We start from the raw sequence: 55042 nt of genomic DNA, 5'->3' as shown, positions 1-55042 counted from the left end.
ACAGTGCCTAGAAGAATGAACTGAACCCAGTTTTCTTCGACTCACCCGTACACTGGACCGTGGGGGTATCGCCATGGGGGAGGGGCTGACGGGGAGGGGGCGCGTCCCCTCCCCTGTCTCCAACTCATAATGGATACCTGGCCCCCACCCCGCCCGCGCTTCGCGCTCCTCCCCCGCTCCCACGGGGGCGGGGGCAGTGCGTGGCGATATCCCCTGGAAAGCCGTGCATGGGGATAGGCGGTGTTCCAGTAAGAGCAGATTTTGAGCACCGAAGGTTCGAGTTGCGTAGGGCCCTGAAAAATCCGTGCATGGGCCCCCTGCCAGGGGATACTGTGACGCCCTGGTCGGGAAGAGCCATAATCGATTTCACCCGTTGAACTCGCGGGTGGAACGGCCGCAGAGATGGTTTAATCCGCCGCTGGCATCCCGCCGGCGATCAGCCGCACGAGCAGCGCCTTCTGCGCGTGGAGCCGGTTCTCGGCCTGGTCCCAGACGATGCTCTGCGGCCCTTCCAGCACCTCGTCGGTGATCTCCTCTCCCCGGTGGGCGGGGAGGCAGTGCATCACGAGGGCATCGGGGGATGCCCGCGCAAGAAGGCGGGAGTCTACCGTGTAGTCCTTGAGGGCCCGCAGGCGCTCTGCACGCTCCTGCTCGTCGCCCATCGAGACCCAGATGTCGGTGTAGAGGACGTCCGCGTCCCGGACCGCCTCCTCCGGGTCCGTGACGACGCTGACCCTGCCGCCTGCCGCCCGCGCCTGGCCGACGACCTCGTTCCCGGGCCGGTAACGCGAGGGGCTTGCGACCGCAATCTCCATCCCGGTCAGGGCCGAGGAGAGGATCCACGAGTTGCAGACGTTGTTGCCGTCCCCGACCCACGCGAGTTTGAGACCCTGGAGGTCGCCGAACCGCTCGCTGAGGGTCATGATGTCGGCCAGCACCTGGCAGGGATGCAGGCGGTCGGATAGCCCGTTGACGACCGGGACCGTCGAATAACGGGCAAACTCCTCGACGGCGGCATGATTGTAGGCGCGGATCATCACCGCGTCGACGTAGCGGGCAAGCACCCGTGCCGTATCCCGGATCTCTTCCCCCCGCCCGAGCTGCATATCCTGGGGGTTTAAGAAGAGCGCATGGCCGCCGAGGTCGCTCATCCCCACCTCGAACGAGACCCGGGTGCGGGTGGACGCCTTCTCAAAGATCATCCCGAGGCTCTTTCCCCTGAGGTACTCGTGTGCGGTCCCTGCACACTTCAGCCGCTTTAAGTGCATTGCGTCGGCAACGATGCTCTCAAGTTCATACTCGTCGATATCGATGATCGAGAGAAAATCCTTCTTCATGCAATCTCCTTCATGTGCTGGCATCGCTTCTCGAGGATCTTCCGGGTGCCGATGTCCCTGCGGTGGAAGACGCTTCCTGAGACGGAAGATGCCGCCTTCTCGGCTATCATTTCGGCCTCCTCGAGCGTCTCGCCCCTCCCGACGAACGCGAGCGTCCGCGACGTCTGGGTGTAGAGCTTTCCGCCCCTCTCTTCGACGTTTGCGTAATAGAGCAGGGCGTCGCCGTAGTCGCCGAGGGTGAGCGGCTCGTGGGCCGCCGGAGCCTCCGGGTAGCCCTCGGGGACGAGGTATTTGCAGACCGTCGCTCTGTTCGCGAACCGGACGTGCGACGGCGAGAGGTCCCCCTTGATGATATGGCGGACGATCCCGGCGAAGTCAGACTCCAGGAGGGAGAGGACGTTCATAGCCTCAGGGTCTCCGAAGCGGGCGTTAAACTCGATGACCCTGGGCCCCTCGCAGGTATTCATGAACTGGCCGTAGAGGATGCCACGGTACGGCGTTCCCTCGGCTCGCATGGCCGCGACCATATCCTCCATGATCCGGAGCGCTCTCTCGTAGTCCGACCGGGTGACGAAGGGGAGCATGTGGTCCGGCAGAGAGTACGATCCCATGCCGCCGGTGTTCGGCCCCACATCCCCCTCGTATGCACGTTTGTGGTCCTGCACGAGCGGCATGGGCACCAGGTGCTCGCCGTCGACGAACGCCTGGAGCGTGAACTCCTCCCCGATGAGCCGCTCTTCCAGCACGACATCTCCTCCGATCTCTCGGGCGTACTCGACCGCCCCTGCCACGTCGACGTGCTCGCCCATGATCCGCACGCCCTTCCCGCCGGTGAGCCCGATGGGCTTGACGGCGAGGTCGCCGTCATAGGTCTCGATGAACCGCCGTGCTTCTTCCGGGTCGTGGCAGACCCGGTATTCCGGGCACCCCGCGATCCCGTGCCGTTCCATCAGCCGGCGACAGAACGCCTTGTCCGTTTCAAGCCGGGCTGCGGCCCGTGTCGGCCCCACGCAGGGTATCCCCGCCGCCTCGAGGTGATCGACGATGCCTGCCTCAAGGGGAGCCTCCGGCCCGATGACCGCAGCGTCAACTCCGCAATCGGTGGCAAATGGTACTATCTTCTGAATATTGGTCTCTTTCTCGAGGAGCATCTGCTCCACGAGCCGGGCTATCCCGGGATTCTTGCGTGCCATGACAGAAAATATTCTCATGTCACTGTTGCAGGAAAGCGCCCTGGTGATTGCATGCTCCCTGCCGCCACCGCCTACAACGAGTACTTTCATATCCATCTATTTGCCCGCCCTTAAAAAATGTTTATCCGTCCAGCAGCTCGCTGACCCGCACAAGTGCAAGAAGAGACGCGCCTTTTTCTGCAAGCGCCTCATGAGCGCCCGCTTCACGGTCAACGACGGTCACTACCCGGTCGACGTGCGCGCCTGCAGCACGCAGCGCCGCAAGACCGTAAAGGGCGCTTCCCCCGGACGTGGTCACGTCCTCGACCAGCAGCACGTTCCTGCCGCTCACGTCGCCGATGATCGTCCCGGCTTTACCGTGGTCCTTCTCCGTTTTCCTGACAATCGCGTACGGCCGGCCGCTCGCGAGCGAGACGGCGACGGCGATCGGTACGGCGCCGACCGCCACCCCGGCCACCATATCGAACTCCCAGCCTTCGGCGATGGCTTTCCCGATCTCCGCAAGGATGGCAGGGTTCGTTGTTGCGGCCTTGATGTCGATGTAGTAGGGACTCAGGGCTCCCGATGCGAGAACGAAGTCCCCGAACTCGATAGCCCCGCTCTCAAGTAACAATGTCGCGATTGGGTTTACCATGGTACCTCTTTAACTCCGATGTAATAGCCGATAATGTTCACCACCCGGTGAAGGAGGGGTGTCATGACGATGATCCAGACCGCAATGGGTAAGGTAATATTCTCAAACAACCATTGGGGATAAATCAGGAGGATAAGCAGGAAGGAACCGATAACCAGATCATACTGATCGGCCAGGAACCAGGACTCGCCCCGTCCTTTACCCAGCCTCCGCTTCAGGAAACTCTTGACGAGATCGCCGAGGAGCGCACCTGTTGAAAGCAGGGTTACGGAGAGGAACGTCTGATGGGGAAGTGCGGTCAGGTTGAACGAGGAGGCGACCCAGATCTCGACGAGACCCACCAGTATCCCACAGAGAACTCCCCCTAAGAATCCCCGGTATGTCTTTCCGTCGCCAAAGACCCTTCTCCCGTCGGAAAACGTTCTCCCAAGGTCGATGGGCGTCCCGCCCCCGAAGAGTGCGGCCGCTGAGTTCGGCACGTATGCCGGAATCATGATCCACAGTGCCGCGAGCCCGGAGAAGATCCAGTATCCGATGTCCGCATCGATAAGCGTCAATACTCAGTACAATCAGTAAATATAAAGATTAAAGTGTCGAAATATGAGATACGAATGAAAGGTGGGCACGGTGAGAGAATGCTGATAAAAAAGACAAGGAGCCTCTGCCCAACATGCGGTCGCGTACTCGACGCCGATATCGTTGAGGAAGAGGGGAAGGTCTGGCTGGTCCGTACCTGCCCCGAACACGGCACGTACCGGGCCCTCTACTGGTCGGACGCAGAGATGTACCGGAGATTCGACGCCTACGAACGCATCGGGGAGGGGGTATCGAACCCGCAGAAGATCGCTTCCCCGGCAGGGTGCCCGAACGACTGCGGTGTCTGCCAGAACCACCGGTCGACGACGTTGCTCGCGAACATCGACCTGACGAACCGGTGTAACCTCAATTGCGACTTCTGCTTTGCAAACGCCCGTGCATGCGGTTACGTCTACGAGCCGACCTTCGACCAGATCGTCGGGATGCTGCGCATGCTGCGCGAGGAAAAGCCCGTTCCGGTGCCGGCCGTCCAGTTCTCGGGCGGTGAACCGACGATGCGCGATGATCTTCCCGAACTCATCAGAAAAGCGAAAGAACTCGGGCTGTCCCAGGTGCAGGTCGCGACGAACGGTATCCGGATCGCTCAGGAGCCCGACTACGCCAGACAACTGAAGGAAGCGGGTCTCTCCACTGTTTACCTGCACTTCGACGGCGTGACACGCGAGACCAACTCAAAACTCGCGAGCGACCGGCGGGCTATAGAGAACTGCGAGAAGATCGGCATGGGGGTGGTGCTGGTGCCCACGGTCATCAAGGGCAGGAACGACCACGAGGTGGGCGCCATCATCAGGTACGCCGCAGAGCACATCAAGACTATCCGGGGCGTCAACTTCCAACCGGTGTCGTTCACCGGGGCTGCAAGCGAGGATGACGTCAGGAAAGAGCGGATCACCATCCCGGAACTCGCGGAGCGGATCGAGGAGCAGACTGACGGCGTGATCAAGAAGGACTACTTCTACCCCGTGCCCTGCGTCGTCCCGATCTCCGAGCTCGTTGAGGCATACACGGGCAAACCCCAGGTCACGTTCACCACACACCAGCACTGCGGCGCAGCGACCTACGTCTTCGTCACCGAAGAGGGGATGGTCCCGGTCAACAAGATGATCGACGTCGACGCCTTCTTCGAGTCGGTTGAGAAGATGGGGGTGAAACTTGCGAAAGGCGGGTCGCTCAACAAATATATGACCCTCGTCGAAGGGGTCAAGGACCTCTACGGTTCCACGAGGAAGGCAGAGCAGAAGAATACCGGGGAGTTCATAAAGTTGATAGGAAAGGCTCTCGTGATGCAGAACTTCGAGGCCCTGCGCGAGTTCCACTGGAACGCCCTCTTCATCGGGACGATGCACTTCATGGACAAATACAACTACGACCTCTCCCGGGTGCAGCGGTGCTGCATCCACTACGCGACACCCGACGGCCGCCTGGTCCCGTTCTGCACCTACAACAGCGGTCCGGTCTACCGGGAGCAGGTCTGGAAAGCCTTCGCGCAGCCCCAGAAGGACGAGTGACTGTCCGCCGGATGTGGTGGTGGAGAGAGTTAACCGTTTTCTCTCCGGATGTTTTTCTTGAATACTATTAAGGGAACGGCAGTTCGTACCCGTCCCCGTTGCCCAGGACGAGAGCGGCGATGGCGAGATCCTGTATGGCAAGTCCGGTGGAGTCGAAGATCGTGATGGCGTCGGGAGACGACCGCGTCTTCTTCCCGGTAACGACCTCCCCGAGGGTTCCTGCAATCCGGCCGGGATCGTAGAGACCTGTGCTGGTCGGGACGTTCACCTCGCCAGAGTGGATCGCCTGGCCGGGGTCGTCGACGAAGACCTCGGCTTTGAGCAGGATCGCGGGATCCAGTTCCTGTTTGCCGGGCGCATCCGCGCCGATCGCGTTGATGTGCGTCCCTTCATGAACCCAGTCGGCCATCACGAGCGGTTCTGTCGACGGCGTCGTCGTGGCCAGCACGTCGCAATCGCAGGCGCGCTCAATCGGGACGCTCCGGGCGTTATAGTCGGAGTAACGCGCCGCAAAAGCCTCAGCACTCTTCTCGGTCCTGCTCCAGACCCGGATCTCCTCGATCGTGAGCGCGGCAGCCGTCGCCTCGACCAGCGCCTCTGCCTGCCGCCCGGCCCCTACGACTCCGAGGGTGATGGACTGTCGGGGCGCGAGATACTTCGCCGCCACGGCACCTGCTGCCCCGGTACGCATCGCAGTAAGTTCGGTGGCATTGATGATCGCCCGGGGCGCGCCCGTCTCCACATCGATGATCACGGTGAGCGCCATGACGGTAGGAAGGCCTCTCGCTCGGTTATGCGGGTGGACATTGACAATCTTTACCCCGGCAATCCCGAGCGCCGGGAGGTATGCAGGCATCGTCCGGAAGTCTCCGCTCTCATCGAACGTCACGTAGACCTTCGGCGGCATCTGGACGCTCCCCCTGCCGTGCTCGGCAAAGGCCGCCTCAATCGCCGGGTTCACCCCGGCATACGGCGGGTATCCGGAATGAACCGGGTAATACTTCATAGGGCGGTCACCCCGGGATGGCGGGGTGACCTTGCCGGGAGTTCTGGAAGGAGGGGCGCCGACCATGTCCCCGGTGCGGTATGGATTTGCATAGAATTATCTCCGACGGGCGGGGATATCAATTGTTGGGGGCATAGGAGACCGAACAGGAAACGCCTGTCCTGGGAGCGCGGGATCGCCTGCCCCTGCCCATCGGTCGAGCCGTTGCCGTGAAGGCAGACCTCGAACTCGCACACTCTGCACAACCGGTTCGCCGGGAGAACGGGGAGTTGAGGTCCCCCTCCTTTCAGGCGGCCCCGTCCTGCATGCCCCGTATCGAGAGCCGGATCAGGCCGAGGTTGGCCTCCGGCTTTGCGAGTATGCAGAGGGAGAGATCCCCGTAGGGCGCGATGATGAGCTTGCCTGCCGGTGTCTCGAGGATCATCTGGGAGAGATCTCCCATCTCCATATCGGCGGTGATACGGATGCCGGCGCGGAGCAGGTCTTCGGCGACTGCAGCCACCTGCTCGAAGTCCGCGGAGCCCAGCGACTGAAGGGCAAACCCCTCGTGGAAGACCGAGACGGCAATGACACCCGGCTGCCGCGCGATCAGGTCAAGATAGCCCGTATCCTCCGAACGGGTGCGGGCGGCGGGCTTTGCACCGCCTTCACTGATCAGGCACCCCGTCTCACGAGAGACCTCCCGGGCCGCCTCGGTCTCTTCGGCGGTGTACGCAATAAGTTCGTAATCAAGCGAGGGCCGGTCAAGCAGATGCCTGTAGGCTTCGTCTCCACTGAGCAGCAGGCCTTTGCCGGTGTCCTCGAACGCGGATGCGTATGGGCTCCCGCTCTGGACCAGGACAAACCCCGTCCCCCTGGGCTCGTCGATACGCACCGCTCCCGTGAAGTGAGGACTGATCGAAGCAAGGGCCGAAAGAGGCCCCTGCAGTCGTCCAAGTGAGACGCCGTCGGGTAGCATCGTCTCACAAAGCAGCAGTTATCCGATCCCTGTTCTTCTTCAGTTCGTACCGGATTCGCCCGACGTTGACGTTCGCGTTCGCCACGATGGCGATCAACTCGTCCTCCGAGAGTGGAGAGAGCAGAATGGGCCCGTTCTCCAGTTCGATGAGCATCTGGCTCATCTCTCCCTTCCCGAGTTCGTTGCTCATTGCCTCAGACGTACCCATCCCTGTCGATGCCATGGCACCCAGGGCCTCGACGTCCACGTCCCCGGCAACAACACTCTCGATCACAAAGCCGTCCCGTCCCGCCACGACCGCGGCGGTAACCCCGTCAAGTTTCAGGAATTCTCCCAGGATCTGTTTTAGCATAACTCCATCGCCTCACGTTCTTCTGACACACTCGATCTTCAGAGGCATCTTCCCGATCGCGTGCGTTGCGCACGAGATGCAGGGGTCATAGGCCCTGATGATCATCTCGATGCGGTTTGCCGCCGCTTCGGTCAACGCTCCGTTCTCCACCACCCGGCGTGCCATATCCTCCACGCCCCGGTCCATCGCGTAGTTGTTCTGGCAGGTCGCCACGATAAGGTTGCACCGTTCGATGATTCCCGCTTCGTTGACGGTATAGTCGTGGATCAGGGTTCCCCGGGGCGCCTCGACGATCCCGACACCCCGACGGTTTACGACCGCTCCCACCGGCGTCCGGATGTCCGGGGCGGTGATGCCGGGGTCCGAGAGCAACTGAACGGCCCGCTCGCACGAGGCGATGAACTCGATGTAGCGTGCCAGGTGGTAGGCGAGTGCAGCCTGGGTGCCGGTGCCGAACCGCTCCCGGTACTCCGCGAGAGCAGCATCCGCATGCTCCGTGCCCATCTTCTCCACGATGTTAAGCCGGGCGAGCGGCCCGACCCGGTAGTAGTCTCCGCCTTTGAACCGGGCGAACTTCAGGTACGACCAGTCCTCCGAGTACTCCTCGATGAAATTCGTGTATTCCGGCCCTGAGAACGAACCGACTCTGCCTCCGTCCGGGCCGAGCATCGCAGCAGACCCGTCGTAGGTCGAGTAGACTCCCTGGTTGGTCATCCCCACGAATCCGGTCCTGACAGCCCCGATCTCCGTATCGACGCCGTCGAGGAGGTTGCGTGCGAGGTCCCATCCCTCACGGGCGATTCCGAGCGCCTCGTCCGCCATGACAGCCAGTTCTGCCCTCTTTCCTTCCGTGAGCGGCGCCGACATACCCCCGGGGAGCGCGTTTGCCGGGTGGATGGGTTTGCCGCCGACCGCTTCCGTCAGGCGCTGGCCGAACTTCCGGACCGCGATCGCCTTCTTTGCTATCTCGGGCGATTGACGGGCAAGTCCGATGACGTTCCTGCTCTCCGCGGGGCAATCGTGGCCCAGGATGAAGTCGGGCGCCGCGAGCATGAAGAAATGGAGGGCGTGGGAATGAACGAACTGGCCGACGTTGAGGAGCTCCCGGAGTTTCTTTCCGGTCGCGGGCGGTTCAACGCCGAAGATCTGGTCGGTTGCCTTCGCCGCCGCCAGGTGGTGCGCCGAAGGGCATATCCCGCAGATGCGGGGCGTGATCCGGGGTGCTTCCTCGATTGCGGCGCCGATGAGGAATTTCTCAAATCCCCTGAGTTCCACGACCTGGAAGTGGGCCGAGTCGACCTCACCCCGGTCATTGAGGAAGATCCTGACGCCGGCATGACCCTCGATCCTGGTCACCGGGCTGATCGTGATCTCTTTCATTTGCTCCTCTCCTTTACCAGATCCCGGATCTTTGACGTCTCTTTATCCTCCATGATCAGGCTCCCGATGGTGAAGGCGTACATTGTGTGGGCGACGTCGTAGAATTCCTTCTCCACCTCTTTCTGCGGCTTATCGGTGAGATCTGAAATTCTCCGCACCATCATGCCGTGGATATCCCGGCAGGGCTCACGGAGGATATCGAGCGACGGGCCGTTGCACCCGTGGCACGGAATGTTGTTTTTGGGACAGGTCGCGGCGCACCTGCCGAAGGTGACGCTCCCGAGACAGAGGTAGCCCTGCCCGAGCAGGCAGTGCTCACGGTCGGGAACACCCTCGTGCCGCCGCTTGAGTGTCCAGTTCTCGACCGGGCCCATGATCCTGTCGCATTCCGAACAGACGGATTTGCGCGAGAGTTCAAGGGTGTCTCCCGCGACCATTGCCGGGATGATCTTCTTTAAGAACGCCTCTTTGGGCGGGCAGCCCGTAACATAGTAATCGACTTTCACGAGGTCGCCCACCGCGAACGCCCGGTAAAGGAACGGCGGCACGTCCGTCGGGATAACCCCATCGGGCTTTACCGTCTCCACCTCCCGGTAGACACAGGAGAAGAGATCAACGTTTGAGTTCAGCATCGAGAGACCCGATATGCCGCCGTAGCAGGCACAGGTCCCGAGCGCCACGAGCGTCTTTGCCCGCTTCCGGATCTTCTCGAGGCGTTCGCGGTTCTCTTCATTTCGGACGGCCCCGGTAACGAACGCGATATCGATGCCCTCGGGAGGTTCCTTGACATCCATGATCACCGGGGAGTAGACGATCTCCGCTTCCGCGACGACGTCAAGGAGCATCTCGTGGAGATCGAGCACCGCAATCGTGCATCCCGAACACCCTGCCAGTTCCTCAATAGCAATCTTCATCGTTTTCGCCTCATTTCAGAACCAGTTTCTTCAGGCAGGCGTTCGGGCCGGTGTGGACGATCTCCAGTTTGGCTTTTCTGCCGGTGATCTCCTCGATCGCGCCGACGACGTAGCCGAAGAGCGTCTGGCAGAGCGGGCCGCCCTGATCGAGACCGTTTCGCCGGAGCGTCTGGCGGACGATGCAGTCGTGGAAGACGAGGTAGATGAAGGTCTCGCCGTTCTCCTCGATGATGAACGTCTCCTTATCCTCGGGTTTCCAGACCTCGAAGGAGTACTGGCCGCGGAGCAGGTCGGAGAGTTCGTGAAGCGCTCCCTCCACATCCTCGCGCTTCTGGAAGTACTTGGCGACCTCGTGGCCGAACTTCTTCCCGGCCCGGTAGGTGACTGCGTTTGCCCCCCTGCCTGCGATCTCCTCGAGCGACCTGATCACGAGACCGTTGAGTTTCATCACGCCGTGAAGCGTCTGTTCCATCTCTTTTGGCTTCGGCGAACACTCCAGGGGGATCTCCTCGGAGCGATAGACGAGATCGGAGTGAAAGGCCTCATGCAATTCATCGATATATCCCGCGCTCATCAGACCACCTTCCGAAGCATTTCACAGACCTTGATGTCGATATAGTGTCTCCGGGCAGCGTAGATACCCCGGTGCTCGAGTGCCTGGGCCGGGCAGATCTCATGACAGGACAGGCATCCCATGCAGTTATTCGGCCTGACTGCGACACTCACGTTGTCCTGGAGTTCGTACACATGCATCGGGCAGTCTTTGACGCAGAGACCGCATCCGACGCACGCGTCCTTATCCACATGTATATCCATTAACGAGCCCTCTGAATGTGATTAACACTTCCTGCTATTAAAAATATATAGTTTGTTCGCTGCGAGGATCTATCTCTTGAGTGGAAATTTTGGATTTTGTTCGATTTTATTGTACCTGCTGCTTACAGGGAGATTTATAGGGTTCCGATGAAAAATAACCCGTACCCTTTGCACGTGGTGGAAAAAGGAGGGAAAAATAATTTTTTTAGGTGAACGTTATCCTTGAAGCATCGTGAACCCGGAAGCAGCAGGGGATAGCGGGCGTCGGGGAATTCGGCCCGACGCCTGCACGGATCTCCGCCTGCTGCTCTTCATGCGCCGTCATGTAACTATGTGAAGGCAAAAGAAAGGCGGTAGTAAGCGTGATAAGCCTGGCCGGCCTCAGGTATCACGCTTTCGCCCGGAAGAGAGCGCGAGCCAGCCGATCGACAAAGCCTTCCCGGGGAGCCTGTGTCTCCTCCTCGACGTACTCGATGCCGGCTACATCGGCAGAGATGCGCTTGAAGGCCCGGGATGCCCTGGAAGTCGGGTATTTCACCACGATCGGCGACCTTCCGGCAGATGCGCGCCGGATGTTGGGGTCTTCCGGTATGACACCAAGCACCCGGACACCGAGGAGCTTCTCCATCTGTGCGCGGTTGAACTCGTCACCGCTACCGGCGACCCGGTTGATGATCGCCCCTTCGATGTGTCCGCCGACGGTCTCGGTCAGGATCTTCGTCTTTAAGGAGTCGACGATCGAGGAGATCTCGGGGTTTACGACAAGGATCACCCCGTCGGCAATAGTCAGCGGGATGACGCCGTCCCTGCTGATCCCCGCAGGAGCATCCAGGATCAGGATGTCGAACTCGCTCACGAGGTCTGCCATGATATCCTTGAGCCGATCCGGGTTCGATTGCTGGAAGCCCTGCAGAGAGAGTCCGCACGGGACAACCTTCACGCCGAACGGTCCATCGTAGACGGCGTCCCTGACGCGGGCTTTGCCTGCCAGCACCTCGTGCAGGGTCACCGGCAGGTTCTCAAGCCCCAGAATGAGCCCGAGATTCGCCATTCCGACGTCGGCATCCAGAATGCATGTCTTCTTCCCGTACTGGGCAAGCATCGGCCCCAGATTTGCTGTGACCGTCGTTTTGCCGGTACCGCCTTTACCGGACGCAATCGTGTATACTTTTACCATGTAATCACTCGCTGTTTTGATCTCTCCGGCCTTACACCCAGTGCTGCAGGGTGTCCCGGATGTCCTGTTCGAGTGTGCTCATCTGTTCGGCAGAGAGATGCTCCGAAGGGTGGGCGATGCCGACCACTGTCTCCCCGCGGTAGGGGACACCGAGGAGTTCAACTCCGGTCTCGTCATGCAGTCTTCCCTGCGTGTAGAGATGACTGTACCGTGCGGCCTCGTCATCGCCGCCCGGCTTCGTCGAACCGATCAGGAGGCCGTCCGTGGTCGCGAGCGTAAAGGACGCAAGACTATATTTCTTGCTGATTGCGCCGAGAGTTTCCTCCAGGCTTCCCATACTCCGGGGATCGATCACACCGGAAGACCTCGCGGGCTTGACGGAGGACGGTTGCGCAACGTTCACCGGTCCCCCCGGGGTCGCCGCAATGTGGGGGGCAACACCAGGCCGCTGTCCCGGGAGTGCTTCGTAGATCTTCGAAAGGAAATACAAAATGCCGGCAAAACCGGCTATCACCGTCACCGTGATGATAACGAGGAGAATCTGGATGATGCCTGTCGAGTCCATTCTGTTATCAACTCCTGCATGGTTACGTGTCTTTGTCCTGGATGAGATGATCGAGATGAATTCGCCGGAGCATATCCTTGCAGTTCACCCTGAAACTGCTGACGAGTTGCTCAACGTCCATCTCCTCCATGTTCTGTACGAGTGTGTCAACCTCGTCACTCTCTGACTGAGACGCCGGAGGCGTCTTCTGCACGGGTTTCACTCCCGGCATGGGAATGCGATGCACTTCTGCGGTCGGCTCCGGACGGTGCTTCGGCAAGGATGCCCCGCCGGCCTTCTTCGTCCCTCCCGAAGCAGCCTTGCCTGAAGACGGTCTTCCCTGTCTTCCGGCATCGAGCTCTCCGGTCGCAAACGGGCGGTTGAATTCCAGGGCGAGTTGTACCTGATCGGGCGTCAGAAGGTTCAATTCTGCCGCCGCTTCATCTTCTTCGCCCTTTAGCACCGCGTCCAGTACGTGCTGCCCTTTTATGTCCCCATATTCGGCAAGCACTACCAGACCTTCGTTCAGCACCAGAGTGACCCTCTGGCTGCCAAGGACGATCGTGCAGATCCCGGTGAACTGTTCTGAGCCCATCTCCTCTATCAGGGCACGAGGTGTCGTGGACTTGAGAAGACGATGGAACCGACCGCGCGGCAGTTGCATTCAGACAACTTTAGTTCAGTGGTATGAAATAAACCTTGCCATTTATATCTTCAAAAAGGAGCCTGATATACGCAGATTGGGGTGCTCTAACTACGCACCATTAAAAAATATCTCCTGATCCCCCGATCCACTCCTGCAGGATCTTCTGGATCTCCTGCCCGGCAACCCGGATCCCTTCTTCGACCGCCGGGTCTATCTCCCGGCTGAAAGCCTGGATCTCGCCCACTTCAATCCCGACGGTCACAATCTCTGCAGCGTACCCGAGTTCGCGGGCTATCGTTACCACCTCGCCAATCCCGACATCGTGGAGGGCATATGCCGGAAGGTCCCAGGATGGCGGTGCTTCAAACGTGAGGACGTCGCCGATACGGTCGCCGATACCCACCATGGCATCGACGATCACCACCTTCTCATACCCTTCCATCAGCGGGATCAGGCCAAAGCCCCCGGTGCCGCCGTCGATCGCATCGACGCCGGCGAATCTCCCTTTAAAGAGCCGCATCACCAGAATCCCCGCCCCGTCGTTTCCCATGAGGGGGTTCCCGCACCCGATGATACAGACCCGGTTCTTCTGCATGATGCTTCCCTATCGATTATATCCGGCAAGGTACAAAATGGTACTGAAAATCTTTTGACAGTGGTTAGTCCCGGGAGCGGGACGTGAGGCGCATGATCCATATCGTACCAAAACCGACCGATACGCCGGACGACAACTCGACCGGCGCAGTTATGCGGGAGCTGGAGAGAGCCGATGCCCGATACGGGGTCCTCGACCTCGGTGCAATCGATCCCCTCGATTCCGGGCTTGAGAACGAACTCGTATGGGTCTGCGGAATCCGGCAGGACGGGCATCAGTTCGAGACCTTAAACGTGCTCTCGCTCCGGAACCGGGTGATCAACACACCCGCGAGCATCGTTGCCTGTGCATCCAAGGTGATGACGTCCGCTCTCCTCCTGCACAATGGAGTACGGACGCCGGAGACGGCCTACATGCGTTCGGAGGAGCAGGCGCGGGATTTTCTCCTGCGGCACGGGAAGGTCGTCTATAAGCCGCTCTACGGGTATGACGGAAACGGTATCCGGCTCGTGACGGAGCCGGACGATCTCGGGCCGGGACCCTGGTACCTGCAGGAGTACGTGCAAAACGACCGGGACTTTCGTGTCTTCGTCCTCGGCGGAGAGGCCGTCGGCGCGATAGCCCGGGTATCCGATACTCTGATGCACAACATCCACCAGGGCGGGATCGGGATGGCGGTTCCGATCGACGAGGAGATGCGCGCCATTGCCGAGGCGTCGGCGTCGGCGCTCGAGATCGACTACTGCGGCGTCGATCTCCTCCGGGACCGGGAAGGCTACACGGTCCTTGAGGTGAACGGAACACCGAACTGGCACTGCATGGCGGCACCTATCCCGAAGTTGCTCGCTCTATACCTCATCGAGAGCGAGCGCGAGATGCGTGCCTGAGGAGAGGATTGGAGGGCATCCGGCCCCCGATACCGTATTAACGAACGTTCGTCACTGGAGATACTCGATCTCTTTTAAGGTCTTCTCTGCAAGTTCCTTCATCCGGGCGGAGATCCGACCCGATGATGAGAACTCCACATCTTTCATGGCGTTCGCAAGTTCCGTTCCGAGCACGAATATTGCGTATTTATGTTCCATTTTGCTTTTATGCACCTGAGAAGGGTCTATCTTCAACGCATAATACTGCGAAAATTTCAACTCCGGGTTCTGCAACTCAAAAAAGTCTTTAATCTCAGTGAGAATCCCATGTAAGGCTATTAACTCTTCCTTGTGCATATTCTCTCCCAGAGATAAAAATAGTGAATATAAATATATATAAATTTGCACCCGGGATAACCATCAACCTATCTTTATAAGCCTGATCGACATGGGGCGTTTGATGATCCCTTTAAAGTCCCGGGCAGCTACGAACTCGAGGTCCCTTCCCCCGATCTGATCGAGAAGTTTCTGGTCGATGATGCGATCGACGACAAGCCCTTCAACATCGCCGTTCAGGTTCTGGAGCGCGCCCTCGACGTCGGTAGCGTTCGATTCCAGGAGGACGGTATAGTCCGGGGAGAGGAACCGCGCAATCTTTTTGTCCCGGACGTCGGCCATGTGCTCGCCGAGCGTCGAGGGCGGCTTTGGGCTCTCCTCCCTCCCGTATCTCTGCTGTTGTGAAGGCCGTTCGTCTTCACCGGCAGGAACCCGCACATCGGCGGAGCCGGCGTATGCAGGCAACCGTTCCCCTCCTTCCTCGTCGGAGACCGGGGCGGTGATCACCTCCGCGGGCACTTTGTTCCGGAGCGCCTTGACGATCTCCTTGCGGCTCATCTCCTCGACGCTCTTTCCCCGCGGGCTGTATGCCACGAAGTCGATCTCGGCGACCTGCAGGAGTTCGCGGAGGATCAGTTCCCCGCCCCGGTCTCCGTCGAGCAGGGTCGTCGCGGTCTTCTGCGAGCAGAGGTCGATGATGATACGCGGGACGTTGGTTCCCTCGACCGCAACCGCGTTCTTGATCCCGTAGCGCAGCAGGTTGATGACGTCGGCCCGCCCCTCGACGATGATGATGGCGTCGGAGGCCATGACGTTCGGGCCCGCATGCACCCTCTCTTCGCCGAGGTACTCGAGTTTTTCTATCCTGATGACTTCCCTGACCTCGTCGAGCAGGTCGTCGCTGTTGATGGCGCCCTCATCGAAGTCCTCGAGGAGAAGTTCTTTCGCGCGTTCAACAATCCTGCGCCGCTTGGTGACGCGGATATCCTCGATGCGGTCGACCTTCACGTGGGCCGTGCACGGTCCGACCCGGTCGATCGTCTCGAGCGACGATGCAAGGAGCGCGGTCTCCGCCCGGTCGAGCGAGGATGAGATGAGTATCTCGCCTTTTGTCTCTCCTCGCTTCGTGGTGATCTGAACGTCGATCCTGCCGACGCGGCCGGTTCGCTGTAAATCGCGCAGGTCGAGGTCTTCGCCGAGCAAACCCTCGGTCTGGCCGAAGATAGCGCCCACCACGTCGGGCTTATCGACCACCCCCTCTATCTGCAGAGTAAGATGAATGAGGTACTTTGTAGTTTCTGGTGAGTACATGGAGTGTTGCCTCCTTCAATGTAAATCTGATCGCCGTATGCCACGCGGGTATCTATGCGCGCGGGCATAGGGGTCAATTATATATCTAGGGTGCAATTACTTAAAGCAGATGGCGACTTAAACGTAAGATTTTTTAAAAGGGAAATCCAAAAACCGAGCCGCATCAGGGCTGTATTTGAATATATCTCACGGTATAGTTCTCTCGTGATAAAAACCGTTTCGTTCCGGTAATCCTGCTTCTTTCGTCCGCACGGGATCAGGTGTCGGCAGCGTTCAGGCGTGCGACGACGCAGGCTTTCGATAACCCGGCGATCGCCACGGTCTTCGAGGAAGACGTGTGCCCGGCGACGATGCTCACGTCGGCGCGGGGTATGCGAAACGTCTCCGCGAGGAGGTCGACGATGGCGCGATTCGCCTTCCCGCCGACGGCAGGGGCTGCCACCTGGCATCGAATACTCTTCCGCCATTCGTTGTAACCGGCCGGAAACGAGGGCCGCTTTGCACCTGCCGTAACATCAAGCGCTATCATCACCCCGTGTGCGGCTTCGACGACGGCATCGGCATAGGGTTCCATAAGAAAAGACCTCGTAAAGGGATGTCGCCCGGCACTAACGATCGATGCTCACAGGCGGCTGATGCCGTTCCTCACCCGATCGTACCCATATGCCAGGCGTGCCTGTCGCGCACCTGGGTTGTCCCGCGGATCATGTCCAGGCGTCTCGCCAGATGATCACCCGGGGACCTAAAGATGCGCTTTATCGGCCCTGTATTATTTATTTTTCGGGGATAAATATCCTTGCCCGGGATACCACGCCGGGTGCGCCTCCAGGTAATCGCCGCAGGCGTAGGCCCGCGCCCCCCCGACGATCACCACTTCCGGGAAGACTGCATCGAGCCCCTCGAACGGCGACCAGCCGCACTTTGCGTGAAGACTTGAGGCGTCGATGCGGGTGATTTCGTCCGGGTAGAGGGCGAAGTCCGCCCGGTCGCCCGGCTCGAACCCTGTGCGCGGAATGCCGAGGATGGCGGCAGGCCTCCACGACGTCTTCTCGATCACCGAGGCGAGGGTGATCCGCTTTTTCCTGACTGCCGCCATCAGGAGCGGCACCATCGTCTCGACCCCGGGGATGCCGGAGGGAGCGATCTCGAACGGCACGGCCTTCTCTGGAACCGTATGCGGGGCGTGGTCCGAGGCGACGACGTCGATCGTATCCCAGCAGGACCACAGATCGCGCCGGGTCCCTTCGTCACGGAGGGGGGGATTCACCCGGGCCCTGGTGTCGTCCAGATCGAACATCCCGTGCGAGAGGAAGAGGTGGTGCGGCGTCGCCTCCACCGTGCCGCGGGCGGCCCCGACCGAGGCGGCGGTGCTGAGGTGGCAGAAGTGGAGCCTTATTCCGGCCGGGGCGAGGGCTGATACCGCCTGGACGGCTCGCGCCTCCCCCACACCGGATCGTGCACTGTCGTGTTCGGCGAGGGTTGCCGGCGCCGGACCGATGACCTCCTCGGCGTGCACCGTGGCAAGCCCCCCGAGGGCATGGATGCGGGCAAAGAGTTCCTTGAGGGTCTCCGCATCGAGTCCCTCGCCGTAGCTCGACGGTGCTGCGAAGGTCTCCCCGAACGCCATCGCGCCGGCATCCCGCATCCCGGCAAGATCGGCATCCGGGAGAACGCCTGCGTTCACCGCAAACCCGCATATTGCCTGCTCCTCCGCCTCGCGGACACGGGCCCGGAGGAGTCCGGGCGTGGTGATGGGGGGGACGGTGTTCGGCTGGTCGACGACCACCGTCACCCCGCCGGCGACCGCGCTCATGGTGCCCGTCCGCCAGTCCTCCTTCTCTGCCTGCACGCCTCCCCGCATGTGGACGTGCATATCGACTGCTCCCGGAAGACAGGTGAGCCTGCTGCAGTCGATCGTCTCATCGGCACGCACCGGTGCCCCGACGTGCCGGACGATACCCCCGGCGACGACGATGTCGGCGCGCCGTCCTGTGGGAAGCATCACGTTCCGGAGCACGAGATCGGCGGTCACCTGCAGCACGCCTCCAGGTCGTCCCGGGTCGCGTAGTACACCTCGACCATGTACGCTGGGTGGTAACGCGTCTTCGATTCGCGGAGACCGGGCACGCCCATGTCGCACTCCCGGTTGACGTAGCGGTAGCGGTCCCGGAGCCCCGCCGCCGTCTCGGTCGTGATCACCTTGTAGATGCTCGGGTAGGTCTCGGGGAGCGCTTTTTCGAAGTGGACGACTGCCATATCCGCGTTGACCCGCCCGACAATCGATATCGCACCTATCGTGCCGCCGATCCTGATTATCCACCCCTCAAGCCCGATAGCGAAGAAATGGTTCACGGCGAAGAGTATGGCTTCTTTTTCGGCCGCGAGGATGGGTTCGGAGTCGCAGTCCCGCCACTCGCACCAGACGACCAGGAACTCCCAGACCTCGTCGATGTTGTCTTCCGTGATCTCCTCGACCGTATACGCATACTCCCGCCCAAACCGGTTAACCTGGCGTCGGATGGTGGCATAGCCCTTCCCGGCAAGGTCGGCGAGGGCTTCGGTCCGGTAGATGTAGTCGAAGAAGTCCTGGTTTTCGTGCAGGGGAAGGGCCGGGTAGAGCTCACGGATCAACGCTTCATTCACCGGGTCGAGGACCCACAGTGGTTTGTCGCCGCCCTCCCTCGTTGCGAGATCGATGACGTCCCCGATCAGGTCCGGGTTTGTAGGGCCGATAGGGGGCCGAAACGACGTTACGCCGTTGATGGTGCTTGAGAGGACGATGGAGCCGTCCACTTCCGCAAAGCGGTAGTCCGCATAGTGGTTCCAGCAGACCATATTTGCAAACGTATTGTCGCTGTGCACCTGGGGGAACTGCCGGTAGTGCTCTGAGAAGAGGTCTCGATCGTCCAGACTCACGGGTTTGAAGTCGGCAAATCTCAGCATGTCTCACCAATCTTTCGGATACCACCGCATGGGTATGTGCCCCTCCATTCTCCGGAACCCAAGCGCAGTATAGAACGCCTCGGTCCCGGGTTCGGCGACAAGGGCGACCCAGGCGACACCTGCAGAATTACAGTAATCCAGCAGCGCTGATAAGATCATCGTTCCGACGCCCCGGCCCCGGTATTCTGGACGGACGACCAGGTCCTGGATGTAGGCGTCCGAGACCCCGTCCGAGATCACCCTGCCCATGCCGACCGCTTTGCCGGTCGCAGGGTCGATGGCGACGGCAAACGCGAAACTTCCGGCGATGAGGGCGCCGAGGCTGGCAGGGTTCCATTTCTCGTTCCACCAGCCCCCCGCCCGGTAGAGGTCGGCGATCGTCTCTACGTCCCAGACATCCACCAGGCGCACCTCGACACCTGCTTCCTCTGCCATCGTAGACTGCCTCTCCATAAGACTGCTCACGGTGTTATCGTATATGACAGGCACGGGTCGCCCGGGGCGGCGTAAAAAGTTGTGTCGCTAGCAGACACGCGGGACCGGGTCGCCGATCGGCGGCTCGATGAACCGTTCTCCGCCGATTGCGGTCCGCATAATCACGTGGGAGCCTTCGACGACTTCACCGACGATCGCCGCGTCCCGCCCGTAGGGATGGTTCCGGAGCGCAGCGAGAACGGCCTCGGCATCGCCCGGTGCGACGCCCATGATGACTTTGCCCTCGTTCGCCACCTCGAGGGGGTCGAGGCCGAGCATGCCGGCGGCGCTCCGGACGCTCGGCCGGAAGGGGAGGGCCTCTTCCTTGATGACGACCCCGACACCGCTCTTTCGCGCCATCTCGTTGATGGCGTTTGCAAACCCGCCTCTCGTCGGGTCTTTCATGGCGTGGATATCGCCGGCGGCGAGCGCCCGCTCGACGAGCGGCCAGAGGGGGGCGACGTCGGACTTGATCTGGCCGCCGAAGTCGAACCCCTCGCGGTGAGCCATGATGGCGATGCCATGGTCGCCGATGGTGCCGCTGACGATGATTTTGTCCCCGATCTTCAGGCCGTTGTCACGAACCACCCGCTCGGCGACGCCGATGCCGGCGGTGTTGACGACGATGGTGTCAAGCGCGCTCCGCTCGAGGACTTTGGTGTCTCCCGTGACGAGGTTTGCCCCGCATTCGCCGAGGGCGGCGTCCATCGATGCGACGATCCGCTCGAGGTCGGCGACTTCGAAGCCTTCGGGGATGACCATGCCGCACGAGAGGGCGATCGGCCGCCCACCCATCATCGCGAGGTCGTTGATGGTCCCGCAGACGGCGATACGCCCGATATCCCCGCCGGGGAAGAAGATCGGCGACACGACGTGATTGTCGGTCGTGAATACGATGTTCTGGCCGTTCAAGGGGATGACCGCGCCGTCGTCCAGCGACTCGAGCCCTATCCCGCCGGCGTTGTTGTGTTCGAGGTTGGTGATGACGCGCAGAAGCTCGCCCATCACCTCGCCGCCGGCACCGTGCATGAGGTTGACTTTCATTCTTCGTCCACTTCTATCTCGATGTTTGTGACTACGATCTCCATTCCTGCGACGATTTGCGGGAGTTTCCCGCACTGCGGACAGACGAACCGCTCGTCCCCCTCGTAGCCGCAGGAGCAGCGGGTGCGCGTCTCGATGTCCCGGCACGAGAGCCGGGCGTTCGAAAAGAGCGGGTCGTCCTCGATGATGATGTTGAAGAGGAACTCCACCTGCTCGGGGTTCACCATCGCCATCTTACCGACGTCAATGGAGACGCATTTGATCTCTTTTGCGTTGTTTTCGAGCGCGGCGCGGCGTGCGGTCGTGTAGATGTCATACGCGATGCTGTACTCGTGCATCACTCCTCCATCGCCGCGGCGTGAACCTGCCTGAAGATCTCGCGGGTTTCGAGCCCTTCCTCTCTGCTGAGGCGCTGGATGGCGAATCCGACATGGACGAGCACGAACTCCCCGACTTTCACGTCCACGAGGTCGAGCCTGACCTCCTGCTGCAGGTCTCCGAAGTCGACGACGCCGATGTTGCCCTCTTTTATCTCGAGTACCTCAGCGGGCATTGCAATACACATGACTTCTCTTCCTCTCCTGTTGTTTTGTCCGGTTGTCAAAAAAGGTTGACCATACTGCACGAAGGACCCGGGAACAGCCGCCTCAGCCGGCGTGAACCCACGGGTTTCCGTATCCTGGTACTATAACTCGGTCTGGATGCGTAAAAAAGGTATGTTCGTCCCCGGTTCCGGTTCCCGTAGGGCCCGGAGGGCGGGGACAGCGGGGTGCGCAAAACCTGTTTCCCGCCACTAGACCGTCTTATGAAAAGTTGCCTCCACCTCGGCCCGGGGGAGGTCCCTGCCCCGGACCCGCATCTGCCACCGGTGCGTCCGGACCGAGACCGGGACGAGCGGTGCGAAGAGCTCCGCCGCCTCGGCTTCGGTGAAGTAGTGGGTGGTGATGCCGTCGCCCCTCCGGAAGGTCTGCGGCTCCGTCTCCTCCCCCTTCCCGGCGCGCATGTCCTCAACGGAGAAACCCCGGAAGAAAGCCGACCCTCCGGGCCTGAGCACCCGGCAGACCTCGGATGCCGCGGCCTGCCGGCCCGGTCCGGGCAGGTGGCCGATGATGTGGACCAGGAAGACCGCATCGAACGTTCCTCGGGAAAACGGCAGGCACCGGATATCGGCCACGGTGAGAGAGGCCGCCGCCGTCCCCGGGTGCCGCCGGGCGAGCGCGACGGCATGGGGAGATATGTCGGCCGCGGTCACATTCCAGGGCCGCCTGATGAGGGCTGCGAGGGTTTTGCCGTTCCCGCAGCCGAGTTCCAGGACGGCGGCGCCAGGGGGAAGGTCCGGGAGCGGCGCCGGCGCTCCTCCCCAGAGGTCGCCCCGCCTCCGGTAGTCCTCGTCCCAGGGGGATGCATGGGCAGTCACTGATCAGAGGTCGGTGCCGCCAGAGGATAATTATTCGTGCCGACCGGGCAGGTCTTTTTGCCGCACGAACCGGAGCGACGCCGAGTTCATGCAGTAACGCCTGTGGGTCGGCGGCGGCCCGTCGTCAAAGACGTGGCCCAGGTGGGCGTCGCACCGCCTGCAGAGCACCTCGGTCCGGCTCATGAAGAACCGGGTGTCGAGATCCGTCCTGATGTTTAAGTCCGATACGGGCTTTGTGAAACTCGGCCAGCCGGTGCCCGACTCAAACTTCGTCTTCGAGGAGAAGAGGTGGTTGCCGCAGCAGACGCAGACATACAGGCCGTCCTCCTTACAGTCCCAGTACTTCCCGGTGAAGGCCGGCTCCGTGCCCTCATGCCGGGCAACGGAGAACTGCTCCGGCGTCAGCTGGCGCCGCCACTCCTCGTCGGATTTGACGACCCTTCGAACCTCTTCCACCTCTCCTGTTACGGCGTTGCAGACCTTCACGGTCCCGATGGTTTCTACGGCATCCCTGCTCACCAGTACTCCTCCCGGCTGGCCTCTTATCCGGAGGGCATATAAATCGTTCCCCCGGCCTCTGCCCGGGTGGCGGGCCGGCAGTCGGGGACATGCCGTACCCTGCTCCGGCACCGCCTCCGGCCCGGGTACACTTTCGGATCTGTTATATATCTTCCGGTCGATGAACCAGCATGCAGGATGTCTCTCTGGGAAAGAGCCTTGTGATTCTTCTCCTCCTCGGCTGCCTCATCGGCTCTGTTGCCACGGCAGGCTGCACGGGGACCTCCGGGGCGCCGGCGACTCCGACGCCGGAGATGACGTCGCCCCCTCACACTACCTACTCGCCCGCTGGGCCGCAGCCGTCGTTCACGACCACCGTTACCGTACCGGAGAAGCATTTGCGCACCGACGGTTCCTGTTACTGGATTGTGACGGGGACGGTGACCAACAGCGGTGATGCGCCAGCGAGAAACGCCGTCATCCGATTCATGCTCATCGATGACGAAAGCAATATGATTCGGGCGACCGAGACCATTCTCGCCCCCCGGTTCCAGGTGGGTGAGACGAAGATATTTACCATCAATCCGTTCCCCGGGGACTGCGGCCGGGAGTACCGCGCCGAGATCGCCGTCACGCACGACATCCCGTAAGGTTTACGGGCGAGCGTATTCGGGAACGGACTCAACGATCGTTACGAGGAGGGATAGTATGAAGATACTTGGGATCAACGGAAGTCCCCGCGCCTCAAGGAGCCAGACGCTCCGGCTTGTTCAAGCCGTCCTTGACGGGGCAGAGAGTGTCGGGGCCGAAGTGGAGCTCGTGGATCTCTGCAAGCTCCAGATCGAGTACTGCAACGGATGCCTGATCTGCTGCGAGCGGGGCGAGTGTGTCAAGAAAGACGACTTTGCCGAATTGTACCGGAAGATGCTCGCAAGCGACGGGATCGTCCTCGGGTCGCCCAACTACATCGACTCCGTCACCGCCCAGACAAAGACCATGTTCGACCGTATGGCGGACACCATCCACTGCCAGATGTTCATCGGGAAGTACGGGTGCGCCGTCGCGACGGCGGGCGGGTCCGGGGCGGATGAGGTCGTGGCCTACCTGAATAGGGTCCTCCAGACCCTGGGCGCGAACACCGTGGGTGGTGTCGGCGTGGTCCTCGGGGGAGACCCGGAGACGATCGTGCCTGCGGAAGGGAGGGCCTACGAACTCGGCCGGAAACTTGCAAAGGCCATTGAGAAGAAAGAGACCTACCCGGAGCAGGAAAAACTTCACGCCGCGATGCTCGAGCGGATGCGGGCCCTGGTCACGGCGAACAAGGACCGCTGGCATCACGAGTACGATTACTGGGAAGCAGCCGGGCGGATGCCCTAGGGCTTCCCCGTCCCCTTTGCGCGGATCTCATCGATGATCCGCTGCAGCCCCTCTCGAGCCTCCGGCCGCACCTCTCCGGCTGCCAGGTTGAGTTCGGGGACCACTGCATTGCCCATATCAACCAGGGCCCGTTCGGCCCGCTTTCTGACCACGAGCGCGTCGTCCTGGAGTGCCAGGATGAGGGGGGCGACGGCCTCCCCCCCTCCTATCCGGGAGATCGCCCTGACGGCATTTGCCCGCACCTCAATCGACGGGTTGGAGAGCGCCCCTGCAAGTACCGGCAGCGCATCGGCGCCGACCTGTTCCACCTCGGCCCACCTGTTCAGGGCCATGAGGTAGAGCGTCAGTTCCTCGCCGCTCTCCGGCTTCCAGCCCACTGCTTCCAGCGCTTCGGCGACCCCCGCCCTGAGCCTCTCGCCCCCGGAACGGAGCGCGCCGACCAGGTGGCCCCGCGCCGTGCCTCCGGGGTCCTTCAGGGCCTCGAGTGCAGCATGCCGGACCCGGTCGTCCACGTCGCTGAGCGCCAGAATCAACAGCTCGATGGCACGAAGATCACCGATGTAGCCGAGCGACCGGGCGGCGGCAACCTTGACCGCTTCGTCCCTGTCCCGCAGTGCCAGGGCCAGCGGCTCTATCGCCTGCCCGCTCCCCATGTAGCCCAGCGCCTCCGCCACGGCTGCCCGGACCCCGCTTTCGGGTTCCCGACGAAGAGATTCGCTAAGGGCTTGGATAGCCCGCTTATCTCCGATATTGCCCAGGTTCCGGGCAGCAACGAGCCGGACAAACCGATCGGTGTCGTTTAAGGCATCCATGAGCGGTAAGACTGCCGTCTCCCGCATCTCGCCGAGGACTCCGGCGGCGGCCAGCTGTATCTCCTTGTCCTCGTTCTTGAGCGCCATGAGCAGTCCTTCGGCGGCAGGCTGCCCCATCCCGATAAGCCGGGTGGCTGCAGACGCCTGCACCTCCACCGAACTGTCCTTGAGCGCAGCGATGAGCGTATCGATCTCTTCCCGGCCGGACTGCTCGAAGGCTCTCCGCCCCTCCTCTCTGGCCGGACTCTTCTTCGTGGCGACTTCTTTCTCTTCCCGGGCCTTGTTGCCGAAGGTGCTCTGCCATACACCCGCCGCGCGCCGCCTCATGAGCGCGGCAGCTGCCTTTTCCCGGACCTCCCGGTCCTCGTCGCGCAGGGCGTATGCCAGTGCCTCGTCCGCCTTTCCCGGCTCAATCCCTCCGAGCGCATCTATCGCTGCAAGGCGCCCTTCTTTTCCTCCCTCCCGCAGCACCGTCGAGAGCGGTTCGACTGCGTGGTTCCCGAATCTCCCGAGAGTCCGGGCCGCAACCACGCCGACCTCCCTGGCAGGGTCCTCGAGGTGCCTGATGAGAAGCGGTATCGACCGGGGGTTCCCGACGAGCCCGATTGCTCTCGCCGCCGTCAACCGGACCACCGGTACCGGGTCGTCCAGTGCCGCTTCCAGCGGCTCAAGGGCATCGGGCCCGGACGCCGCAACCGCCGCGGCTGCAACGGACCGGACCCCGGAGTACCCGTCGCCGAAGAGGCGCATGAGCGGGCCGATGGCGCGTGCATCCCCGATCCGTCCGAGCGCGGCGGCAGCGGCAGTGCGGACGTCCTGCCCGGCATCATTGGTGAGCAGGATCAGCGGATCGACACCGCTCTCATCTCTGATCTCGCCGATTGCCTCCGCAGCGGCGATACGGACCCCGTTGTGCGGGTCGGAGAGCGCCATGACGAGGAACTCGACAGCCGGACCCCCCATGCTCCGTAACGCTGCAATCGCCGCAGCCCGGATCACTTCGTCGTCACTCTGCAGGGCGTTGAGGTACCGCTCGAGCGTTCCCCTCTCCGGGGTCTTCCAGGGGGGTTCCGGTGGCCCGACGGTGGCATCCGGCTCCGGCAGGACCGCCATGTCCTGCTTTGCGGGAGCAGGTACTTCCTCTCCGGCAGGCTTCTCGTCATCGGTCGCCTGCCCGTCGTCACCGCACGGAACGATCTCATCAAGCGAAACCGGTGTCTTCGGCGTGAGCGGACTCTTTGTCCCGGTCCATGTCTCTTCGGCCTTTCCGTCTGCCTCCAGGAGTTCCTCGAGGTCGCCGGCGTCGGCAGGATGCCGGGCGGGGGGTTCCGGCACGGCGGCCTTTCCGCCGGCGACGGGTTGCACCGCCTCCGTCCGTGCCGCCGGCGGAGGTTCGCGTCGGGGAGGCTGGTTGCGCGCCCGGGCTGTCGGCCCGAAGTGGTCTTCGATCTGCTTCCGGGCGGCAAGCCCTTCCCTGAGCTCCCGGTCGTAACCCGAAGCGGCTTCCTGCACCGGTTTCGCCCGGGAAGTCTCCTCGTGACGCGACCTGATATACTCCAGCGCAATCTCCGCCTGTTCGCGGAGCCCGGGGCTCTCCGATCGTGCTGCTGCGTTCAGGGCATCGAATGCAGGCTGCCCGAGTTGCCGCAGCGCTTCGCTTGCACCGGTGCGGACCCCCGAATACTCGACCTCCAGGGCCCGGATGAGCGGAGGGATGGCCGGTCTCCCCATCCGGACAAGTTCGTTCCACTGTTCCCGTGCAATGAGGTAACCCGCTCTCTCGAGGTCGCTCTGCGGAACCCAGTCCAGCCGGTCGAGCGCCCAGGCCGCTTCCATCCGCACCGGATGGCAGGGATCGTTGAGCGCTTCGACCAGTGCGGGTTTTGCCTGATCGTGTCCCATCTCCCCCAGCGCCTCGGCGGCACGTACGCGGACGTCCGCCTGCGGGTCCTTCACCGCCCTGATGAGCGCCGGGATAGCCCGTGCGTCACGAATCTTCCCGAGCGTTCGTGCCGACTCGCTCCGTATCCGCGGCTCTTTGCTGCCAAGGGCCTTGAGGAGGACCGGGACGGCTGCCCCCTGGAGTTTCGCAAGTTCCGCCCAGTCTTCCAGGAGGAAGTAAAACCGTACCTTCTCCGTCAGGTCGTCCGGCGCCCATCCCAGTGCGGCGAGCGCGCCGGCAGCCTCTTTCCGGATCGAACGGTCTCTGTCACGGAGCGCTTCGGAGAGGGGCGGGACTGCCTTCCTGCCCATCCCCCGGAGAGCGATCACCGCAGCACACCGGATCGCCGGCTCTTCGTGGTGCAGTGCGGGCAGCAGCGCATCGAAGATCCCATCGCCTGTCCGTGCGATTGCACGGGCCATGGATGCCTGCAGGGCAGGGCTTGCCCGGCAGATCACGGCGAGGAGCAGGGGGACGGATGAAAAACCGACGGAAGCAAGGGCCTCCGTCATCCTGACCCGTGATGCGGGGCCGGCGTTCTCCAGCGCACCAAGAAGTTCCGGAACAGCGGAGACCCCGATGGCAGAGAGGTTCCGCGCTGCATCGGCGCGGCTACCGGGCTCTTCACCATCCAGGTCCCCGATCAGGCCGGGATAGTCCTTCGACTGCCAGAACCCCTCGATATTCGTCCGAAACTTATCAAAGAATGCCATGCCCCTTATCCATAGAACGCATACCCGGGGTGCTGTTTGGCCGGATCTCTACGTATTCAGATTATATTCTCTATCGGTAATCAATAAATCTTCCATTTCGTGTCCGACCGCACGCGCCGGTCGCAAACCCGATCGGTCCGCCCGGTTCGGGCCTTCTCGCGCCCCGATCCTGCCGATGCGAATCTTTATCGGTACGAGACCGGTATACGAAGACCCTATGGTTCAGCTTGATATCACCAGGCTGCCGGGCATCGTGAAGGAACTCGCGCCGGATACGGAAGAACTCGTTGCCCGGATCTACTCCTGGTATGTCGAACCCGGACACCTCGTCCTCCCCGACGCTATGCGGGAGTGGGTGCGGGAGAAGTACGGCGATATCGAGACGCAGCAGATCGTCAGGGTGACCAATAACCAGACCGGCGAGAGCACGCTGTTCAACTCTGTTCGAGCACGCCGCCCGGTGCTGACGCCCCGTGCCGAGGAGACGCGGAACCTCAAGGCGCTTGCGGAGGGGGGGCCGTTCGCAGACCCCCTCGAGGAGACGCCGGCCGACACGTTCGGGAGGATCGACGGCGACCACTGGATCACGGCAAGCAACATCGCCAAGTACGATTACCTCCATGCCGTCATCATCGCGAAAGAGAACAACCCCTACGTCACCGCAGAGCCGGAGATCGCCGATATGATCAGCGTGGCCATCCGCTGGTGCCAGGATGCGCACCGCGCAGATCCCCGGGCTGTCTACCCTTTCCTCATCTGGAACTTCCTCTGGCGTGCGGGGGCGAGCGTCGTGCACAACCATGCCCAGGTCCTGCTCACACACTGCCCGTATACCGCTCCGGCACGGATTGAGAGGACCCGGGAAGAGTACCGGTGCCGTTACGGGAGCGAATATTACGACGACCTCTTTTCGGCCCATACGGCTATCGGTCTCGGGCTCGTCTACAGAAACGCCCGGGTCATGGCGCACCTCACCCCGAGAAAAGAGCACGAAGTCGCGATCGTCACGGAGTCGCCGCACGACCTCGTCCCGGCACTCGCAAAAGTGCTCGAGTGTTACCAGAACATCGGGGTGCAGAGTTATAACGCGGCGGTGTATATGCCGCCGCTCGACGAACCGGGCTATTACGTTGCGTGGGTGGTGGACCGGGGCGACCTCCATTCACGGACCTCGGATATCGGGGGGATGGAACTCTACGCGGGAACGCCCGTCGTCTCATCCGACCCGTTCCGCCTGATGGAGCACCTCATAGCCGTCATGCTGCCGTGAGCCCTCTGTCAGCAGAGGAGCGTATCGTGCTTCGCGATCTTGGCGTACGCATCCTCCATCCGCTCTGCAACGCGGCTCCACGGGAACTCTCTCTTCACTTTTTCGAGCCCCTCCCGGCCCATGGAGAGCGCTTTTTCGGGGGAATCCGCCACCCGGGAGAGTCCTTCGCCGATCGAGTCCGGGTGCGGCTGCACCTTGACTCCGTCGGTCCCGTGCTCGATGTTCTCGGAGAGCCCCCCGACATCGGAAGCGACGACGCACCGCCCGGCGCTCCATGCCTCGAGGAGCACAAGCCCGAACGGCTCGTTTCTGCTCGGGATGGCGACGATATCGCTTGCGTTGAGGAGCTCCACGTACTCCGCATCGGCCAGTCGCCCGAGGAAACGGACGGGGAGCGACCGGGCCCGGGTCTCGAGGCCGTGGCGCATCTGCCCGTCCCCGATGAAGGCGAACTGACCGTCCGCGTGCTCCCGCAGAAGGTGGGGGGCTGCATCCACCAGCATGTCGGGGCCCTTCTGCCACGCAAGTCTCCCGACAAAGAGTATCAGCGGGGAGTCCGGGTCAAAGCCGTAGTGCCGTTTCACCGCCCCAGGATCGACGTCTGCCTGGTAGTGACCGGGCACGATGCCGTTTGCGACGACGTCGATCTTCCAGTCCGGGATGTCGTAGAGGTTCATGGCCTCCCGGCGGAGGGTCGAGGAGACCGCCGTTATGTGTTTGGCAATCGACGCGCCGTAGCGTTCAATCGCTGATATCTCGGAAAACGGCCATCCGCCGCTGAAACTGTTTCCGTTTCTCCCAAACTCCGTCGAGTGGTAGGTGAAGATGGTCTCCCGCTCCTGGAGCCGGCGGAGCACGTCGACCACATGCCAGTCGTGGAAGTGCAGGAGGTCAAACGACGGCGTATCGAACTCGGCAAACCGGTCGATCATCCCTCTGCTCATATCGGAGCAGTACCGGACGATGTTCTCTCCCCCCGCCGGCCGGCAGTAGTGGTATCGGACCCCGTTAATCTCAGCGTCTCCTCCCTCTCCCCGGGTAAAAAAGTGCACTTCATGGTGCCGTGCCAGCGTCTCGGCGAGGTTTGTCGCCGCATTCGCGAGCCCGCCGACCCGTTCGGCATACAGGGACTCCCAGCAGAAAAATGCTATTTTTAGACGTTCCATACGATTCCTCATCATAATCTGTCCGGGCCTCGCCGATTCATGCACGGGGCCCGGGCTTCGAGACTAGAACGGCTGAAATCGCGTTCTCTCGCGTCATACAGCCGGCATATTCTCCCGCAGGCGTCCCGGCTGGTAAAAAGATCAGATCGATCGGCCTGCAGTCGCCGCGCTTCATACCCCCTGAATGTTGATATACCTTTCCCGGTTCCTCAGGAAATGTCTGAAATGAAGTGTTTCCGGGCACCTGCGGGGGAATGCGGCAGGCGCCCGGTCAGGGGGAGGAGCGCATCTCGTTGAGGCGCTTCTCGAGGCGGTCGCTGTGCGAGCCCATCCAGTAGAGTTTCCTGCATGTCGGGCACCACGAGAATTCCTTCCCGCGGGCCGACCGCGGAGCGTAGCGTGCCTCGCGGATCTCCCGCACGGTGGCCGGCCGGAGGCGTGTGTTGCAGAGCGAACAGCGGCTCATCCGGATGCGGGGCTCGATGACCCCGAGGTCGGCAACCTGCCGGATCTGGGCCATGATCTCTTCGGATGCGATGTAGATCGCCTGCGCCCCGCCCCGCCGTGCGAGTTCGCGGTCCCGGGTCAGGAGGAGCCGGTCATCCCGGGTGGCGATCTCGAGGAGGAGCGTATCTTCCCGGGAGCTCCCCGGGGAGAGGCTGTTTGCACTCATCGTGTCGTAGCCCATGAACCGGAGGTAGCGGGTGAGTGTCCCGAGCATCCTGTCGGTCAGGAACCTCCGGCGTTCACCTGATCTCCGAGACATACTCGATGCGCCCGCCGCACTCCGTGCAGGTATGGTCTTTGAGCCCCGTTACCCGGACCGCGTACCCCGACCGCTCGATGACGGGGCTGCCGCAGGTCGGGCAGTAGGTGTTCTCGTAGGGGTGGTCTCCGACGTTGCCGAGATACGGGTAGTGGATCCCGAGTTCTTTTGCACGCTCGTAGATCTTCTCGAGTTTACCGATATCGGTCGGTCTCGTCTCCCGCATCTTGTAGTCGGGGTGGAACCGGGTGAAGTGCATCGGGGTGTCGGGCCCGAGGTTCTCGAGCACCCACCGGATGAGCGCCTCCATCTCTTCCATCGAGTCGTTCTGCCCTGGAATGACCAGCGTGACCGTCTCGACGTGCATCCCGAGTTCCTTTGCGAGCGCCGTCGCGTCGAGGACCGGCTGCAGCCGCCCCCCGCAGACCTTCCGGTAAAAGGTGTCGGAGAACGATTTTATATCGACACGGAAGGCGTTGAGCATTCCCGCGAGCTCGTTGAGCCCTTCCTCGGTGATGTAGCCGTTCGTGACGTAAACGGTCCCGAGATTCTTTTTGCGCGCGAGCGTCCCCATCGCAAGCGGGTACTCGTGCCAGATGGCGGGCTCGTTGTAGGTCCAGGCGATGCTTGCGGAACCCGACCCGATCGCCCGTTCCACGCCCTGCTCCGGGGTGAGGTCCCGGAGCGCCTCCATCTCCAGCGTCTGCTGGGAGATGTGCCAGTTCTGGCAGTGTTCGCAGTGGAAGTTGCACCCGATGGTCCCGAGCGAGTAGGAGAGCGTTCCGGGCAGGAAGTGGTAGAGCGGCTTCTTCTCGATGGGATCGACAGCTTCGGCGATTATTTTGCCGAAGGTGGCGGCATACAGCGTACCGCCGCGGTTGATGCGAACCCCGCAGACCCCCTGTTTCCCCTCCCGTATGGTGCACCGGTGAGCGCAGAGCGAGCAGCGGATGGTGTTGTCCTCCAGTTTCTGGTAGAGTCGCGCCTCGTGCATATGATCACCGGGTGAGGGGAACCATGATATTTATGACTGTGGTGCGGATGCGCTACCGCTCATTCCGTTTCCCGTCTTCTTCATCGTACTCGACGACCAGCGCTCCGCGATACCCGCAGCGCTTGCACCGGTAGATACAGCCGGTATAACCTCCGGTAACCGCCCAGACATCCGCGGAACCGCATACAGGGCAGTGCAGCAGCTTCACAACAGGTATATGAGTGATATTGGGGATAATACTAGGGTGAAATGAAGAAGATCGTGATATCCCTGGGCGGCTCGGTTCTGGTCCCTTCGCTTGAATCGAACAATATAAGCCGATACGTCTCTGTTCTGAAAAATATTGCCGAAAGCTGTCGTATTTTCATCGTCGTCGGCGGCGGCGGGGAGGCACGCAGGTATATCGGGGTTGCCCGCGACCTCGGTGCCGGCGAGGCGACGGCGGACGAACTCGGTATCATGGTGACGCGACTGAACGCGAGTCTTCTCATCGCCGGACTCGGGGATGCGGCCTACCCGCGCGTTGCGGAGAACTACACGGAGGCACGCGAGTTCGCACAGACCAAAAAGATCGTCGTCATGGGCGGCATCACCCCGGCGCAGACGACCGATGCGGTCTCGGCGGTCCTCGCCGAGAGCGTGGGTGCCGACCTCCTCATCAACGCCACGTCAGTCAACGGGATCTACAGCGCCGACCCGAAGAAGGATGCCGGCGCGGTGAAGCACGAGCGCCTCACGCCGCAGGAGCTCCTCGATATCATCACCGGAAGCAGGATGAATGCGGGTGCGAACATCGTGCTCGACATCGTGGCCGGGAAGGTGATCGAGCGGTCCGGGATCCCGCTTCTGGTGCTCGACGGCCGCGACCCGGAGAATCTCTACCGCGCGATCGTGGAGGGCGCCTGCACCGGCACGATCGTGAGCAAAGAATCCTCGAACCCCCTGCTGCCCTGATCCTCTCCCCCATCGGCAACTATTTTTGCCCGGCTTTCCAACGTATGGTGGTACGGGGGCAGTAGGGTAGCCTGGTCCATCCTAGAGCGTTTGGGACGCTTTGACGGCAGTTCGAATCTGCCCTGCCCCATCAGTCATGAACCGCGAGACTGCCTGCGAGGTGTACCGCCGTCTTCTTCTGCAGTATCCCGTCGTCGACGACAGGCGCCACTTCATCGACTTCTCTAACCCGTATGAAGCGCTGATCCTCACCATCCTCTCCGCGCAGACGACGGATCGCGCCGTCAACGCCGTTAGCGACACCCTCTTCTCCCGCTACCCGACGCCGGAGGCGCTCGCCCGCGCGGAGCCCGAGGAGGTGGAGCCGCTCATCAGGACCATCGGGTTCCACCACGCGAAGGCCCGCTACATCGTCGGGACGGCGAGGAAGCTCGTCGCCGACTTCGACGGCGAGGTCCCGCGGACGATGGAGGAACTGCGGTCGTTCCCCGGCGTCGGGAGGAAGACGGCAAACATCGTCCTCTCCCACGCGTTCGATATCAACGTCGGCATCGCGGTCGATACCCACGTCCGCCGGGTCTCGAAGAGGCTGGGGTTCACCGACAGCACGAACCCCGACATCATCGAGCGCGATCTGGTGGCCCTCTTCCCCGAGGAGGTTTGGCGGGACATCAACTACCTCCTGATCCGTCACGGGCGGGCCGTCTGCACGGCGCAGAACCCGAAGCACGAGGAGTGTTTCGTCGCGGACCTCTGCCGGTGCTACCGGGAGCTACAGGGCACAAAGGAGAAGGGCAGGGAGTAGGCCGGGCTATTCCGGCTCGCTGTTGCGCGGGGTGCAACAGGTTGCATGCTCGATCCGTCGCGCTCTGAACTGTTGTTCTCCGGAATCTCGCAAATCCCATCCACGGATTCTTCAGGGCTCTGCTCTTACTGGACCACCGCCCGGTACACTGGACCGTGGGGGTATCGCCATTGGGGGAGGGGCTGACGGGGAGGGGGGTGCAGCCCCCCTCCCCTGTCTCCACTATACACGGAGACTCCTGTAACCCCCACCCCACCCGGCCTCCGGCCTCCTCCCCCGCACCTTCGGTGCTCATGCTCCGGCCCCATGGCCCGTCGCACCCCGTCCCAGGGGCGGGGGCAGTGCGTGGCGATATCAGGTGGGAATCCGTGGATGAGATTATGCAACTGCTGGATTTACAGGATCATATGAACCAGCCAGACTTTGTCCTGCGATGTTCAATCACCACATGGTCCGATTAAAAAGAGTTGCGAGCGGCCGGGCATAGAACCCGGCCATTCGCCCCCCCTCAAAAAACCCCGCTGATCAGAGCATGGCCGATGAGATAACAGACCCCGGCCACGACCGCCGCCGCCGGTATGGTCAGGATCCACGCGATGAGGATCTCGCGGACCACTCCCCACTTGACCGCCGAGTAGCCGCGCGTTGCGCCGACGCCCATGATCGCGCCGGTTGTCGCGTGGGTCGTCGAGACCGGGACGCCGAAGGCGGTCATCAGAGAAAGGACGCCTCCCGCGGCGGTCGATGCGGCAAACCCCTGGTAGGGCCGGATCCTGGTGATCCGGTTGGCCATCTTGTCGATTACGCGCCATCCTCCAAAGAGTGTCCCGAGCGATATGGCGAGCGAAGATGCGAGGATCACCCAGAGCGGGACGGAGAACTCGGCGATCAGCCCCCCGGCAAGGAGCATGGCGGTGATGATGCCCATCGCGTTCTGGGCATCGTTGCTGCCGTGGCCGATGGCCTGAAACGATCCCGAAAAGATCTGGAGGTTTTTGAAAAGGCGCGATAAGCGCCGCGGAGGATGGTTGCGGAAGATGTGTGCGACGAGGGTGCCGAGGGCGAACGCGGAAATGAGCCCGAGCATGGGGGAGATGACGATGAAGATCAGGACCGCGAGAATTCCGCTGATCTTCAAAAACCCGGTTGCAATGGCGAGCGGGATGACCACCGTCACCCCGATGAGCCCCCCGAGGATGAGGTTCCACGACCTGAACTCGCCCCTCTGGTGCGCAACTACGCCCGTGACGATCGCGCCGAGGACTGCCCCGGCAAGCCCGTAAAGAAGAACCTGATCGATGAGCGCAAGCGACGGCCAGAGGACGGCCCCTGTCCCGGCGGCTGCAATGCCGGCACCGAGAAGCCCGCCGATCAGGGCATGACTGCTGGATACGGGGATCCCGAGGAACGAGGTCGCGAGGACCCAGAGCACCGCACCGACCATGGCCATGAGGATCAGCGCCGGCGTGAGGGATACGGGGTCCACGATCCCTCTCCCGATGGTCGCCGCAATCGCCGTGGTGAAGAGAAGGGGACCGAGGAGGTTGAAGACCCCCGCGAGGAGCACCGCCTGCAGGGGGGTCAAGGCCTTGGTCGCGATGATGGTGGCGATCGAGTTCGCGGCATCGTTCAAGCCGTTTGCAAAATTAAAGAGCAGCGCGAGAAGAATGCCGAGGATGATGATCGGGTCCATAGCGGTCAGGAGTGTCTGATGGCTATATCGCTCAGGACGTTTGCGACGTCTTCACACTTATCGGTCGCCATCTCCAGGTTCTGGTAAATATCCTTGAGTTTGATGATGGTGACCGCATCCTGTGTCTTGAAGAGGTCCATGATGGCATGGCCGAGGACGTTGTCCGCGACGTTCTCCAGGCGGTTCACCTCGATGCACCTCTCTTCGATCAGGCCCGGGTTCTTGATCGACCGGATGCCGTTTACGGCCTTCTCGATCTCGACGACGCTCAGCTGGATCAGCTTTGCAAGCTCGATCATCGAGTCGTCGGTCTCGGTGATGCCGTAACTGTACATCTGCTGCGCAGTGCCGTCTATGTAATCCAGGATGTCGTCCAGCGCCGATGCAAGGCGGGAGATCTCTTCCGGTTCGAGCGGCGTGATGAACGTCCGGTTCAACTGCTCGTAGATCTCGTGCGTGATCTCGTCTCCCCGGTGCTCGATCTGCTTCATCCGGTGACACTGCTCTTTCACGTTCTCGAAGTTCTCGACGAACTCGACGAGCAGATCGGCTGCGGAGACGACCTCCCGGGTCAGCCTGTCGAAGAGATCGAAAAAAACCTTATCCTGAGGGACTACCCACTCCTTGATGCCCACGGTGATCGCTATAAGATTTTTCTGTCAGGGGCTATATAGCGATCGGTTATACCGCCTTTTCCGGGTGGCGGGATACGGTGAAACAGGGTAGACGGGAGCGCGAGGCCTCGCGGGGGGCGTATCTGGCGATACACGGGAGCGATATGCACAAACCGTCCGGATCGGCTGCAGGCCGCTCCCGCGCCGCCGCCCAGCGCCGCTGTGCTCACCCGGCAGAGGGTTCCGGGGCCGCACGGTCGCCCGCCCTCACTTGGAGACCTTCACGAGGTTGTTGCGGATGAACTCGAGATCCGCCTCCTTTGCCGCGATCTCGTAGAGCATCGTCCCGGGGCCTGAGCAGAGTTTCGTAAACGGCAGCAGGATCCTCTGCTTCCTGACCTGGAGGCCGACGAGCATGGGAGACGCCAGGAGCATCCGGATGTCTCTGAAGACAAAGTCCGGGGGCATCTCGTAGTACTCTTTGCAGTGCTTTCGCACGTAGTCGTTTACCTGATCGGGAGTTACGTTCAGGAGGAGCACTTTTCCGCCGAGGTTGTTTACGCAACGCGATGGCATCACCCTATTGTTCGCCCCAATGCGAATAAACTTTGCGTTGATCCCGGCATCCTGATGCAGGGGGATCTCGATGCCGTCTTCTTCCTGGTTGCGGCGGTCCTGCTGGCCGTCCTCGGGACCGGATTCCCGGCCTGCTGCTGAAGCGCCCGTGAGGGGAGAGCCTGCACGGCCGTCGGTCGGCAGATGGCCGATACGGGATCGGTGGAGTGAGGCGACCCCGGGACCGGATTCCCGCCCTGACGTCGGCGATCTTTTCTCACCGGTTCACTTAATGTCTGCAGCAACCAACTCTTCTTCAAGTGATACGCGAACCGGCAGTCAAAAAATTCCTCTACTGGTGCGACCAGTGCAACGTCCCCCTCATCGGGCGCACCTGCGCCTGCAAGACGAGAGTCCGGGAGATCGAGCTTCTGCAGCCGCACGACGTCCGGCCTGCCCTCGCCGCCGACATGGCCCTCATCCGGCGCCTTCTTGCCGAACGGTTCGGCGATATTCCCCTGCCCCACGTCGTGCTCCTGAACAAGACCGGCGGCGTCGACCGGACCGATCTCGTGATCGTGCACGGCGACCGGTTCGGCTGGCTCTCGTTCGACCCCATCACCCGGAAGTTCAGCCTCGATATCGCCCCCGAGGCGCTCCCGCACATCCTGCCGCATGCAACCCGGGGGATCGTCGATCTCGAGACCGAGCCCGCCGTGAGCGCCCATAAGGGTCGTATCGGCGGGAAGCGGTTCCCCCTGGCGACCCCCGTGCCCGACGGGACGGTCATCGTATCCTACAGGAACCGGTTCGGCACCGGCATCGTCAGGGACGGGCAGGTCCGGGTGAAGGAACTCGTCCCCGTCGAGCCCCGCACCCGGCCCGACCCGGACTGGGACGTGGTGATCGAGAAGAACCGCTACCACTTGAAGAACCTCGAGCGGAACGCGATCCGCACAATCAAGAAGCACATGAACGACCGGCCGTGCGTGAACGTCTCGTTCTCCGGCGGCAAGGACAGCACCGCCGTCCTCCACCTTGCACGAAAGGCGGGGGTAGAGAAGGCGTTCTTCATCGACACCGGGATTGAACTCCCCGAGACCGTGGAGTTCGTGGCGTCCCAGGGCGTTGAGATCGTGCGGAAAGGCGGGGACTTCTTCCAGGCGGTCGAGAAGGCGGGGCCGCCGGGGAAGGACCACCGCTGGTGCTGCAAACTCTTGAAACTCCACCCCTTGAAGATTTACCTCGCCGGGCTCGGCTCCTGCGTCACCATCCAGGGGAACCGCTGGTACGAGTCCTGGAACCGTGCCGACCTCGACGAGACGAGCCAGAACCCGGCAAACCCCCTGCAACTGAACATCTCGCCGATCAGGAACTGGCGGGCGCTCGAGGTCTTTCTCTACCTCTGGTGGCAGGAGGCCCCCATGAACCCGCTCTACGAGAAGGGCCTCGAACGGATAGGCTGTTACACCTGCCCGGCGGTGCTCGAGAGCGAGTACGAGGGGCTCCGGGAGATGCACCCGGAACTGACGGATCGCTGGGACGAATTCCTTATCAGGTGGGCGGGAAAGACAGGGATGCCGGACGCCTACCACCGGTGGGGACTCTGGCGGTGGCGGGCGCTGCCCCCGAAGATGCGCGAGGTCTGCAGGGACCGGGGCATCCCCTTGAACGATGACTTCACCCTCCGGGAGGACCCGGAGAGCCGGGCTACCCCGGAGAGCCGGACTACCCCGGAGAGCCGGACTACCCCGGAGAGCCGGGCTACCCCGGAGAGCCGGGCTACCCCGGAGAGCCGGACTACCCCGGAGAGCCGGGCTACCCCGGAGAGCCGGACTACCCCGGAAAGCCGGGCTACCCCGGAGAGCCGGACTACCCCGGAAAGCCGGGCTACCCCGGAGAGCCGGACTACCCCGGAAAGCCGGGCTACCCCGGTCCAGAAGAGCGTGGAGGTGGCTACAACGAAGACTCTGGAAACGCCTGAGCCGGCGACGCCGGCAGAGAACGAGTTTACCCCGGACGAGATCCGGGGAGACTTCCCGATCCTCGGCGACATCGTCTACCTGGACAATGCGGCGACGAGTTTCTCGCCGGAACCGGTGGTGGAGGCGCTCGTCGAGTTCGAACACCGCTACCGGGCCAACGTCGGCCGGGGCGTTCACCGCCTGACCCGGATCGCGACGCAGCGCTACTGGCACGCCCACGAGAAGGTGGCCCGGTTCATCGGCGGGGAGGCGGGGGTGACGGTCTTTACGAAGAACGCCACGGACGCGATCAACATGGTCGCGCAGGGCCTCTCCTGGAAGCCGGGGGACCGCGTGGTGACCACCATCCTCGAGCACCACTCAAACCTCCTCCCCTGGAGAGCGCTTGCAAAACAGGGCGTCGCGCTCGACGTGATCGGGATCGACGCCGACTACTCGCTCGACCTTGCCGCGCTCGAGGAGACCCTGGCCGGAGGCGCCGTCCGGCTCGTCACCGTCACCCACGCCTCGAACGTCCTCGGCGTGACGACGCCTGTTGAAGAGATCGCGCGGCTTTGCCGGGAGCATGGCGCGCTCTTCCTCGTGGACGGAGCCCAGTCGCTGCCGCACATGCCGGTCGACGTCTCAAGTCTCGGCTGCGACTTCCTCTGCTTCGCGGGGCACAAGATGTTTGGGCCGACCGGGACCGGTGTCCTCTGGATGCGGGATCTTCTCCTCGAATCACCGACCCTCGGCGGCGGCATGGTCGCGAGCGTGACGGCTGAGGGGTATGAGCCGGCGGAGGGCTACCAGCGCTACGAGGCCGGGACGCCGAACATCGGCGGCGGGATCGCGCTCGGGGTCGCCGTGGATTACCTCTCGGCGATCGGGATGGAGCGGGTCCACCGGCACGAGGAGCGCCTGACCGCCCGGCTGATCGAGGGGCTCTCCGCAATAGATGGGGTCACGGTCTATGCCGGGAGAAGGCCGGGAGCCCGGATCGGGGTCGTCTCGTTCACCCTCGACGGCGTCCACCCGCAGGAGGCCGCACAGATGCTCGACGAGGATGCGGACATCCTGGTGCGGTCGGGACACCACTGCTGCCAGCCGCTGATGGAGCACCTGAACCTCCCGGAGGGGACGGTTCGGGCGAGTATGGCAGCCTTCACGACCGAGCACGAGATCGACCTCCTCATTGCGGCCGTCGGCGAGATCAGCCGGGGCCGGTGAGGCCGGGACTACTCCGCTATCCTTCCCGCGTGCGTATAGACCGCCATCTCCGGGGTTCCCGCGTACCCGACGATGCAGAGCCCGGTCTCCTCCGCGATCTCCACGGCGAGGGCCGTCGGGGGTCCGGTGGAGACCAGCACCGGGATGTTCGCCACAAGGCATTTGCGGACCATCTCGGAGGTGACCGTCCCGGTGCCGACGGCGAACGTCCTGGAGAAGTCAAGGGCTTCGCGCAAGCCCCGGCCGATCACCCGGTCGAGGGCGTTGTGCCGGTCGAGGTCTTCTGCACAGGCGACGATGCGGCCTCCCGTGGCAAGAGCGACCGCATCGAGCATGCCGGGCGCTCTGAGAGCGGCGACGGCGGCCTCGATCTCCGGGACGGATACCGTGAGGTCGGAGTCGATCGCGGGCAGTTTCTGCGTATCGATGTAGGAGACGGCCCCGCCGCACCCGGAGAGGATGGTCTTTTTTACGCTGACCCGCTTGAAGATGTTCTTCGTGAGGACGCTTATCCGGTTCTCCTCGATCCTGACCGACTCGATCTCGCCGGCATTCCTGATGATCTCTTCGGTGTAGAGGTAGCCGGTGATGAAGTCTTCAAACCCGCCGGGGCTCAAGGCAACGGTCGTCAGGTGCCGGCCGTTGACGAAGACCGCAACCGGCGCCTCCTCGGCGGCAGCCCGGGTGACCTGCCCGCCGCCGATACGGATACAGGCGATTTTCTTAAACATGGTTCCTCACTTCACGTATGCCGCACGCGCCGCCGGATCACCCCGGGGCGGGATCGATTCTCTGTAGAGATCATGCACGGGAGAGGACTAGACGATACCGGTGGCTGCCCCTGGTCTTCCGCCCAGACACACTGCCGGGCGAACCCCATGTAAAAGCGTTGAATGGATGCACAAAAAGGACTTTTACGGCTGCCCGACAGCGGGAGAGAAGTTTGGGGCTCTCCCGCCGCCGGGTATTGCCAGGCACACACGTTTGCGCCCCGGCACGGGCGCAAGTGAGGTTTTTTTGGGACTCAAGATGGTTGTTCAGTGGTCGTTACACGCCCGGCCGATCCGGCCGGGCGCAACGGTGTGTGTTTGGCGGTGCTCGGACTCTGCTCCTGACGGAGCATCGCCCTCGAAAATTGCTGCGCAATTTTCTCGAACTCCGCCTGCCCCTTCGGGGCACGCGTCGCTTACTCGAACACGTTGAAGATCTGGTCGCTGCCGGTCGCGGAGAGCCGCTCCCGCTCCGCCTTCTCCTCGACGAGCGCGAGGATCGGAAGGTTCATATCCACACCCGGGGTGTGGCCGAACATCCTCTCCATATCCGTCTGCAGGGAGTGCATGTAGAGCGAGTTCGCGATCTCCATCGGGCAGTTCTCCTCGCACTGGCCGCAGTTGACACAGGAGTCGGAGATGTGCGCGAACCGGATCAGGTGGAACATGAACGGCACAGGAAGTTCTCCCGGCGGCACCAGGTAGGTCTTCTTCGTGCTGCAGTCGACGCAGTAGCAGATCGGGCAGTTCTCGATGCAGGCGTAGCACTTGATGCACCGGGACGTGTCCTCCATGATCTTCTCCAGGCGTTCCTTCCCTTCGCCGAGCCCCTCGAAGTAGCGTGCCCGCCACTTGTCGCCGAGCTTCAGCATCGCGTTCTCGACCTTGCCGCGGATCTCGATACCCTTCGGGTTCGCGGGCTCGGAGGCGATCGCTCCGGCTTTCACGGCCGCATTGAGGAGGTTTGCACCCTTCTCGGAGCAGACCTCGACGAACGTGGCCTTGCCGGCCTTATCGCCGATGACACCCCAGTTGCCGCAGGCGAGGTCCGCCTGGCGCGGGACTTTCATCTTGCACCGGCGGCAGTTGCTGCGGCGGCCGAAGCCTTCCTCTTCGAGCTCGTCCATCGAGATGCCCTTGTGCTGGCCGTCCTTCGTGACGATGATGAACTGGCCCTTGTCGATCTCTTCCTTGACGATGTCGTCGGGGTTGACCCCGAACTTCTGGGCGATCATCCTCCGGGCGGCCACGGGGCTGACGGACCCCCCGCAGTTGACGCCGATCAGGAGGAGGTTGTCCAGGTTGACCTGGTTGCGCTTCGCGAGCTCGTAGAGGCCCATCGCGTCGCAGCCCTTCACCGTCACCCCAATGCGCATGTCATTGGCGCCGTCCAGGTACTTCTTGACCAGCTTCGAGATCAGGAGCGTCCCGCAGTGGAGCGAGCCTGCCGTCTGTCCGATCTCGGCGGGGTCGGTGATGATTGTGGGGACCGCATCGTAGAGGTCCACGCCCTTTTTGACTGCCAGCACGGCGTCGACGATCTTGTTCTCCAGGGCATACTTGAGAAGCCCGGTCACCGCGCCGCCGCACTCCGCCACCTTGGCGATATCGGGGCTCGTCGTCCAGGCATATACCATATCTCCCTTTGCTGCCATCTTACTGCACCCCCGTGATCTTCTCAACCTTCACAGCACAGTGCTTCAACTCCGGCATCTTGGAGAGCGGGTCGAGAGCGGTGTTCGTCAGCATGTTCGCGGCTGCATCCCCAAAGTGCATCGTCATCATCAGCACGCCGGGCGCGACCTCGTCGGTCACTTTCGCGAGGGTCTCGACCTCACCGCGCCTGCTGGTGAGTTTGATCTTCTCCCCGTTCCGGATATTCATCCGCATGGCATCGTCGTTGTTGATCTGGACGAACCCTGCAGGCACCTCGTGGTGGAGGAGCTTCGCGCGGTCGGTCTGGGTCCGGGTGTGGTAGTGGAAGAGCAGACGTCCGGTCATCAGGGTGAACGGATACTCGGCGTCGGCGACCTCCGCGGGCGGCCGGTGCTCGATACCGAAGAAGTGTCCGAGACCGTCGGCCGACGAGAACTTCTCGCGGTGCAGAATGGGGGTTCCCGGGTGCTCCAGGGTCGGGCAGGGCCAGTGCGCGGACTCCGGCTTCTCCATTCTCTCGTAGCTGATACCGGCCATCGACGGAGTGACCCGCCGCACGTCGTTCCAGATATCCTCCGGCGAGTTGAAGTCGAAGCCCTGGAGTCCGAGTTTATGGGCGAGGTCGACGAAGATCTGCCAGTCCTCCTTTGCGTCGCCGGGTGTATCCACGGCCTTGCGGACACGGTTGACGCGCCGCTCGCCGCTGGTGAACGTCCCGTCCTTCTCGGCGAAGGATGCTCCGGGCAGGATAACATCGGCATACTGCGCCGTCTCGGTCATGAAGATGTCCTGCACGACGAGGAAGTCCAGCTTCTCAAGCGACCGCATGACGTGGTTCGAGTCGGGGTAGGAGACGACCGGGTTCAACGCGAAGATGTACATCGCTTTGATCGGGTCGCCGCACTGGGTGATCTGTTCGGTCAGGGTCACGCCATACTCTTTCGCAAGCCCGGTGACGCCCCAGAGTTCCTCCATCCGCTTGCGGGTGGCGTCGTCCTCGCACTTCTGGTAGCCGGTGAAGACGTTCGGGTAGGCACCCATGTCGCAGGCGCCCTGGACGTTGTTCTGGCCACGGAGCGGGTTGACACCGGTTCCCGGCCTGCCGACGTTGCCGGTGAGCATCGAGAGGTTCCCGAGCGACCGGACGTTGTCCGTGCCGGTCGTGAGTTCAGTGATGCCGAGGCAGTAGATGATCACCGCGCTGTTGGCTTTGGCGTATATCCGCGCGATCTCCTTGACCCGCTCGGTCGGAACGCCGGTGATCGACTCGACCTCCGCGTAGTTCTCCACGGTCTTCTTCAGGTCCTCAAATCCCGTCGTCCGCTTCTCGATGAACTCCTTGTCATGGAGGTTCTCCTGGATGATCCAGTACATGATCGAGTTAATCAGGGCGATGTTGGTCGAGGGGTTGTAACGAACATACTCATCGGCAAGGCGCGCCGTGGGCGTGTAGCGCGGGTCGCAGACGATGATCGTCTTGCCCGCCTTCTTTGCCTGGACTATCCGGCGGCCGGCGAGCGGGTGCGCCTCAATGGAGTTCGCCCCGATCATGAAGATGACGTCCGCGTTCAAGAGGTCCTCGAAGGGATTCGTCGCGGCACCTGAGCCGAACGAGAGCGAGAGCCCTGCGACGGACGGCCCGTGGCAGATACGCGCGCAGTTATCGATGTTGTTGGTCTTGAAGGCCACCCGCGCGAGTTTCTGCATGATGTAGCACTCTTCGTTCGGGGTCCGGCACGAGACCTGGAAGCCGAGGGACTTCGGCCCGAACTTCTCGTAAGTCTCCTTGAACTTCGAAGCGATCAGGTCGTAGGCCTCGTCCCAGGTCGCTTCTTCGAACTTGCCGTTCTTCTTGATGAGCGGCTTTGTCAGCCGGTCGGGGCTCTGCACGAACTCCCAGCAGGTGGCACCCTTGGGGCAGAGTTTTCCCTCGTTCACCGGCGTCCTCTTCAGGGGTTCGACCCCGACGAGTTTGCCGTCGTTCACCACGAGGTTAAGTCCGCACCCTACGCCGCAGTATGGGCAGGTCGTGGGAACGTAGCGTAACTTTCCATTGGTTTCTGTCATTCACATTCTCCCGATTGTTGCATTCAACGTCGGTTGCCAAGCATGTCAGGAAGGACGGACATGCTCACAATAGTTTTACTCGACGCCGTAGTATATAAATTTAAACTTATTATTTTAACACTTGCCGTTATGTTAGGTGGTATAATTGATCTTTATAAAATCGCATCCCATGCATACCGATTAATCGCCATGGTGTCTGCTCTTATGCGATTACACAACACACAATTGGTAATATGCCATATCTGGCTTGTTTATGTAAATTAAATCTAGTTTACTTGGCCAAAATATTTACAACTAACCTTGATCATATATTCTTCCGTGCAACCGAGACTGAATCATACCTGGGATGACATCGAGGCCCGGCTCAAGTCCAAAGGCTCCACTCCGGAACTGATCGACTACTTCCGGAGATGTATCGACTTTCATACCTTCGCGGCCCCCGGGCTTCTGGTCGGGGTCTTCATGGTGGACTATGCCTTAGAACTCCTGAACCCTCCCGAGGGCGAGAAGATCTACGCCGTCTGCGAGACCACGAAGTGCCTGCCCGACCCCCTGCAGGTTATCGCTCACTGCACGACCGGCAACCACCGTCTCCGGGTGATCCCGATCGGGAAGTTCGCCATCACCATGAACGGACCGGCCGAAGCCCCGTACGTGAACGGGATCCGGGTCTTCGTCGACGGCGAGAAGATCGGACGGTACCCGACGTTCGCTCTCTGGTACACCAAAGACCCGCTCTTCGACCCGAGAACCCGGGGTATCGCGCTGATTGACGAGGTCATCGATGCAGGGCGCGATATACTCTCGTACGAGAGAGTGCGGGTGAAGGTGCCGCAGAAATGGCCCTGGAAGTCCGCAATCTGTTCCATCTGCGGCGAGATGGTTCCCGACAACATGCTCGTCAGCGGGGCCTGTGCGGACTGCCGGTCACAGTCTTACTACGAGAAGGTAGCGTACTGAAGGGATTTCCCTCTCCCTGCGGGAGAGGGCGTATATCCCGTCAACACAGAAGGCACCGCATGGAACTCTTCCCTATCGGGCTCGTGCATTCAGACATCCGCTCCCGGAGCGACATGCCTGTCCAGGGCGTCGATGCCGAGATCGAGGCCTTTCCGGACTACGCCGGGGCGCTCCTCGGCGTCGAGGAGAACTCGCACCTGATCCTCGTCTGCTGGATGCACGAGGCGGACCGGGAAGTCCTGAAGGCGGTGGCCCGGAAGGTCTCGGGCGACCTCCCGGAGAAGGGCGTTTTCTCCCTCCGCTCGCCGGTGAGGCCGAACCCCCTTTCCGTCTCGGTGGTGCGGCTGCACGGCGTGCGGGACGGGCGGTTCCTTCTGCTCGCGAACGTGGACCTGATCGACGGGACGCCGGTGATCGACCTCAAGCCCTACCAGACCGGATGGGACTGCGTCGGGTCGCGGAGGCGGCGACGCGCGTCCTCGAGCGCGACCTCTCGGCGCCGCAGGTATCGGTCGCGCTCGGCGCCGATCCCTGCATCGCCGACGCGCTCATCGGGATCACCGGCGCGCGCCCGGGAAATCGCCGGCTGCGATGCCGGGGAGAGACCCGCTACGTCTTTGCCGGCCCGGGAGTGGAGGCGGTCTTCTGCCTCAGGGCTGTCCCGGAGAGCGTCGACGCGATCCTTGCGGCCGGCGAGGCGTCGCTCTTTGACTGCACGGTTCGCTCCCGGCCACGATCGATAGAGAAATAATTACACTGGAGTCGGAACATGTCACGCCGTTACCTGAACCTCACCCCGCTCCCGGAAGCGCTCGCGGCGATGCGGCAGGCGTTTCCCCCCCGGGACCATGTCGAGACCGTGCCGCTGCGCCAGGCTGTCGGCAGGGTGACGGCCGAGCCCCTGTACGCGGAGTATTCCGTTCCTACGGCCGACATCGCGAAGTTCGATGGCTACGCGGTAAAGAGCGGGGATACCCTCGGGGCGCAGGACCAGCGGCCGCTGCCCCTTGCCGGGTATGCCCGCATCAATACCGGCGAGGTGCTCCCTGTGTCGTTTGATGCCGTCGTCATGATCGAGGATACCTGGGACGAAGAGGGCATACCCCGGATCCGGAAGTCCGCCGCATCCGGACAGCACGTCCGGCGTGCCGGCGAGGATATCCGGGCCGGCGAACTCGTCCTCTCGAAAGGCCACCGTATCCGGCCGTTCGATATCGGCGCGCTCGCGACCTACGGCATAACCGGGGTTCGGGTGCGGTCGGTCCGGGTCGGCATCGTCCCGACGGGGAGTGACCTCGTGCCGCTCGGCGTAGCGCCCGCGCCCGGCCAGACAATCGAGACCAACACCCTCATGGCGGAGGCCTACCTCACCCGGATAGGGGCGACCTGCCGCCGCTACGAAATCGTTCCCGACGACCCGGACATGATCCGGGAGGTGGTAGAGAAGGCGGTTGCTGAGAACGACCTCGTCATCCTCTCGGCAGGCTCGTCGGCCGGCACCCGGGACTTCGCCCGGGACGTCGTCGGCGCGCTCGGGGAGATCGTCTTCCACGGCATCGCGGTCCGGCCGGGAAAACCGGTGCTGCTCGCGAACGTCGGCGGCAAACCGGTCCTCGGAATGCCGGGATATCCGGTCGCCGCACAGACCGTTCTCCGCGAGGTTGCCGGGAACCTCCTCGCGTGGTGGGGGCTCTCGCCGCTCCCGGGCGAGGAGCTGGCCGTCCGGTTATCAAAGAGGCTGGCGTCCGATCTCGGGTTCGACGAGTTTGTCCCGGTCTCGGTCGGGCGCGTGGACGGCACCTGCTGGGTGACCCCCCATCCCCGGGGCGGTGGCATCCAGATGGCGGTGGTCCGGGCAAACGGCTACCTTCACATCCCTGCCGCTCGTGAGGGGATCGAGGCGGGCGAAGAGGTGCGCGTCCGGCTCACCGTCCCGTCGGCCTCGATCGCCCGCACGCTTGTCTGTGTCGGCGAGCGCATTCCCGCTCTCAACGAGCTTGGAAACCGCCTCTCGGATGCCGGCTACCTGCTCCATTGCTGCAACGCCTCGACGATGGGGGGGGTGCTGGCCGTCAGGGCGAAGACCTGCCACGCGGCTTCGGTCGCTCTCCCGGAGACTGAAGCGGCCTGGAACGACCGGGTGCTCCGGTACCTGCCGGACGTAGACCTCCTGCGGGTGCAGATTGCCCGGACGGAACTGGGGATCGCGTCGGCCGGCGATCTCGATGCAGGCAGCCTTGAGTCGCTCCGGTTCGTCAACCGCCCGAAAGGCACGGCGGCGCGGGTCTTCTTCGATGCGTGGCTGGACCGGCAGGGTATCGATACCGGCCGGCTTGCCGGATACGAGCACGAGGTGCGGACGCCCGGTGCCGTCGCCGCGGCCGTCGGCAACGGGTTTGCAGACGCAGGCGTCTGCCCGGCCCGCACGGCAGAGGAGGCAGGGCTCCGGTTCACCCCGCTCGGGTACGAGTCGTGCGATCTCCTGATCCGACAGGAACTTGCCGCGGACGACGGTGTCGCAAGCCTCATCCGGGCCGCCCGATCGCCGGAGTTCCGCGCGTATCCCGGTTCGGCAGGAAAGGGACGGAACCTCGCGTGACGCATACGCGAAAAGAACATCTGCCTTTCGGCGAGAGTACCCTTCATGCGAGTCAGCGAACAGACACGGGACCAGATCATGGCGGTGCTCCGGCGGATGGCGGAGGCTATGGCAGGGAAAGACGTCGACGGCATAATGGCGCTCACCGATCCCGATTTCCGGGGTTTTTGGACCGGCGCCGATGAGAAGGTGATCGGGAAGGAGGCATATCGCCGGCACCTTGAGCGCGACTTTGCGCGGGCGGAGACGATCGCGCTTGAGTTCTCCGACGTCCGTATCGGTGCCGAAGGGACGGTCGCCTGGGTCATGGCCGACATGGCCTGCCGCGTCGTCGCCGACGGTGCCCCGCAGACCCTGAACGGGCGGCTGACGGCGGTGCTCCGCGGGACGGGCCATGCATGGGTCTTTGCCCAGATGCACTCCTCCCTCCCGGCGGCGTAACTCTTTTTGGGGTCCGGGAAGGCCCCTCCTCCTTACGGCTCCGCCTTATAGAAGAGGATCGCCCTGCCGTTGCCGTCGATGACCGCGAGCGTACCCCCGACGATCCGGTAGCCCGCCGCCGACCGGAGCAGGTCCAGGTAGGCACCCTCCTGCTCCATGATCCCTGCCGGTTCGGAGCAGGAGGCCTTCGTCGCGATGACCCGCTCCACGGCGATCCCCGTCTCGTTGACCCGGTAGGGGGCCGAGTAGGCGTTGCACCCGGCGGATCCGGAGAGCGTGCCGTCGGGATCGAACGCCAGGGTGACGTTCGTGCCCGGGATCGGGGATGCGACGGCGCTGCCGCCGCCGGTGGTGTAGCGGGTCAGTTGCCATGTCGTCGCGAGTAGCGGCACGCTCTCGGGCTGCTCCGCCCGCAGAAAGACGAGCAGTTCTTTACCTGACGGTCCGGAGATCACCAGTTCGTCGCCCTCGACCCGGTATGAGGCAGCCGCAACGAGGAGTTCCCGGTACCTGCTCTCCTGCTGCGAGAGCCCCTGTTCCGATGCGGGGTATGCCGCGGTGGCGACGACCGGCTCCACCGAGATGGCGGAACCGTTGATCCGGTAGGTGGCGGAGTAGAGGTTGCACCCGGCAGACCCCGTGAGCGTGCCGCTCTCGCCGAAGATGATGAGCGGCTCCGCCCCGTTCTGGGACGCGATGACGGAGCCGTTATCGGCACGGAACGCGATCAGGTTCCACGCCGTCCCCGCAAGCGGTTCGGCAACCCGGCCGGCATCGTCGGGGGGCATACCCGTCCCGCCGGAGTAGCCGACCGAGACGAGGCATGCCGCCACGATGATCAGGAACGCGGCCTTCGCGAGTGTGTTGTGCCCGTCTCTCCCCATCGTTACCACGGGTAGGCGTAGGGGGCGAGAGAAGAAAAACTACCCCATTTACATCGAGATTCGCTCGATCGCCCTCTCCCTGAGGCATGGAAGGAAGCGGCGTCGATCCGCTGCCGCTGTCCCGAGCCGGCCCCGCCGGGAGAGATGGGCGCCCGGATGCGGTAAAATGAGAAAAATCGAGCAGGGCCCGGCTTCTTCCGACCGACCCCTCGTTGCCGGAAACGAAGGATCGATCAGGACCGATCCCCGCGCTCCGCCCGGTAGGAGAGCAGGCCCGTTCCGTCCTCATCGAGAAGGTCGAGCCGGTCTCCTTCGATGCGGTAGCCTGTTGCCGCCGTAAGAAGGTTGAAGTACCTGTTCTCCTGTTCCATGAGGCCCTCGGGCTTGTTGCAGTTCATCTTCGTGCTGTAGAGCGAGGAGACCGAGAGGCTCATGCCGTCGACCTTGTAGCCGGCCCCGTAACTGTTGCACCCGCCACTGCCGGTGACGTTTCCGTCCGGTGAGAACTCCGCCGTGATCGTTGTTCCGACGATCACCGAGGAGACCGTCTCTCCGTTCAGGCTGTAGGACTCAAGCGTCCATGAGGTCCCGGCGAGCGGTGCCGGCGGCACCTCCCGTGCCTGCACGAAGACGAGCAGGTCGGTGCCCGTCTCGTCCGTGAGGGTCAGGCGGTTGCTCTCCACCCGGTAGGAGGAGACGTTTCCAAGGAGACTCATGTACCTCGCCTCCTGCTCCATGACACCCGGGTCGGTGCAGTACATCAGGGTGCTGTAGAGCGAGGAGACCGAGAGTTTCGTTCCGTCAAGGCCGTACTCCCCGCCGTAGTGGTTGCACCCGGAGTTCCCGGTGACGGTCCCGTCGGCCGCGAACTGCGCGGTGATCGTCGTGCCGCCGACGAGCGAAGAGATTGCGTCTCCCCCGGTGCTGTAGGACTCAAGCACCCACTCCGTCCCGACGAGCGGGAGGTTGGGCGTCCGGACGACCTGCTCGAAGATCAGCAGGTCGGCACCGTCGCGGTCGGCGAGGATCAACAGGTCGTCTTCCACCCGGTAGGAGGCGACCTCGGTGAGCAGTGCGAGGTAGCGATCCTCCTGGTCCATGACGCCGGGCGGGTCGATGCAGTACATCTCGGTCCTTACGGCCGGTTCGATGGTGAGGTCCGCGCCCTCCGCGGTGTAGCCCGCGCTGTAGTGGTTGCACCCGGCCGACCCGCCGACCCTGCCGTCAACGCTGAAGGCGGCCGTGACGGCCGTGTCGTCGAGAACCGGCGTTATACTGCCGTCCTCACCGGCGAGGCTCGCGAGCGTCCAGGACGTCCCGGCGAGCCCGGCAGCCGCACCGGGCGTCGACGTACATCCTGCGGCGACGATGCACGCCACGACGATGACGAGCAGCGATGCCACCGCGAGGATGTAGTTCCTGTTCCTTCTTCTGTTCGGTGCCATATAGCAGCATATGAGCGGGAATGAGAGATAAATTGATGGTTGACTACGAAAAATATCGAACCTATGCGTCATCCGTTTGTCAAACCCGACGATTATACGGGTGATTGAGGTTCAGGTTCCCCCGCGTCCCCGCACGGGCGGTTCCTTTGGCCTCCCGGCATTCCGACCGCTCCTGCAGGAGAACCCCGGTGCGTGCATGGCATTTATCCGGGAGAGGGGACCATACCGGGTACGGGAGACGAGTGCGATGGTAGCGTTGATCCTTTTGCGGCACGGGGAGAGCCTCTGGAACAGGGAGAACCGGTTCACGGGCTGGACCGATGTGGATCTCTCGCCCCGCGGCATAGAAGAGGCCCACCGGGCGGCCCAACTCCTCAGCGACGGCGGGTTTACGTTCCGCGTCGCCTACACCTCCGTCCTGAAGCGGGCCATCCGGACGCTCTGGATCGTCATGGACGACCTCGACCTCATGTACGTCCCGGTGCACAGGTCGTGGCGGCTGAACGAGAAGAGTTACGGCGCCCTGCAGGGCCTGAACAAACAGGAGACCGCCGCGAAATACGGCGCGGAGCAGGTGCACCTCTGGCGCCGGGCATATGACGTGCGGCCGCCGCCGCTCTCGCGGGACGATCCGGGACACCCGCGGTTCGACCCCCGCTACGCGGACCTGGACCCGGAGAGCCTACCCGCGACCGAATCCCTGCACGACACGCTCGAGCGGGTGCTCCCCTACTGGGAGAGTCACATCACAGCAGATCTCCGCCAGGGCAAACCCGTCCTGGTATCCGCCCACGGAAACAGTCTCCGGGCCCTGGTCAAACACCTGGACGGGGTCCCGGACGACGAGATCGCGGGCTTGAACATCCCCACCGGCTACCCGCTCGTCTACGAACTGGACGGGGATCTGAAGGCCGTGAAGCACTATTACCTCGGTGACCCGGAGGAAGTCGCAGCGGCCGCCCGGGGCGTGGCCCGGCAGGCAGGGGTGAAGTAGCCGGGGATTTCGCATCTGCGGGTTCCCGGGATCCCCGCCCGGAGGTCCTGGCGATCGCTTCTGTAACACAAATGTTACATCCTCTCCGGCATTGTTACATTTTTGTAACAACCGCCACTCCCCTGTAACAAAACTGTAACAGTTAAATCCGGGCCCGGAAAACATCCTTATATGTCGAGAGTCGTCAGGATCGACGAGGGGGCGCTGGAGGTCGCCCTGAAGTACGGGAAGAACCTCTCCCTCGGGATCATGCAGATGGAAGAGATGATCGGAAAGCACGAGAAAGCGAAGCGGGACTACACCGCCATCGAGGAGATGGTCCGCCGGACCGTCAGGGAAGAACTCGAGGTCCTGACCGCCAGGTACTGATTCATCCCCGCCCGGAGAGTTCCGTGAGCCTCGCGAGCCAGTCGAACGGGGCACCGGCAAGCTCCCCCGGCGTCATCCGCCACTCCCAGTTCCCGTCGGTGGTCGAGGGATAGTTCATCCGCGCCGCGGCGCCGAGGCCGAGGAGATCCTGCATGGGGATGATGCATGCCCGGGCAACCGATCTCATCGCGAGAAGGACGAGTTCCCGGTGGACCTCGCCCGCCGCCACCTCCCGCCCGACGTAGGCGAAGAACCTCTCCTTATCCTCCTCCGACGCCTCCTCCTCAAACCACCCCCTCGCCGTGTTGTTGTCGTGCGTTCCCGTGTAGCAGAGGAGGTTAGGGTCGTAGTTGTGGGGGATATGGGGGGTTCTTGCGATCCCCTCCCCGAACGCGAAGAGCAGGATCTTCATCCCCGGGAACCCGAACCGGTCGAGAAGCCCCTGGACCGCCGGGGTGTTCGCCCCCAGGTCCTCGGCGACGATGGCGAAGCAGGGGAACCGCCGGGAGAGCGCCTCGAAGAACTCCGCTCCCGGCCCGTCGACCCAGGTGCCGTGCTCGGCCGTCGCATCGCCCGCGGGGACCTCGTAGTAGTCGGCGAACGCCCGGAAGTGGTCGATCCGGAAGAGGTCGTAGAGCTCGCCGGACCGGGCGATCCGGCTCGTCCACCAGTCGTAACCCCGTTCCCGGAGCACGGGCCAGTCGTAGACCGGGTTCCCCCAGAGCTGCCCGGTTTTGCTGAACATATCGGGAGGCACCCCCGCCACCACGGTGGGGCGGAGGTCTTCGTCCAGTTTGAAGATCCCGGGGTTTGCCCAGACGTCGACGCTGTCGTATGCGACGTAGATCGGGATGTCGCCGATGACCTGGATGCCCCGCCCGGTGCAGTAGCGGCGGAGGGCCGACCACTGCCGGGCGGCAAGGTACTGGAGGTACTGCTCCTTCAGGACCTTATCGGCGAGGCTCCGGCGCATCTCGTCGAGAGCCTCCGGCTGCCGGGTCCGGACCTCCTCCGGCCACTCTCTCCACTCCTGCCCGTGGAAGCGGTCTTTGAGCGCGACGAAGAGCGCGTGGTCGTCCAGCCACCACCCGCTCGCGTCGCAGAAGGTTTCATACCCGCGCTCCGGCCCGGAGTGACGAAATCGCTCGTAAGCAAGCGAAAAGAGCCGTTCCCGGTACCAGACGGCCGCCTCGTACGCCACCCGCTCCTCCGGAAAGTCGGGCGCCGGCTCCAGGTCGTCCTTCCTGAGGACCCCCTCCCGGACGAGCATCTCCGGGCTGATAAGGAGCGTGTTCATGGCAAACGCCGACGGGCTGGAATAAGGAGAGTTTGCGTACCCGGTCTGTGTCGGGTTGAGCGGCAGGATCTGCCAGTAGTGCTGCCGGGCCCGCTCAAGCGCCTCGACGAACCGGTACGCCGACGGGCCGAAGTCCCCGATGCCGTACACCGACGGCAGGGACGTGATATGCAGGAGTATGCCGCTTCCCCGTGTCTGGATCATCCGTCATCTCCCCGGATCGGACGGTTCGGCTCTCCGGCCATAGTCCTGTACCGGCGCGGACGGTAGCCGTCGCCCATGCGAGACCCCGCCTCACCGTGCCGCCACCGTCGTCTCCTCCCGGATGGTGAAGAGGTCGCGGAGAGTGTCCTTGATGCAGGCCTCGAAGATATCCCGCACGTGGGTGTGGGCGATCTCCAGCCAGTCGGCCACCCCATCGATCGGGATGCTCTTCTCCTCCGACAGGAAGTAGTCGATGTTCAAGAGGAACGCGTTGTTCTCCGTCGACTCCGGCACGGCGTCGGTAAGTTCCACCCGGCAGTTGTCGCGGTTGTCGTGGAACGCGAACTCGCACCCGGTGATGAACCCCGCCGGCACCCGCGGGAGTTCCGGCGGGAGGGTGGGGTAGAAAGCAAAGTAGTCCGAGAGCGTCACTTCAGCTTCGGGGATCTCGATGAGGTTGACGTAGCGGAGGTTCATGGTGCCGATGGCATCGGCGCTGATGACCTCCCGGAACCGGTCGAACGCACCGTGGATCCGCTCCGAGAAGGCCTCCCAGTGGACGTACGGCTTCTGGCAGCTCACCGAGAGGAGGCGGGGCCCGACCTGGACCGCACAGCCCTCGTCCTCGGCGAGGAAGACCGACCGTTCGCCGACCAGGAGCTCCTCGCGGAGCCCCTCCGGGCCGAGGAGCATGACCACCTCGCGCACGTAGCGCTGGTCTCTCTTCGGGTAGGCATCCTTCAGGTGACCGTACAGGATGCCGGGGTAGGTCAGGTCCCAGGGGATGTCCTCGGGAAACCGGAACTCGCATATCACTTCGGCGGCGGGGGGGTTGACATACTTTCGTATCTCTGCCATCTTCTTCTCCCTCAGGGGTGTTGGATGGAAGGAGACTACTTTAAGGTGACTGCTCCCCGGGCATTCGACCGGCACTCATCGTGGAGGAGCGCCCGTACGATGCTTTATCACTCGGGGCCGCCATTCCGGTGTGATGGGCGAGACGTTCCGCCAGACGGTCCACCTGCTCATGGGTGTCCTCGGGGCGGCGGTGATCCTCCGCCTGGACGACCGTTGGGCGTTCATCTTCGTGAGCGCCGCGCTCGTCCTCCAGTTCCTCGTCTGCGACGCCTTCACCCGCGGCTACGACGTCCCGGTCCTCTCGCGGGTGATGGACGAGTCGGAGCGCACCGGGAAGGTGCCGCTCAAGGGCGGGATCGCCTACGCCGCCGGGGCGCTCTTCTGCCTCGCGGTCTTCGGCCGCGAGTATACCGCGGTCGGCCTCGTCACGGTCGGGGTGCTCGACAGCGTCGCGACCGTTGTCGGGCTGCGCTTTGGGCGGCACACCCTCGTCGGCAGCAAATCGCTCGAGGGGACGGTTGCCGGGGCGGTGGCGGCCGCGCTTGCCCTCTCCTTTCTGATCCCCTGGTGGGCGGCCGCGGTTGTGGCGGGGGTCGCCGGCGTCATCGAGGCCTGCTTCCCGCTCGACGACAACGTGGCGGTTCAGGTGGGGGCGTGCGTGACGCTGGCGCTTATGGCGGTCGGGACGGGGTTCTTCTGAGGGGGAGGTATGGCCTGCAGGCCCTGCAAGCCCGCCGGATCAGTGCCTGACGCCCCGCTTCTTGAGTTCTTCCGACTTCTTCTTCGAGCACGTCTCGCAACGGAACTCGGGCGCCGGGTCGTCGGACCTGTCGTAATTCTTCGCCCGGACGAGGCGGTAGCCCCGGGCGACCATGCCGCAGTCCACGCACCGGACCTCCTCTTTGACCTCCCACTGGGCGGCGAGCGTCTCGGAGGTGAAGATGAACCGGTCGACCCAGAAGAAGATCAGGCCGCCGATCAGGTTTGCGATGATGGTGGCGGCCAGCGCTCCGAGGCCCGCGAGCAGGTAGAGCACGCCGGCGAGGAGCGGCGTCGAGAGCTGCCACCGGACGAGATAGAGGCCGTATCGCTTAAAA

At 62.8% G+C, this 55042-nt stretch carries 57 protein-coding genes, 1 tRNA gene and 1 pseudogene (1 of these 59 running past the window's edge); 17 read left to right on the top strand and 42 right to left on the bottom strand.

All coding sequences use genetic code 11. The features are described 5' to 3' along the window. Positions 1 to 407 precede the first annotated feature (407 nt). From argF to DIC75_RS10805, 4 genes are read right to left on the bottom strand one after another with little or no spacing between them, the layout of a single operon-like run. Positions 408 to 1337, bottom strand: a complete 930-nt coding sequence (gene argF / locus DIC75_RS10820; protein ID WP_250988047.1) for an ornithine carbamoyltransferase — start codon at positions 1335 to 1337, stop codon at positions 408 to 410. Further along, positions 1334 to 2626 carry a phosphoribosylamine--glycine ligase gene (purD, locus tag DIC75_RS10815; RefSeq protein WP_250988046.1) on the bottom strand — a complete coding sequence of 431 codons (1293 nt, stop codon included), beginning with the start codon at positions 2624 to 2626 and terminating at the stop codon, positions 1334 to 1336. The genes argF and purD overlap by 4 nt, the downstream gene beginning before the upstream one ends. Before the next feature lie 25 nt (positions 2627 to 2651). Further along, complete coding sequence (pyrE, locus tag DIC75_RS10810; protein WP_250988045.1) at positions 2652 to 3164, bottom strand: orotate phosphoribosyltransferase; 513 nt, start codon at positions 3162 to 3164, stop codon at positions 2652 to 2654. Beyond that, positions 3158 to 3658 carry a CDP-2,3-bis-(O-geranylgeranyl)-sn-glycerol synthase gene (locus tag DIC75_RS10805; protein WP_250988326.1) on the bottom strand — a complete coding sequence of 167 codons (501 nt, stop codon included), beginning with the start codon at positions 3656 to 3658 and terminating at the stop codon, positions 3158 to 3160. The genes pyrE and DIC75_RS10805 overlap by 7 nt, the downstream gene beginning before the upstream one ends. Positions 3659 to 3799: 141 nt before the next feature. Here DIC75_RS10805 and tes point away from each other — a divergent pair, with 141 nt between their 5' ends. Continuing rightward, positions 3800 to 5269 carry a tetraether lipid synthase Tes gene (gene tes, locus DIC75_RS10800; protein ID WP_250988044.1) on the top strand — a complete coding sequence of 490 codons (1470 nt, stop codon included), beginning with the start codon at positions 3800 to 3802 and terminating at the stop codon, positions 5267 to 5269. Between the two features lie 67 nt (positions 5270 to 5336). Here tes and DIC75_RS10795 read toward each other — a convergent pair whose 3' ends face one another. The 11 genes from DIC75_RS10795 to DIC75_RS10745 form a co-directional block, all read right to left on the bottom strand. Then, positions 5337 to 6275 carry an ornithine cyclodeaminase family protein gene (locus DIC75_RS10795; protein WP_250988043.1) on the bottom strand — a complete coding sequence of 313 codons (939 nt, stop codon included), beginning with the start codon at positions 6273 to 6275 and terminating at the stop codon, positions 5337 to 5339. A 286-nt stretch (positions 6276 to 6561) separates the two neighbouring features. Then, positions 6562 to 7233: a roadblock/LC7 domain-containing protein gene (locus tag DIC75_RS10790; RefSeq protein WP_250988042.1), complete on the bottom strand. Its 672-nt coding sequence runs from the start codon at positions 7231 to 7233 to the stop codon at positions 6562 to 6564. Positions 7234 to 7237: 4 nt separating this feature from the next. Beyond that, the gene (locus DIC75_RS10785; RefSeq protein ID WP_250988041.1) at positions 7238 to 7585 is read right to left on the bottom strand and encodes a roadblock/LC7 domain-containing protein; all 348 of its coding nucleotides are present in this window, start codon (positions 7583 to 7585) and stop codon (positions 7238 to 7240) included. Positions 7586 to 7597: 12 nt separating this feature from the next. Next, positions 7598 to 8965, bottom strand: coding sequence for a Ni/Fe hydrogenase subunit alpha (locus DIC75_RS10780; protein WP_250988040.1), 1368 nt, complete (start codon positions 8963 to 8965; stop codon positions 7598 to 7600). After that, entirely contained in the window at positions 8962 to 9879 is a 918-nt protein-coding gene (locus DIC75_RS10775) for an NADH-quinone oxidoreductase subunit B family protein (protein ID WP_250988039.1), read from the bottom strand. Before DIC75_RS10775 ends, DIC75_RS10780 begins: the two co-directional genes overlap by 4 nt. Before the next feature lie 10 nt (positions 9880 to 9889). Next, the gene (locus DIC75_RS10770) at positions 9890 to 10453 is read right to left on the bottom strand and encodes an L-2-amino-thiazoline-4-carboxylic acid hydrolase (RefSeq protein WP_250988038.1); all 564 of its coding nucleotides are present in this window, start codon (positions 10451 to 10453) and stop codon (positions 9890 to 9892) included. Next, on the bottom strand, positions 10453 to 10695 hold the full coding sequence (locus DIC75_RS10765) for a 4Fe-4S dicluster domain-containing protein (protein WP_250988037.1): 243 nt from the start codon (positions 10693 to 10695) through the stop codon (positions 10453 to 10455). The genes DIC75_RS10770 and DIC75_RS10765 overlap by 1 nt, the downstream gene beginning before the upstream one ends. A gap of 388 nt (positions 10696 to 11083) precedes the next feature. Beyond that, entirely contained in the window at positions 11084 to 11872 is a 789-nt protein-coding gene (gene minD, locus DIC75_RS10760; RefSeq protein WP_250988036.1) for a cell division ATPase MinD, read from the bottom strand. A 31-nt stretch (positions 11873 to 11903) separates the two neighbouring features. Further along, complete coding sequence (locus DIC75_RS10755) at positions 11904 to 12437, bottom strand: hypothetical protein (RefSeq protein WP_250988035.1); 534 nt, start codon at positions 12435 to 12437, stop codon at positions 11904 to 11906. A gap of 22 nt (positions 12438 to 12459) precedes the next feature. Further along, positions 12460 to 13080, bottom strand: a complete 621-nt coding sequence (locus DIC75_RS10750) for a hypothetical protein (RefSeq protein WP_250988034.1) — start codon at positions 13078 to 13080, stop codon at positions 12460 to 12462. Between the two features lie 100 nt (positions 13081 to 13180). After that, complete coding sequence (locus DIC75_RS10745; RefSeq protein ID WP_250988033.1) at positions 13181 to 13657, bottom strand: hydrogenase maturation protease; 477 nt, start codon at positions 13655 to 13657, stop codon at positions 13181 to 13183. A 92-nt stretch (positions 13658 to 13749) separates the two neighbouring features. On the opposite strand from DIC75_RS10745, the gene DIC75_RS10740 reads away from it, so the two are divergent. Further along, complete coding sequence (locus DIC75_RS10740) at positions 13750 to 14544, top strand: ATP-grasp domain-containing protein (protein ID WP_250988325.1); 795 nt, start codon at positions 13750 to 13752, stop codon at positions 14542 to 14544. 51 nt (positions 14545 to 14595) lie between these two features. On the opposite strand, the gene DIC75_RS10735 is transcribed toward DIC75_RS10740, so the two are convergent. The 11 genes from DIC75_RS10735 to msrB form a co-directional block, all read right to left on the bottom strand. Then, positions 14596 to 14880, bottom strand: a complete 285-nt coding sequence (locus DIC75_RS10735; RefSeq protein WP_048112360.1) for a UPF0058 family protein — start codon at positions 14878 to 14880, stop codon at positions 14596 to 14598. Between the two features lie 63 nt (positions 14881 to 14943). Then, positions 14944 to 16170: a DNA primase DnaG gene (gene dnaG / locus DIC75_RS10730; protein WP_250988032.1), complete on the bottom strand. Its 1227-nt coding sequence runs from the start codon at positions 16168 to 16170 to the stop codon at positions 14944 to 14946. Positions 16171 to 16426: 256 nt separating this feature from the next. Next, positions 16427 to 16744: a DUF167 domain-containing protein gene (locus DIC75_RS10725; RefSeq protein WP_250988031.1), complete on the bottom strand. Its 318-nt coding sequence runs from the start codon at positions 16742 to 16744 to the stop codon at positions 16427 to 16429. A gap of 195 nt (positions 16745 to 16939) precedes the next feature. Beyond that, positions 16940 to 18202, bottom strand: coding sequence for a dihydroorotase (gene pyrC / locus DIC75_RS10720; protein ID WP_250988324.1), 1263 nt, complete (start codon positions 18200 to 18202; stop codon positions 16940 to 16942). Beyond that, the gene (locus DIC75_RS10715; protein WP_250988030.1) at positions 18199 to 19113 is read right to left on the bottom strand and encodes a DUF2156 domain-containing protein; all 915 of its coding nucleotides are present in this window, start codon (positions 19111 to 19113) and stop codon (positions 18199 to 18201) included. The genes pyrC and DIC75_RS10715 overlap by 4 nt, the downstream gene beginning before the upstream one ends. A 3-nt stretch (positions 19114 to 19116) precedes the next feature. After that, a complete protein-coding gene (locus DIC75_RS10710; protein ID WP_250988029.1) occupies positions 19117 to 19548 on the bottom strand; it encodes a GNAT family N-acetyltransferase in 432 nt (143 codons plus the stop codon). Positions 19549 to 19635: 87 nt separating this feature from the next. After that, positions 19636 to 20631, bottom strand: a complete 996-nt coding sequence (gene hypE, locus DIC75_RS10705) for a hydrogenase expression/formation protein HypE (protein WP_250988028.1) — start codon at positions 20629 to 20631, stop codon at positions 19636 to 19638. Further along, on the bottom strand, positions 20628 to 20969 hold the full coding sequence (locus DIC75_RS10700) for a hydrogenase maturation nickel metallochaperone HypA/HybF (RefSeq protein ID WP_250988027.1): 342 nt from the start codon (positions 20967 to 20969) through the stop codon (positions 20628 to 20630). The genes hypE and DIC75_RS10700 overlap by 4 nt, the downstream gene beginning before the upstream one ends. After that, positions 20969 to 21196, bottom strand: a complete 228-nt coding sequence (locus DIC75_RS10695; protein WP_250988026.1) for a HypC/HybG/HupF family hydrogenase formation chaperone — start codon at positions 21194 to 21196, stop codon at positions 20969 to 20971. Before DIC75_RS10695 ends, DIC75_RS10700 begins: the two co-directional genes overlap by 1 nt. 228 nt (positions 21197 to 21424) lie before the next feature. Next, positions 21425 to 22048: a class I SAM-dependent methyltransferase gene (locus DIC75_RS10690; RefSeq protein WP_250988025.1), complete on the bottom strand. Its 624-nt coding sequence runs from the start codon at positions 22046 to 22048 to the stop codon at positions 21425 to 21427. 30 nt (positions 22049 to 22078) lie between these two features. Then, on the bottom strand, positions 22079 to 22567 hold the full coding sequence (gene msrB / locus DIC75_RS10685; protein ID WP_250988024.1) for a peptide-methionine (R)-S-oxide reductase MsrB: 489 nt from the start codon (positions 22565 to 22567) through the stop codon (positions 22079 to 22081). 170 nt (positions 22568 to 22737) lie between these two features. Here msrB and DIC75_RS10680 point away from each other — a divergent pair, with 170 nt between their 5' ends. Then, the gene (locus DIC75_RS10680; RefSeq protein WP_250988023.1) at positions 22738 to 23196 is read left to right on the top strand and encodes an FxLYD domain-containing protein; all 459 of its coding nucleotides are present in this window, start codon (positions 22738 to 22740) and stop codon (positions 23194 to 23196) included. Positions 23197 to 23254: 58 nt separating this feature from the next. After that, the gene (locus DIC75_RS10675; protein WP_250988022.1) at positions 23255 to 23923 is read left to right on the top strand and encodes a flavodoxin family protein; all 669 of its coding nucleotides are present in this window, start codon (positions 23255 to 23257) and stop codon (positions 23921 to 23923) included. On the opposite strand, the gene DIC75_RS10670 is transcribed toward DIC75_RS10675, so the two are convergent. After that, positions 23920 to 27390, bottom strand: coding sequence for a HEAT repeat domain-containing protein (locus DIC75_RS10670; protein ID WP_250988021.1), 3471 nt, complete (start codon positions 27388 to 27390; stop codon positions 23920 to 23922). The genes DIC75_RS10675 and DIC75_RS10670 overlap by 4 nt on opposite strands. Positions 27391 to 27607: 217 nt before the next feature. On the opposite strand from DIC75_RS10670, the gene DIC75_RS10665 reads away from it, so the two are divergent. Then, complete coding sequence (locus DIC75_RS10665; protein WP_250988020.1) at positions 27608 to 28660, top strand: RNA-binding protein; 1053 nt, start codon at positions 27608 to 27610, stop codon at positions 28658 to 28660. Positions 28661 to 28668: 8 nt separating this feature from the next. Here DIC75_RS10665 and DIC75_RS10660 read toward each other — a convergent pair whose 3' ends face one another. The 4 genes from DIC75_RS10660 to DIC75_RS10645 all read right to left on the bottom strand — a co-directional run bounded on the left by DIC75_RS10660 (position 28669) and on the right by DIC75_RS10645 (position 31794). Further along, positions 28669 to 29826: a glycosyltransferase family 4 protein gene (locus DIC75_RS10660; RefSeq protein WP_250988019.1), complete on the bottom strand. Its 1158-nt coding sequence runs from the start codon at positions 29824 to 29826 to the stop codon at positions 28669 to 28671. A 271-nt stretch (positions 29827 to 30097) separates the two neighbouring features. Beyond that, positions 30098 to 30592 (bottom strand): Mut7-C RNAse domain-containing protein, encoded by a 495-nt coding sequence (locus tag DIC75_RS10655; protein WP_250988018.1) that lies wholly within the window; start codon positions 30590 to 30592, stop codon positions 30098 to 30100. Next, positions 30573 to 31586, bottom strand: coding sequence for an AmmeMemoRadiSam system radical SAM enzyme (gene amrS, locus DIC75_RS10650; protein ID WP_250988017.1), 1014 nt, complete (start codon positions 31584 to 31586; stop codon positions 30573 to 30575). The genes DIC75_RS10655 and amrS overlap by 20 nt, the downstream gene beginning before the upstream one ends. A gap of 52 nt (positions 31587 to 31638) precedes the next feature. Further along, on the bottom strand, positions 31639 to 31794 hold the full coding sequence (locus DIC75_RS10645; RefSeq protein ID WP_250988016.1) for a ZPR1-type zinc finger protein: 156 nt from the start codon (positions 31792 to 31794) through the stop codon (positions 31639 to 31641). 41 nt (positions 31795 to 31835) lie between these two features. Here DIC75_RS10645 and pyrH point away from each other — a divergent pair, with 41 nt between their 5' ends. The 3 genes from pyrH (at position 31836) to nth (ending at position 33345) form a co-directional block, all read left to right on the top strand. Next, a complete protein-coding gene (pyrH, locus tag DIC75_RS10640) occupies positions 31836 to 32540 on the top strand; it encodes a UMP kinase (RefSeq protein WP_250988015.1) in 705 nt (234 codons plus the stop codon). 55 nt (positions 32541 to 32595) lie between these two features. After that, positions 32596 to 32670: transfer RNA gene (locus DIC75_RS10635), tRNA-Pro, on the top strand. A 6-nt stretch (positions 32671 to 32676) separates the two neighbouring features. After that, on the top strand, positions 32677 to 33345 hold the full coding sequence (nth, locus tag DIC75_RS10630; RefSeq protein ID WP_250988014.1) for an endonuclease III: 669 nt from the start codon (positions 32677 to 32679) through the stop codon (positions 33343 to 33345). 508 nt (positions 33346 to 33853) lie between these two features. On the opposite strand, the gene DIC75_RS10625 is transcribed toward nth, so the two are convergent. From DIC75_RS10625 to DIC75_RS10615, 3 genes are all read right to left on the bottom strand, one after another. Continuing rightward, positions 33854 to 35038, bottom strand: a complete 1185-nt coding sequence (locus DIC75_RS10625) for an inorganic phosphate transporter (protein WP_250988013.1) — start codon at positions 35036 to 35038, stop codon at positions 33854 to 33856. Between the two features lie 5 nt (positions 35039 to 35043). Next, positions 35044 to 35673: a DUF47 domain-containing protein gene (locus tag DIC75_RS10620; protein ID WP_250988012.1), complete on the bottom strand. Its 630-nt coding sequence runs from the start codon at positions 35671 to 35673 to the stop codon at positions 35044 to 35046. Positions 35674 to 35919: 246 nt separating this feature from the next. Then, positions 35920 to 36228, bottom strand: coding sequence for a DUF1894 domain-containing protein (locus DIC75_RS10615; RefSeq protein WP_250988011.1), 309 nt, complete (start codon positions 36226 to 36228; stop codon positions 35920 to 35922). 299 nt (positions 36229 to 36527) lie between these two features. Between DIC75_RS10615 and DIC75_RS10610 the strand changes: the two genes are divergently transcribed. Continuing rightward, positions 36528 to 39401, top strand: coding sequence for an aminotransferase class V-fold PLP-dependent enzyme (locus DIC75_RS10610; protein WP_250988010.1), 2874 nt, complete (start codon positions 36528 to 36530; stop codon positions 39399 to 39401). Positions 39402 to 39409: 8 nt separating this feature from the next. Here DIC75_RS10610 and DIC75_RS10605 read toward each other — a convergent pair whose 3' ends face one another. The 3 genes from DIC75_RS10605 to fdhF form a co-directional block, all read right to left on the bottom strand. Next, positions 39410 to 40132, bottom strand: coding sequence for a formate dehydrogenase accessory sulfurtransferase FdhD (locus DIC75_RS10605; RefSeq protein ID WP_250988009.1), 723 nt, complete (start codon positions 40130 to 40132; stop codon positions 39410 to 39412). A gap of 455 nt (positions 40133 to 40587) precedes the next feature. Then, on the bottom strand, positions 40588 to 41826 hold the full coding sequence (locus DIC75_RS10600) for a Coenzyme F420 hydrogenase/dehydrogenase, beta subunit C-terminal domain (protein ID WP_250988008.1): 1239 nt from the start codon (positions 41824 to 41826) through the stop codon (positions 40588 to 40590). A gap of 1 nt (position 41827) precedes the next feature. Beyond that, complete coding sequence (fdhF, locus tag DIC75_RS10595; RefSeq protein ID WP_250988007.1) at positions 41828 to 43894, bottom strand: formate dehydrogenase subunit alpha; 2067 nt, start codon at positions 43892 to 43894, stop codon at positions 41828 to 41830. A 318-nt stretch (positions 43895 to 44212) separates the two neighbouring features. Here fdhF and DIC75_RS10590 point away from each other — a divergent pair, with 318 nt between their 5' ends. The 5 genes and pseudogenes from DIC75_RS10590 to DIC75_RS10570 all read left to right on the top strand — a co-directional run bounded on the left by DIC75_RS10590 (position 44213) and on the right by DIC75_RS10570 (position 47894). Next, complete coding sequence (locus DIC75_RS10590; protein WP_250988006.1) at positions 44213 to 44854, top strand: FmdE family protein; 642 nt, start codon at positions 44213 to 44215, stop codon at positions 44852 to 44854. 59 nt (positions 44855 to 44913) lie between these two features. Beyond that, positions 44914 to 45252 (top strand): annotated as a pseudogene (locus DIC75_RS10585) (TrmO family methyltransferase domain-containing protein); the annotation flags it as partial. Between the two features lie 41 nt (positions 45253 to 45293). Beyond that, the gene (locus DIC75_RS10580; protein WP_250988334.1) at positions 45294 to 45605 is read left to right on the top strand and encodes a formylmethanofuran dehydrogenase subunit E family protein; all 312 of its coding nucleotides are present in this window, start codon (positions 45294 to 45296) and stop codon (positions 45603 to 45605) included. 18 nt (positions 45606 to 45623) lie between these two features. Further along, complete coding sequence (locus DIC75_RS10575; RefSeq protein ID WP_250988005.1) at positions 45624 to 47453, top strand: molybdopterin biosynthesis protein; 1830 nt, start codon at positions 45624 to 45626, stop codon at positions 47451 to 47453. A gap of 45 nt (positions 47454 to 47498) precedes the next feature. After that, positions 47499 to 47894: a nuclear transport factor 2 family protein gene (locus tag DIC75_RS10570; RefSeq protein WP_250988004.1), complete on the top strand. Its 396-nt coding sequence runs from the start codon at positions 47499 to 47501 to the stop codon at positions 47892 to 47894. Between the two features lie 32 nt (positions 47895 to 47926). Here DIC75_RS10570 and DIC75_RS10565 read toward each other — a convergent pair whose 3' ends face one another. Continuing rightward, positions 47927 to 48778, bottom strand: a complete 852-nt coding sequence (locus DIC75_RS10565) for an META domain-containing protein (RefSeq protein WP_250988323.1) — start codon at positions 48776 to 48778, stop codon at positions 47927 to 47929. Positions 48779 to 49011: 233 nt separating this feature from the next. Next, positions 49012 to 50223, bottom strand: coding sequence for an META domain-containing protein (locus DIC75_RS10560; RefSeq protein ID WP_250988003.1), 1212 nt, complete (start codon positions 50221 to 50223; stop codon positions 49012 to 49014). 247 nt (positions 50224 to 50470) lie between these two features. Here DIC75_RS10560 and gpmA point away from each other — a divergent pair, with 247 nt between their 5' ends. Further along, a complete protein-coding gene (gene gpmA, locus DIC75_RS10555) occupies positions 50471 to 51217 on the top strand; it encodes a 2,3-diphosphoglycerate-dependent phosphoglycerate mutase (RefSeq protein WP_250988002.1) in 747 nt (248 codons plus the stop codon). A 171-nt stretch (positions 51218 to 51388) separates the two neighbouring features. After that, positions 51389 to 51586 carry a hypothetical protein gene (locus DIC75_RS10550; protein ID WP_250988001.1) on the top strand — a complete coding sequence of 66 codons (198 nt, stop codon included), beginning with the start codon at positions 51389 to 51391 and terminating at the stop codon, positions 51584 to 51586. Position 51587: 1 nt separating this feature from the next. Here DIC75_RS10550 and malQ read toward each other — a convergent pair whose 3' ends face one another. Both malQ and DIC75_RS10540 read right to left on the bottom strand, forming a co-directional pair. Then, positions 51588 to 53087, bottom strand: a complete 1500-nt coding sequence (malQ, locus tag DIC75_RS10545) for a 4-alpha-glucanotransferase (protein WP_250988000.1) — start codon at positions 53085 to 53087, stop codon at positions 51588 to 51590. A gap of 90 nt (positions 53088 to 53177) precedes the next feature. After that, positions 53178 to 53945 (bottom strand): TIGR04255 family protein, encoded by a 768-nt coding sequence (locus tag DIC75_RS10540; RefSeq protein ID WP_250987999.1) that lies wholly within the window; start codon positions 53943 to 53945, stop codon positions 53178 to 53180. 133 nt (positions 53946 to 54078) lie between these two features. Here DIC75_RS10540 and DIC75_RS10535 point away from each other — a divergent pair, with 133 nt between their 5' ends. Further along, a complete protein-coding gene (locus DIC75_RS10535; RefSeq protein WP_250987998.1) occupies positions 54079 to 54645 on the top strand; it encodes a diacylglycerol/polyprenol kinase family protein in 567 nt (188 codons plus the stop codon). 39 nt (positions 54646 to 54684) lie between these two features. On the opposite strand, the gene DIC75_RS10530 is transcribed toward DIC75_RS10535, so the two are convergent. Then, positions 54685 to 55042: the 3' portion of a hypothetical protein gene (locus DIC75_RS10530; protein WP_250987997.1), read on the bottom strand. The gene runs 11 nt beyond the window's last position; the window shows 358 of its 369 coding nt (coding positions 12-369); its start codon lies off the right edge, out of view — the gene reads right to left on this strand; it ends in the stop codon at positions 54685 to 54687.

It is taken from the genome of Methanoculleus oceani (assembly GCF_023702065.1).
GTDB classification, from domain to species: Archaea; Halobacteriota; Methanomicrobia; order Methanomicrobiales; family Methanoculleaceae; genus Methanoculleus; species Methanoculleus oceani.
Note: the sequence above shows the minus strand (reverse complement) of the source record. Positions and strands in the feature narration are given on the sequence as shown.

Excerpts from the sequence above, each read along its gene's own strand:
- DIC75_RS10700 (WP_250988027.1), bottom strand. The coding sequence starts at position 20,969 with ATGCACGAGTACAGCATCGCGTATGACATCTACACGACCGCACGCCGC.
- DIC75_RS10565 (WP_250988323.1), bottom strand. The coding sequence starts at position 48,778 with ATGGGGAGAGACGGGCACAACACACTCGCGAAGGCCGCGTTCCTGATC.
- DIC75_RS10710 (WP_250988029.1), bottom strand. The coding sequence starts at position 19,548 with ATGGCAGAGGAAGCAGGTGTCGAGGTGCGCCTGGTGGATGTCTGGGAC.
- pyrH (WP_250988015.1), top strand. The coding sequence starts at position 31,836 with ATGAAGAAGATCGTGATATCCCTGGGCGGCTCGGTTCTGGTCCCTTCG.
- DIC75_RS10735 (WP_048112360.1), bottom strand. The coding sequence starts at position 14,880 with ATGCACAAGGAAGAGTTAATAGCCTTACATGGGATTCTCACTGAGATT.
- DIC75_RS10625 (WP_250988013.1), bottom strand. The coding sequence starts at position 35,038 with ATGGACCCGATCATCATCCTCGGCATTCTTCTCGCGCTGCTCTTTAAT.
- DIC75_RS10695 (WP_250988026.1), bottom strand. The coding sequence starts at position 21,196 with ATGTGTATTGCAATGCCCGCTGAGGTACTCGAGATAAAAGAGGGCAAC.
- dnaG (WP_250988032.1), bottom strand. The coding sequence starts at position 16,170 with ATGTACTCACCAGAAACTACAAAGTACCTCATTCATCTTACTCTGCAG.
- DIC75_RS10740 (WP_250988325.1), top strand. The coding sequence starts at position 13,750 with ATGATCCATATCGTACCAAAACCGACCGATACGCCGGACGACAACTCG.
- DIC75_RS10535 (WP_250987998.1), top strand. The coding sequence starts at position 54,079 with ATGGGCGAGACGTTCCGCCAGACGGTCCACCTGCTCATGGGTGTCCTC.
- DIC75_RS10780 (WP_250988040.1), bottom strand. The coding sequence starts at position 8,965 with ATGAAAGAGATCACGATCAGCCCGGTGACCAGGATCGAGGGTCATGCC.
- pyrE (WP_250988045.1), bottom strand. The coding sequence starts at position 3,164 with ATGGTAAACCCAATCGCGACATTGTTACTTGAGAGCGGGGCTATCGAG.
- minD (WP_250988036.1), bottom strand. The coding sequence starts at position 11,872 with ATGGTAAAAGTATACACGATTGCGTCCGGTAAAGGCGGTACCGGCAAA.
- DIC75_RS10655 (WP_250988018.1), bottom strand. The coding sequence starts at position 30,592 with ATGTCTCGGAGATCAGGTGAACGCCGGAGGTTCCTGACCGACAGGATG.
- DIC75_RS10770 (WP_250988038.1), bottom strand. The coding sequence starts at position 10,453 with ATGAGCGCGGGATATATCGATGAATTGCATGAGGCCTTTCACTCCGAT.
- DIC75_RS10790 (WP_250988042.1), bottom strand. The coding sequence starts at position 7,233 with ATGCTACCCGACGGCGTCTCACTTGGACGACTGCAGGGGCCTCTTTCG.
- argF (WP_250988047.1), bottom strand. The coding sequence starts at position 1,337 with ATGAAGAAGGATTTTCTCTCGATCATCGATATCGACGAGTATGAACTT.
- DIC75_RS10575 (WP_250988005.1), top strand. The coding sequence starts at position 45,624 with ATGTCACGCCGTTACCTGAACCTCACCCCGCTCCCGGAAGCGCTCGCG.
- DIC75_RS10725 (WP_250988031.1), bottom strand. The coding sequence starts at position 16,744 with ATGGAACCCTATGCCGATGCCGTCGTCGAAGCCGCACACGGGGTGATG.
- DIC75_RS10605 (WP_250988009.1), bottom strand. The coding sequence starts at position 40,132 with ATGTTTAAGAAAATCGCCTGTATCCGTATCGGCGGCGGGCAGGTCACC.
- DIC75_RS10670 (WP_250988021.1), bottom strand. The coding sequence starts at position 27,390 with ATGGCATTCTTTGATAAGTTTCGGACGAATATCGAGGGGTTCTGGCAG.
- malQ (WP_250988000.1), bottom strand. The coding sequence starts at position 53,087 with ATGATCCAGACACGGGGAAGCGGCATACTCCTGCATATCACGTCCCTG.
- DIC75_RS10675 (WP_250988022.1), top strand. The coding sequence starts at position 23,255 with ATGAAGATACTTGGGATCAACGGAAGTCCCCGCGCCTCAAGGAGCCAG.
- tes (WP_250988044.1), top strand. The coding sequence starts at position 3,800 with ATGCTGATAAAAAAGACAAGGAGCCTCTGCCCAACATGCGGTCGCGTA.
- purD (WP_250988046.1), bottom strand. The coding sequence starts at position 2,626 with ATGGATATGAAAGTACTCGTTGTAGGCGGTGGCGGCAGGGAGCATGCA.
- DIC75_RS10805 (WP_250988326.1), bottom strand. The coding sequence starts at position 3,658 with ATGATTCCGGCATACGTGCCGAACTCAGCGGCCGCACTCTTCGGGGGC.
- DIC75_RS10785 (WP_250988041.1), bottom strand. The coding sequence starts at position 7,585 with ATGCTAAAACAGATCCTGGGAGAATTCCTGAAACTTGACGGGGTTACC.
- DIC75_RS10580 (WP_250988334.1), top strand. The coding sequence starts at position 45,294 with ATGGGACTGCGTCGGGTCGCGGAGGCGGCGACGCGCGTCCTCGAGCGC.
- DIC75_RS10540 (WP_250987999.1), bottom strand. The coding sequence starts at position 53,945 with ATGGCAGAGATACGAAAGTATGTCAACCCCCCCGCCGCCGAAGTGATA.
- DIC75_RS10550 (WP_250988001.1), top strand. The coding sequence starts at position 51,389 with ATGTCGAGAGTCGTCAGGATCGACGAGGGGGCGCTGGAGGTCGCCCTG.
- DIC75_RS10765 (WP_250988037.1), bottom strand. The coding sequence starts at position 10,695 with ATGGATATACATGTGGATAAGGACGCGTGCGTCGGATGCGGTCTCTGC.
- DIC75_RS10795 (WP_250988043.1), bottom strand. The coding sequence starts at position 6,275 with ATGAAGTATTACCCGGTTCATTCCGGATACCCGCCGTATGCCGGGGTG.
- DIC75_RS10750 (WP_250988034.1), bottom strand. The coding sequence starts at position 13,080 with ATGCAACTGCCGCGCGGTCGGTTCCATCGTCTTCTCAAGTCCACGACA.
- nth (WP_250988014.1), top strand. The coding sequence starts at position 32,677 with ATGAACCGCGAGACTGCCTGCGAGGTGTACCGCCGTCTTCTTCTGCAG.
- DIC75_RS10665 (WP_250988020.1), top strand. The coding sequence starts at position 27,608 with ATGGTTCAGCTTGATATCACCAGGCTGCCGGGCATCGTGAAGGAACTC.
- fdhF (WP_250988007.1), bottom strand. The coding sequence starts at position 43,894 with ATGACAGAAACCAATGGAAAGTTACGCTACGTTCCCACGACCTGCCCA.
- DIC75_RS10755 (WP_250988035.1), bottom strand. The coding sequence starts at position 12,437 with ATGGACTCGACAGGCATCATCCAGATTCTCCTCGTTATCATCACGGTG.
- gpmA (WP_250988002.1), top strand. The coding sequence starts at position 50,471 with ATGGTAGCGTTGATCCTTTTGCGGCACGGGGAGAGCCTCTGGAACAGG.
- DIC75_RS10775 (WP_250988039.1), bottom strand. The coding sequence starts at position 9,879 with ATGAAGATTGCTATTGAGGAACTGGCAGGGTGTTCGGGATGCACGATT.
- DIC75_RS10600 (WP_250988008.1), bottom strand. The coding sequence starts at position 41,826 with ATGGCAGCAAAGGGAGATATGGTATATGCCTGGACGACGAGCCCCGAT.
- DIC75_RS10715 (WP_250988030.1), bottom strand. The coding sequence starts at position 19,113 with ATGCTGAGATTTGCCGACTTCAAACCCGTGAGTCTGGACGATCGAGAC.
- amrS (WP_250988017.1), bottom strand. The coding sequence starts at position 31,586 with ATGCACGAGGCGCGACTCTACCAGAAACTGGAGGACAACACCATCCGC.
- DIC75_RS10615 (WP_250988011.1), bottom strand. The coding sequence starts at position 36,228 with ATGCCATCGCGTTGCGTAAACAACCTCGGCGGAAAAGTGCTCCTCCTG.
- hypE (WP_250988028.1), bottom strand. The coding sequence starts at position 20,631 with ATGAAAGTCAACCTCATGCACGGTGCCGGCGGCGAGGTGATGGGCGAG.
- DIC75_RS10745 (WP_250988033.1), bottom strand. The coding sequence starts at position 13,657 with ATGCAGAAGAACCGGGTCTGTATCATCGGGTGCGGGAACCCCCTCATG.
- DIC75_RS10560 (WP_250988003.1), bottom strand. The coding sequence starts at position 50,223 with ATGGCACCGAACAGAAGAAGGAACAGGAACTACATCCTCGCGGTGGCA.
- DIC75_RS10660 (WP_250988019.1), bottom strand. The coding sequence starts at position 29,826 with ATGGAACGTCTAAAAATAGCATTTTTCTGCTGGGAGTCCCTGTATGCC.
- DIC75_RS10680 (WP_250988023.1), top strand. The coding sequence starts at position 22,738 with ATGCAGGATGTCTCTCTGGGAAAGAGCCTTGTGATTCTTCTCCTCCTC.
- DIC75_RS10570 (WP_250988004.1), top strand. The coding sequence starts at position 47,499 with ATGCGAGTCAGCGAACAGACACGGGACCAGATCATGGCGGTGCTCCGG.